The sequence below is a fragment of the Vibrio sp. CB1-5 genome (assembly GCF_059412285.1).
Window position 1 is genome coordinate 1 of sequence record NZ_JBJHPB010000033.1, and the last position, 52471, is coordinate 52471.

Below are 52471 nucleotides of genomic sequence, written 5' to 3' on the forward strand. Positions count from 1 at the left end.
TCCTTGGTCCTTGGTCCTTGGTCCTTGGTCCTTGGTCCTTGGTCCTTGGTCCTTGCAGAGGCTATTTTTCGCCCTCCTCTAAGTCAAACACTTCCCTAGGACCTAGGACCATCTTTTCCCCAGTACCGCTCTTATCTCCCTTGAATTCCCTTCCTCGCGTCCACATATCCATTCCATAACCAAATTAAAACCAATAAGAGGCAAACGTCGTGACTACTATTGTATCTGTACGTCGTAACAACAAAGTCGTGATCGCGGGTGACGGACAAGTATCCCTAGGCAACACCGTAATGAAAGGCAATGCCCGTAAGGTTCGTAGACTCTACAACAACCAAGTACTCGCAGGTTTTGCTGGCGGGACGGCTGATGCGTTTACTCTGTTTGAGCGTTTTGAAAGCAAGCTGCAAATGCACCAAGGCCACCTAACCAAAGCGGCGGTTGAGCTTGCTAAAGACTGGCGTAGCGACCGTGCACTTCGTAAATTAGAAGCGCTACTGGCGGTAGCGGATGAGACCGCTTCATTGATTATCACAGGTAACGGTGACGTGGTTCAGCCAGAGAACGACCTCATTGCGATTGGCTCAGGTGGTAACTTTGCTCAAGCAGCAGCGACTGCACTACTAGAAAACACTGAATTAGATGCACGAGAGATCGCAGAGAAAGCACTTAAGATTGCTGGCGATATTTGTGTGTTCACCAACCATCACCACACTATTGAAGAACTAGAAAGCGACGCGTGATCCTCGCGTTCCAAAAACCAAATAGTGTCTGATTTTTTGTAAGGAATTGATTATGTCTGAGATGACTCCTCGCGAGATTGTTCATGAGTTAAACCGCCACATCATTGGCCAAGACAACGCTAAACGCTCTGTCGCTATCGCGCTGCGTAACCGCTGGCGCCGCATGCAGCTTGAGGAAAGCTTGCGTGTAGAAGTATCACCAAAGAATATCCTAATGATCGGTCCAACGGGTGTGGGTAAGACCGAGATTGCACGCCGCTTGGCGAAACTGGCTAATGCACCATTTATCAAAGTAGAAGCCACCAAGTTCACCGAAGTTGGCTACGTGGGTAAAGAAGTAGAAACCATCATCCGTGACCTCACCGATGTGGCGATCAAGATGACCCACCAGCAAGCGATGGAAAAAGTGAAATTCCGCGCTGAAGAGCAAGCAGAAGAGCGTATTCTTGATGCCCTACTACCACCAGCACGTGATGCGTGGGGTCAAAACGAGCAGCCAGAGGACACGTCTTCTAACACGCGTCAAATCTTCCGCAAGAAACTGCGCGAAGGCAAGCTCGATGATAAAGAGATCGACATCGAAACAGCCGCGCCTCAAATGGGTGTGGAAATCATGTCACCTCCTGGAATGGAAGAGATGACAAACCAGCTGCAAAGCATGTTCCAAAACCTTGGCGGTGACACCAAGAAAAAGCGCAAGCTAAAAATCAAAGATGCCTTCAAAGCCCTTGTCGAAGAAGAAGCTGCGAAGCTGGTCAATCAAGAAGAGCTAAAAGAGCAAGCAATCTACAACGTTGAAAACAACGGCATCGTGTTTATCGATGAGATCGATAAAATCTGTAAGCGTGGTGAAGCATCAGGCCCTGATGTATCACGCGAAGGTGTACAGCGCGATCTACTGCCACTGATTGAAGGCAGCACCGTTTCAACTAAACACGGCATGGTGAAAACAGATCACATCCTATTTATTACCTCTGGTGCATTTCAAGTGGCTAAGCCATCCGATCTTATCCCAGAGCTACAAGGTCGTCTGCCAATTCGTGTAGAGCTAGAAGCACTAAGCAGCGATGACTTTAAACGCATCCTAACCGAGCCAAAAGCCTCACTGACAGAGCAGTACATCGCGCTGATGAAAACGGAAGAAGTCGATGTTGAATTTACCACCGATGGCATCCAACAGATCGCGGATGCAGCGTGGACAGTGAACGAAACAACCGAGAACATCGGTGCACGCCGCCTTCACACTGTGATGGAGCGTCTAATGGATGAAATCTCTTTTGAAGCGACTGACAAGCCAGGCTCTAAACTGGTGATTGACTCAGGCTATGTGAAATCGAAGTTGGGTGAGTTTGTTGAAGATGAGGACTTGAGTCGCTTTATTCTTTAATTTGATACCGACATGATCTAGAACGGCGCTCTTCTCGAGCGCCGTTCGCTTATTAAAAGGAAGACGATTAATTCGACTTACCAACCTCTCCACTTACCAACCTCTCCACTTACCAACCTCTCCACTTACCAACCTCTCCACTTATCATCATCCCAAAATTTCCGTCATCTCCAAAGTTTCCGTCATCTCCAAAGTTTCCGTCATCTCCTTGAAAAAGGAGATCTCACTCCACGCATACCAAACCTCACAGTGAACACCTAGTACCCCCACCCTCACTCTAGAACACGTTACTCACAAGTCACAGTATGCTTGGTCATTCGCTTCAGAAGATCTTCACTTTCGTGAGGATGACGTCATTCTGCCGTGATAATAATTATCCCTGCTCTCGTCCTTTGTTCACTTCCTATCATGTGTTTACTCACCGCAATCTACACTCTCGCGGCCTCCACACTCACCGTCACCTCCACACTCACCGTCACCTCCACACTCACCGTCATCTCCGCACTCACCGTCACCTCCACACTCACCGTCATCTCCGCACTCACCGTCATCTCCTTGAAAAAGGAGATCTCACTCCACGCATACCAAACCTCACAGTGAACACCTAGTGCCCCCACCCTCACTCTAGAACACGTTACTCACAAGTCACAGCACGCTTGGTCACTCGCTCTGGAAGATCTCCACTTTCGTGAAGATGACGTAGCTTTTGGTGATGAAGTTCTTTGAGAATAAAAATCTCTGATAACAATATTCTCGATTGAAAGTCGACAATAACAATCACCACAGATCTGTCGTCAAATCGCGCCAGTAAGGATTATGACTCGTTACTAACTCATTTTTCCAGGCACGATTCCAGTGCTTAAGTTGCTTTTCACGAGCAATAGCTTCTTCCATGCAATCAAACAACTCGTAATGCACCAACTGACTAACATTGTATTTCTTTACAAATCCACCAGTCACACCATGTCTATGTTTCCACATGCGTTGTTGTAAGTTGGACGTGACTCCAATATAAATAACGCCCCGTCCCTTTGAGGCTGTAATGTATACACATGGCTGTTTTGTCATATCTAGTCCCTTTTAATATGATTTACTAGGATTCAAACAAAGTCATGCTATACGTTTGCTATAACTCGATTTTCAGCGCACTTCACACAACCTTCAATATCATACTAATCCCATACTAAAACCATATTCAGTGTACGTATTTAGCCACTTCCCATTTTGCCGTATACTTACTTTAAACAGTTAATTCGTAGCATAATCATGACTTCTTCTTTTCGTATATGGCTCGATGCCGCAAGACCTAAAACACTGCCACTGGCGCTGGTTTCTATCATTACTGGCAGTGCGCTCGCGTTTTCCAAAGGCGAGATGTCATGGAGTGTGGCTTTGCTTGCACTGCTAACAGCGACCCTGCTACAAATCTTATCCAATCTTGCCAATGACTACGGCGATGCCGTCAAAGGCACTGACAATGAAAACCGGCTGGGCCCAATACGCGCCATTCAGTCGGGAGAAGTCACGCAGCTAGAAATGAAAAAAGCTATCATTCTGAATGTGGTACTGACGGTCGCTTCAGGATTGTTTTTGGTGCTGTACGCCCTTGAATCGCTGCAAAATATCCTCGCCTTTATCGGTCTTGGCGTACTTGCAATCGCAGCCGCTATCGCCTACACCGTTGGCAACAAACCTTACGGCTATGTAGGACTTGGTGACATCTCAGTGTTTATCTTCTTTGGTTTGCTTGGTGTCTCTGGAACTTATTTCCTTCATACCGGCCACTTAGACACGCTGCTATTTTTGCCAGCCATTGGTTGTGGCTTACTCGCCGTTGCAGTGCTTAACGTCAACAACATGCGTGACATAGAAAACGACAGCGCTTGCGGCAAACGTACCGTTGCAGTACGTCTTGGTGAGCGCAAGGCCAAGTTGTATCACTTTGCCCTACTCGCTGTCGCTGTGAGCGCATTTGCGATGTATCTGTCAGTACAGCAGTCACCACTTGGGATAAGTCTGCCTTTTGTACTGAGTCTAGTGGTGGTCATCAAACACGGTACTGCTGTATGGCAAACCACACAGCCAGCACAGATCGCCCCAATGATGCCTATTGTGGTTAAGTGCTCATTAATCACCAACATCTTGTTTTCAGGTGTGGTTATAGCTCAAACTCTGATCACTTAATTGAGCCTTGTCATTGCATTGACCTATTCAACCGATATACTCGATCTATCCCTTTTGAAAACTGCATAGAAGAGCCGCCATGGAATACAGTACTTCAGCCCTATGTGATATCTACCTAGATCAAGTAGATGTTGTCGAGCCAATGTTTAGCAATTTTGGCGGCAGAGCCTCATTTGCAGGTCAAGTGACCTCCGTAAAATGCTTTGAAGATAACGGTGTGATCCGCGACATTTTAGAGCAAGACGGCGTGGGTCGCGTGCTATTGATTGATGGCGGTGGGTCACTACGCAAGGCTCTTATCGATGCGGAAATCGCCCAGTTGGCAGAAGACAATGAATGGGAAGGCATTATTGTCTACGGCTGCATTCGTGAAGTCGACGAGCTCGAGGACATGAACTTAGGCATTCAAGCGCTGGCTTCGATTCCTGTTGGTGCCGCGCAATCAGATGTTGGGGAAGTGGATGTACCGGTCAACTTTGGCGGCGTCACCTTTTTGCCTGAAGACTATGTGTATGCTGACAACACAGGAATCATCTTGTCACAAGAACCACTCGATGTGAGTTTTGATGACGAAGAGGCTGAAGAAACCGAAGAGTGATTGTTGAAGGTATCGCCTATTGAAGGTACCACCTAAGGTAATCGTCGTCCTCGTTTTACCGTCATCCCCTTGGTTTTACCGTCATCCCCTTGAAAAAGGGGATCTTTCCCAGCGAGTGACTCGCACAATTTGAGCACATTATTCGCCGGCAAAGATCCTCACTTTCGTGAGGATGACGCAAGTAATTGAGGATGACGCTGGTAACGTGAATAACTGTGGTCGCTAAAAAGTAATGTACTTCACTTAATCATTACCAAACAAGTCACGCGTATAAACTTTATCCGCAACATCTTCTAACTCTGGCAACATGCGGTTAGAGATAATCAAGTCAGCTTCTTGCTTAAAGGCATCCACATCTTGGATAACGCGCGAATGGAAGAATTGCTCTTCTTTGAGTACAGGTTCATACACAATGACCTCAATACCTTTCGCTTTCAAACGCTTCATAATGCCCTGAATGCTCGATGCGCGGAAATTATCCGAACCCGACTTCATGATCAAACGATACACACCCACCACCTTAGGGTTGCGCTTCATAATCGACTCGGCAATAAAGTCCTTACGCGTGCGATTCGCATCCACGATGGCGCCGATAATATTGTTCGGCACTTCTTGATAGTTCGCCAAAAGCTGCTTGGTGTCTTTCGGTAGACAGTAACCGCCATAACCAAATGATGGGTTGCAGTAGTGACCACCAATGCGAGGGTCTAGCGCTACACCTCCAATGATTTGACGAGTATCCAGACCCAACGCTTCAGCATAAGAGTCTAACTCGTTAAAATACGCCACACGCATCGCTAAATAGGTATTAGAGAACAGCTTCACCGCTTCCGCTTCAGTCGAGTCCGTATACAGTACATCGATGTTTTCTTTCTGCGCGCCCTCTAACAACAAGTCACCAAACACCTTCGCACGCTCACTGCGCTCACCGATAATGATGCGAGAGGGATTAAGGTTGTCATACAGAGCACTGCCTTCACGCAAAAACTCAGGAGAGAAGAACACATTCTCCGTGCCAAGCTCTTCACGAACTCGAACCGTGTAGCCCACTGGAATGGTTGATTTGATGACGATCACCGCATCTGGATTCACCGCAATCACATCTTTAATCACTGCCTCAACAGAGCCTGTATTGAAGTAATTGGTCTGCGGGTCATAGTCTGTCGGCGTTGCCACAATCACGTAGTCAGCACCACGATACGCCAGCTCTTTGTCCAGCGTCGCAGTGAAGTTGAGATCATCACGCTTTAGAAACGCCTCAATTTCGCTATCGACAATCGGCGATTGCCCATTGCACAGCATCTCGACTTTTTCTGCATTAATATCAACCGCCACTACCTCATGGTTCTGAGCCAGCAACATCGCATTCGATAGGCCTACATAGCCCGTTCCAGCAACTGCAATTTTCATAGTTCTGTCTTTTAATTTGTTTGTGATTTGTTGACGTTAGCTTGAGTCCAAACTAAGTCACCAATGCCATCAGTCGGCACAAAGCCCGTTGGCGCCTGTAACATGAGTTCACGCAACGCTTGTTGGTCATAATCTAGTGCCGCTTGCTGCAGATCGTCAAGTAACTGATTGTATTCTGCTTGCTCCATCGACACCTCTTGGGCAGTCATGATTCGATCGTGAGAGGTTTTAGAGACACTGTCTCCAATAAGTAACTCTTCAAATAGCTTCTCACCAGGCCTTAAACCCGTATACAGGATTTCGATATCACCATCTGGGTTATGATCATCTTTCACTTCTAGCCCCGACAGGTGAATTAGGTTCTTAGCCAGATCTGAAATTCGAACTGGCTCTCCCATATCAAGCACAAACACATCACCGCCCTTTGCCATAGCACCAGCTTGAATCACCAGTTGCGCCGCCTCAGGAATAGTCATGAAGTAACGAATAATATCTTTATGCGTAACCGTTACCGGTCCACCCTTCGCAATCTGTGCCTTAAACAAAGGGATAACAGAACCCGAAGAGCCTAATACGTTACCAAAACGCACCATAGAGAACAGGGTTTGATGATCGCTTTGGTAGCCTTTCGCGAGCGCTTGTAAACCGAGCTCAGCAAGACGCTTTGTTGTCCCCATCACATTGGTTGGTCGCACCGCTTTGTCGGTAGAAATGAGCACAAAAGATGACACGCCGGCTTCTATCGCAGCACATGCGGCTCGGTACGTACCAAACACGTTGTTTTGAATGCCTTCAGCAACATTATACTCCACTAAAGGAACGTGCTTGTAGGCCGCAGCATGATAAACCGTCTCGACCCTAAAGCTCCTCATGGTACTGACAAGCCTTTGTTGGTTTTGGACGTTGCCCATGATTGGAACAATCTCAATATCTTGCGCGGATTGGCGCAGCTCTCTTTCAATGCTGTACAAGGAAAACTCAGAGGCTTCAAATAACACCAGACGACACGGGTTGTATTTGATGATCTGCCGACAAAGCTCTGAGCCAATAGAGCCACCAGCCCCCGTTACCATGACGGTTTTATCTTTGATGTTTTTTTCGAGTAGCTGTTGATTTGGAGTGACTGAATCACGCCCCAACAAATCGTCGATAGCGACTTCTTTCAACTGATCGATTTTTAGATCGCCACTAACGATATCACTCAGATTCGGAATGGTCATTACTTCAATAGGAAAGTCAGAAAATCGCTCTATCATCCGCTTACGCATACTGCGGGAGGCATTAGGTACCGCTAAAAACACTTTTTCAACAGAGTACTTTTCAACTATGCGTGCAATATACTTTGGTCGATAAACAGTGACACCCTGTATCGTCGTCTTATGCTTTTTCAGATTATCATCGATAAAAGCGACAGCACGATACTCTTCACTCTGTAATACAACTTGATACAGTTGTCTGCCCGCCTTTCCGGCTCCGTAGATCAGTACTGGCGTACGACCATTACTCAAAAAATCAGAGATCAAAAACCTTACGAAGAGACGCGCACCACCGCTTAACGATACTAAAAAGGTCGCATAAATAACGGGCACCGAGCGAGGCAAAAATATCTGAAAATAATACGAAAAAAGTATGATAGACAGCGCAGACACTGCCGCACCGAAGGCTATTGTCACTACCGCCTGCAACCCCAAATAGCGCAGTACAGCCCGATAGAGGCCAAAATGCGTGAATACGGCTAATGTCACCACGGTGACAGAAACGAAAACATACCAATATTCAACATCTTGCCAGAATACGTCTATTGCTCCCATCCGAGAGTAAAAGGCAGCCCAGAATGAAACAAATATGAAGGCAGTATCAAAAAACAAACTAACTGCTCTTTTACCCGCTCTAGGCATGGTCCAAATTGGATTAAGAGAAAACACTATTACCTCTAGTCAATACGGTACTTGATCAAGATTTCGAAACACGGTCACCCGTACCCTTACCTGTTGCTGTCGCTATGATGTAATTAAAATATCGACCAACAGTAAGGCTATCGAGCATTTTCCGGTCGGTCTTTGCAAGAAGTTCAGGTGTAGACATATCAATATTACTCACCTGAGCCAACCCAGTAACACCAGGCAACGCGTCGTATACATTCAACTTATCACGCTCTTCAATCAGTTCTGCCTGATTAAATAAATTAGGCCGAGGCCCAACGAGGCTCATTTCGCCTTTAACGACATTAATAAGCTGTGGTAGCTCATCAATTTTAGTTTTACGCAAAAATGCACCAAAATTAGTAATTGAACTGCGACTAGCAAGGTGGCTCGCAACTGATGCCGTGTCTACTGACATAGTTCGGAACTTGATCAATTTAAAAGGTCGCTTACCTCGACCGACTCGCTCTTGAATAAAGATAGGCGACCCTGTATCAAAATAACCAACAAGTGTCACAACCAACAAAATGGGTAGTGTCAAAACCAGACCAACAACAGATAAAACCAAATCGATAATACGTAACATTTATAACTCTTCTTTTTGATTGCAAGAAAGACCTTGTTGCATTGTATATGGGGGAGCCCAGCCAAGTTTCTCAAATGTCTCGTCGACTTCCAAAACTAGATCACCCAGCAACTGCTCAGCCATGGCACGCTTACCTAACAGGTCCGCTCCCCAGTACATTAATGATGTAGGTACCGGCAATTGCCAACAAGACTTCCCCTGCGCCAGAGCAATTTGACGAACCAATTCTCTTGTAGAAACTGGATCACGCTCCGCAACTAACCACGCTTTACCTGCCGCTTCTGGCAAATAACAGCAACGATAGAGAAAGTCCGCTAAATTTGAGCAAGAAATGATACTGCGTCTATTTTTTACAAGCCCAAAAGGCAACAAAGGAAACAATTTCACAAGCTTAGCAAGAGCACCAAAGTTTCCTGGTGCTTCGCTACCATAAACCAGAGGAGGTCTTACAATGACCACATCCATCTCACATTGCTCTTGCAACTCTAAAAGAGCCTGTTCCGCAAGCCACTTAGATTTGGCATAGTCATTATGTGGGGCAGCTGACGAGTGATTGGTTAATCCTTTACTATCAGTACCATTTCCAAGCACACCAACCGTACTGACAAACACGAAACGCTTCACTCCTGCAGAGGCGGCACTTCTCGCCAAGTGCATTGTGCCTTTATAATTGATCTCATAAAAGTCATCAACTGATGAGCCTTTATTGTGCGCGACTCCCGCTAAGTGAATCACGGCATCACAATGATCAAAGGCACCGCTCCAGCTTGTTTGAGCATCGATGCTTTCAACCGCAAAGGTGTCGTCTTGCCCATCTTGGGAACGGCGTGATACACAACGGTACTCAGCCAGCCCTTGCTTGCGTATTTCTTTGCCGATAAACCCAGTTGCACCCGTCAATAAAATCGTCATTCGCACGCCTTTTGATAAAAACTAAACGTCTTTTTAAGCATCGACTCGAGCGTAAACCTTTTATTGTAAGCCTCTAGCCCCCTCTTACCGTGTTCTGCAAGGAGTTCCGGGTGCTGACTATAGAGCTCAAATGCTTGCGCTAGCTTCGCTGCTCTATCTTCTACCGGAATGATTACCCCTGTAACATCAGTCTCAACCAACTCACGAACTCCACCTACATCACTTGCAATAACAGGCAAGCCTGCAGACATTGCTTCTATTATTGTCAAAGGTAGGCCTTCCCAATTCGAGATCAAAATAAAGCCATGACTCTTCGACAAAACATCTCTCACTTGAGTGGGTTCCAAATAGCCATGAAATCGGACTTTACTCTCAACACCCAATGAGCAAGCCAAGGTTTTACAGGCCTCCAAACTAGGTCCGCTTCCGACAAAATCAATACTGATACGGTGTGAGTCACTCATTGCCAAAGCTTCAAGCAGGATACTCTGACATTTCGGCTCATCGAATCGAGCTACCATCGCAAATCTCAACATCTCTTGATCACCAATAGCGAAATTCGTCGTTGAGCTTGTATATGAAGCTGGTGCAACACCATTCTGGATCGCAACCATTTTATCCATGTTGGCAAAATGGTACTTCTTGGCCAACGCCCTATCTTGTTTAGAGACAGTAATTACATGGGTAGGTAACCACGACATTAACCACTCAATCGTAAGGTATAAGGTTCTACGAGCTTTGGGGATTCCATTGGTAAACGGCCAACCATGAATGGTGAAGACCCGAGGAACCCTCAAGCCGATGCTAGCCAAACGACCGACCAAACCAGCCTTGGCTGAATGCAAATGAACGAGTTCAGGTGAGACAGTTTTTATTAACGCCCGTATTTCACGAATCGCTTTAATGTCAGAGCACAAATCAAGTTCACGCTGCAGGTAAGAAAGGCAATGCACTTGACATGGCTCATTGTCTTGGAGGTATCGACTAAATTCACCTTCACCACCAAGAGCGACATGAACCTCATAGCCCTGCACTTTAGCGTAACGAATGAGATCGATAAGATGAATGCTCGCCCCCCCTACAACATCGGAGCGAGTAATAATATAAAGTAGAGATTTCTTTGTCATAGCCTAACGCACGTTCATCACTTGATAAGTCGGTTAATGATACCTAGAAAGTCAATTTCTAAAAGGATTTCTTCCCATGTGAATTTTTTCGCTTTCTCCAAGCTAATTATTGCATTGGGGTTGTTAATAAGCGATTGAAAAGTTCTCTTATCTAACGAGCTAATAGTAGCGAAGTCATAGCCATAACGCCTGCTATGTTCGTTTATCCACTCATACTGATTGGAAATAACAGGAAGCCCAGCAACCAAGTATTCAATAACTTTTGTTGATGTTTGCCGAGTCAATGGGTATTCGTCAGGCATAATATTTAGCCCCGCTTTAGACTTAGACAGGTAATGTAGGACTTGGTCTCTATCAAGCATGCCAAGAAAGGTTACTCCCTCCATCTGACTCAGCAATAATTCATCGTCAGAGTTAGTACGCCCAGCAACTACGATAGAGAAACCTTGGCGTGCTAAATCGGAAATGGCGGGCACCACATTCTTTCGTTGACTTATTGCTCCGAAATAACAAATATCAAACTCCTTTTCACAGCTTATGGAGCGTAATGATAATACCGTATCGCTTGCCCCCATATCACGATAAAAACGAGGGACCTGACGACTGAAGTAATACTCTCCTTCAACAAAGACATTTAAAAATGAATAATATTTAGGTTTAGAACCTAAGATTGATTTCAATATATTTTTAATCGTAGCAAATCGGCCGACACTTGCTGTATGATACTCATGAAGCTCAGGCACGCCTTTTCTAATTTCACCACTCAAGACACCACCAAAGCGATAATATAATCGAGCAGTCACTTCTTTTGCTTGCTCTTCACTCTCAACTATTATAGTTGACACTCCTCGCTTCTCAAGAAACGCACTATAAGCATCTCCTTCAGGTATAAAGGCTCTCGCTGTCTTAACAAAACATACATCATAAATCATTGTCAAACCTCACTAAACCCCACTACCCACAATTAAAACGTCACAGCAACCAAGAAGCTCAAGAAGCTCAAGAAGCTCAAGAAGCTCTTTCATCATTTGTTATTTTACTCAATACTATCAATTGAAATAGCAGAGTCATACCGTAAGATACAACGCCAGCAAAACCGACTCCTATCACACCAAACTTGGTAACCAGAATGTAGCAAGTAGGCACGTGTAGCAAAGCTGAGGAAATAGTAATACCTGAGAGCGACTTAACTTTCTTATAATAATAAAAATAGTTACCAGTAAAGACACAACCAGCACGGAGCAACACGGCGGTAGCGAGTGAATAAAAAACGGTTATCTCATAGTCGTAAGCATCTGGAATGATCACGGCCAATACATAAGGAGAAAAAAGAACCATGGTTAGAAAGACACCACCAACAAGAAGCATTAAGCTACATATCAACTTTTTCGTTTCACGCTTCTTGTTATCCTTCAGCCCTTGAAACATTCTTGGCATAACCGCCTGGTTCAAAGCATTTGATACCACAAGCAACACCATCGCTAACTGCATAGAAACAGCGTATTCTCCCACAGCGGTAGTAGAGATTACCGACACTAAGATAAGATTATCCGCACCAGCTCTCAACCACCAACTTAAACCATGAGGAAGGGATCCAACCCCAAACTTCAATGCGTCAACAGAGCAATCCTGTTGCCAATCGCTAGCTAAAAGGTGTCGGAATCGATATATTAAAACCAAAGAAACAAAAAGGACAGAGAGCAAAATAGCAATTATTCTAGCATCAGCAGAGAAACCTTGCTCCAAAAGAATGACTGTTATTGAAAATCCAATGATATTTACAACAATATTCAACACACCCACACGGAAAGGCTTTTCTTCACATTGAAATAAAGAAAGAAAAGTCGTTATTATTGAATTACCCAAAGCGATAAGTGCAATAATAAACAACCAAAACTTGTCAATACCAAAAATCACGTCTGGTAAAAAAAATGACCAGCCAAAAAATAGCAATATCAACAAAATGAGAGACAGACTAACGCTATGAGCAAGCACACTTGAAAGCACTAAAGCTAGTGGATAGCTTTTCTTAAAGAATTCAACTCGAAGATAGGCGTTTCCTCCAAGAAGAACACATATCGTCGTGAACTCTATGATATTTAAAATTACAGATAAAGAACCATACTCTGCCTGCGTGAGATAACGCAGTAGAATGGGTAGCATTATGAATGGGATTAACTTATTAAGTAGTTCAGAGGCTAAGTATATTGCAGAGTTTAATGCAAACTTCTTATTCTGACTAGACAACTTAGTTTCGCTCATGCTGACCTAGCGCCGAGACCAAGTTAGAGTCCGAATTGTATACCGATAGCTTTGCTGGATAATGAGACTTCATTACTTCGAAATATTCCAATATCGTTAAATTATGATAGTACTCCGTTAGAGATTTATCCATTGATTGGTGATTGTTTAAGTTACTTTCACCAATAGCCTTAAAAAAGTCATTCCTCTGGAGTGCTAATTGATCATACTTTTTATCATTCGGGAAGTGCTGAGAAGCGCTGTCAACTTCATAAAAATACTTACCGCCATTTAAATCAACACCAACTAAAATAATCTCTTCATAACCCAGCATTACACAGTAATCAACTAACGCTCCTACATGACTCGCATGGTGAATTAATGAGTCACAAGAGATTGGTTTTCGATGCTTTAATAAAGCGCCCAATTCTCTCTGACTATTCGCTGGGTAATGGTATGGGACATAGCTAGTAAAGTGATTGGCTGGCTTAGGGTAAGAATATATCCCTGTTTTTCTAGCATGCTTATACTGAAGTACGATATGACAATTTGAAAAACGTGTATCATTTAAACACTGAGAGTAAAAAAGATCGACCAAACCCTTGTGATCATTCAACTCAACGAACATCATATCGGGAACAAACTTATGAACATAAAAATAATTCAGTGCCGCTGTGTCGAATTGACGAATATAGTCCCAGTCCTCATCACATAAATGAGAAATACTCTCACCACCACCAAAAATAAATATTTTATCAGATTTTCTAGTAAAATCCTTATCATTCAAATGAGAAAGTTCTTTACTTTTCATTTCTTTGCGAAGAAGTTTCACATACAAGAGATCAACGAGAAAGTAGTTCAGATACTTAACATCCATTAAATATCTAACTATTGAGTAAGGAAAAACGATTACTCTTAGTAATTTTAAAATCAGGTTCATCATTTAGAAAAAACTCTCATAAAAATAGACCAGCACTGTCGTAAATTAGCTTTCAAAGCACTAAATTGGCTAACTTCAACATTATCCAACCCACTATCCGATAGTTTAGAGCTAATATCTTTTGCCAAAGAAAAATAAACAGGCCTAGTGTAATGTCTAATATTATCAGTTAAATCTTGACTTGAAGAAATAAACTCTCTCACATCACATACTCGAACATTGCTTGAAACTTCTGCAACCTCCATAAGGGTGTGATTCATTCTTTTATGACGAGCGACCATTTCAATATCAGCAGAGTTAGCTGCATCGACCTCAGATCCAGACAATAATATAATTTCCCTATTAGAAAATAACTTGGCTAGCCACAACAAATTTTCTTTGAAGTCAGCATCAGATATAGCACCTATATAATCAAACTGTGACGAGAACGTGCTCCTAATACTTCTTGTGAAATTTTTTAGGTGTGTAGGCAATTCGTGATCTTCAATACCCTGATTAGTCCAATCTTTATTGAATAGCTCAAATGGTATTTTTATACGTTTATCTTTACGATTTTGATACACTCCTCGACTATAATCATTTAGCGGACTATAGACTAGATATTTCCAATCTTCAGTAAAGATCTTAATTGATGCCACATCATCAAAATCAATAAATGGGATCCCTTCCATTGCATCACGTACTGACTGTTCATCTGTATTTCCATTTTTAATTTCATGAGCCAGTCTAAGTAACCAAGTATGCTCTTTATGAACCGAGTAAGACTCGCTATTTATATAGTTAAAGTCAGTTTCAACATTAAAGTCTTTCTTAAAGTAATGCCCTACAGCCTCTAAATCACACCCACCAACCATTAACAATTTATCCAGTGAAGTTGCTACTGCTTCAATTGAAGAACCACAACTTAACTCTTGAATAAAATTAATATTATCATTAAATTCTAAAACGCCAGACACGGGGGTAACCACATCGATAATTGGGCAATCTAGCTTATTATAAACGTAGTTCTCAACTTGCATATTCAGCACTCTGCATGAAAATACAAAGTGTTTTAGAGTTTTCTTGTGCAGTACATAGAACCCAACTAAGCCGTAATCACCATACTTATCCTGTACAAATAACGCAGCAGACTGCCCACCAGCTTTGGCAGCTCTAATGTCAGCTATTAACTGTTCTTTACTTACTCTAAGCTTAGTAAAGTTCAACTGGTTTGTTCTGCCTTCTAACTCCCACAACCTATCTATATGCGCAAGAGGATCATAGTCAAAACGAATCGTTATTTCTGAGGATTTTAGAAACTCTTCATTATTGAGATTAGCAGCCGCCTTATACTGCTCCTTTTTTTCCAACACTTTATACTGCTCTAGTCGACTCAATGCAGAATCATCTTTACCTTTAAAACTTTCAAGAGTTAACAATGATGGTATTACATCTGGCAATGCCGTATTGATGCCTTCATTAAAGAATTCAACCTCATTAATATTTCCTGTATTATCATCAATAAACAAGACATTTTGAGGTCTAAGCTGACACTTATGGATAATATCAGAAACAGCTTTTCCTTTAGGTGTCCAGTCTACATAAGGAAATATAAAGTAATCCCAAACACCAATTTCCTGTAACTTTGCTTTTACTGTGTCATAGTCATTTTTCGAGCAAATACTATTTACGATACCTCTGTATGCTAGTTTTTTTATCAACTCTACATTCTCTGGAATAACCTCAATACCTTCTTCCGATAACGTTCCTTTCCAAAACGTTTCATCCAAATCCCAGATAACTAGCTTTATATTACTTTTCATACAAACCTTTCAAAGAAAAAAACATCAACAGTCTCTATTAAACAGCACTCCAAATTCGCTGTGCAAACTCAAAATCTTCCGGCCAGTCAATATCGGTTGCCTTTATTTTCTCCTGTTCATACATAAATGGGTTTAACCCAATTCTATCGCCAACCATTTTGTAATTGCTAATGCTTGAAATAAATGCACCACTATCAACTTCAAAAATAGGAGATAAAGTCTGCGTCATCGGCCACTTGCGCTCTTTGCGGTCATAATTGATTGGGTTTTTTTCATCCCAAAGAAACCCTTGAATCTTCTGCACCGTCATTAGAGAATCAAAGCCCTCCTGTAGCGCATTTCCATATGCATCAATAAATGATTCATAATCAAGTTCATTGATAAATGGTGATGTAACATGCGTCCAAAGCACATCCCCCTCGGAGATAAGTTCAGGTACGTACTCAATAAGACTGTCCGTGGTCGTTGTATTGGATCCTAAGTGATCTGGTCGTTCAGAAACGACGACTCTACTATCGGTTCTTAAGCTTGCGTACTCTAATACCCTTTCATCATTTGACGATACAAGAATGGTATCGAGCTTCTTTGTCCTACAAAGTTGATCTAACTTTATCCCAAGCAGCCCCCCTGGATACCCAGCGAAAGGCTTAACGTTTTTATCTGGGATTCTTTGACTTCCCTTTCGACACGGTAAAAATGCAGTAATCATCCAAGCTCATCCCACTTATCAATTGTTCGGTATCCATTGTATTGCGCTTCTTTACTAAGCGATTCTTTTACATTGGAAAAAGGCAGGTACCCAATAAAGTCGATGTTATTTTTCTTAGACGCCTCTAAATCAGACAAGGCATCCCCAAACATCACCGCTTCACCTGATGACATAGCTACGATACTCTGCACAAGCTCGGTTTTCTTGGTTGGTGAACCATAGATACCTTTAAATAAATGGCTAATGCCTCGACGTTCGAATACATCCCTAAGTTCTTCTTGAGCAGAACCACTCGCGATATATTTATCTCCGGGCAATTGCTTAATAAACGCTAATACCCCAGGCGTCAATTCAGCTTTAAGGTAGAGCTGCTGACATTGCTCCCCAAAGCTACTCAACACCTCGCTGGCCACCCTTTCTTTTTCAGAGAGTTCGATCGATAAAATGCTCTCAACAAAGTGATTAACATGATGGTATCGAGACAGGCCAAAGTTATTGGAAAAATACTCAATACACGAGTGAACCTCTTCCTTCTTGAATCCATGCTCGCTGAGCGCATTTTCCATTGCATCGATCTTTAAACGGTTTGAATCAAAGATGACTCCATCACAGTCAAAAATAAACACATCAAACTTAGATAGCGGGCGCATAAATCGACCCTTTTTTCACAGGATAGGAGCTTGGGGTGAGCGATACGATAGGCATGCTATTAGAGTGCTCTGTGTACTTACTCAATGTTACGATCATCTCTTCTTGTCGGATATCGTTTCTTGGGTAGCCATCAAAGCCAACCACGCTGATACTTCTCACTTTTGACTCAAGCAACACTGCGAGCAAATACGCAGTTGTCGTATCGAATGGAACGACAGCACCGCTCCCATGAGTTTCAAGCGTATCCGAAACAACATCAATACCATAATCAATGAGCTGTAGATGACTAATTTCCGCCAACTCTTTTTCACTAAAGCGCCCCTTAGGAAGAATCATAGGTTTATCGAGCGTTTGATAAAGTTTAAAGTCGGAAAGCAGTTTAGAGTTGTAAGAGACAACATAATAGTCAATGAGGTGTTTAGAAATATGCTCTGTCACGTTCACAGATACAACGACAGGCTTATTCTTAACGATATAATCCTCAATGTCATCAGCGTACTTTTTCGTGCTTGGTGCATTCGTTAGTATAAGAATGTCTTGGCAGTCAAACATACCTTTTAGATCATCACTACCAGTAGGATTGTCACCGCCAGAAAAGGTGAGCGCCATATCTAAGACTGCACCGTTGTATGAAGTTGTTCCTTCAAGCTTAGTTAGATAATCAATGGCACCAATAATTTCCTCTGTTCCGTAGTGCACATTGGAAAGCAGATTTTGAATATACGTAGGATGTACGTCGTTCTGAGCACCAAGGAAATAGAGAATATTACTTCCCCAGCCATACTCCTTTTGCATCGATTCAAAGTGTCGAATCACCAACTCGTAGATCGGTTTCGGGTTGTATGGGCTCCCCTCTTTCACCAAGCAGGCAAGAAGGTTTTCAGATTGAGTATTTCCTGCGCCTCTCCCCATTCCAGTAATCGTAGAATCGAGCCAAGTGACACCAAGGCGCCTTGCTGTCAGGCTATTACTCAAACCTTTACCCATATTGTCATGAGTATGAATACCAATAGAGCCATCCCAAACCGATTGAATGCTCGCCACAATGCGCTCTACTTCATGGTCATCCATATTACCAAGGGAATCTGCAAAGTAGAGTACATCCAAACAGTTCCAGGCCTTCGCTTGTCGGACTTTATCGATAATCAAGTCAGAAGGTTTACCACCTGCTTGCATCAGATTATAGCCGACGTCGTACCCTAATGCTTTCAACTCTTTGACGATAGGACCCGACTCCTCAACTTCATGGAAATGAGCAGCCACTCTCACCAAACTAATCTTAGAGTCAGACTTGGGTACAAACAGCTTTCTCACCGCTTCTTGCACTTCATACCCAGATTCCAAAATTGTTTTCGCGTCAACCATAACACCATAATTAGGACCTTCAGGAAGGTTTAAGCGCGCAACAAACGATTCTGTTGTATAAGCGAACGCACCTAAAAACCCGTCTTTTGGAAAGTTTCGTAGTCCTAGCTCAACAAACTCAATACCAGACTCTGCAATTGCGTCAAGATAGGCATTTACCACTTCAGGTTCAAAATCCCAATTGTTGTAATAACCACCATCACGTAAAGTACAATCTAAAACCTTAACATTCATAGGACTACTCTCAATAATACAAAAAACGCCGAATTCCCTTGTGAAAACCATTCTGGAACATTCAGCAAGGCATGGGTGCCAGTAAACCCACCATCTATCCATACGGCATAGTAAACAATTTACTGCTCTAAGGTCATATCCCAGAGACACTAATTCTAATTCTGCTCTCTTTATCCCAATTCTGTACGAGATAAATATAGTTCAAGATTGTACCTGAACTGGACTTTAATCGCGACCACTTGCACCCGTCGACTTCTGTCAGAAACTGTCATTCACGCAATAACACCCAGCTCATCAATTTCTTGATTTACCTTAGATTTGAAGTTGGATTTTGTTGTTCTATCTCCATGGATCAAATGCAACTGCTTTAAGTGTTCAGAACAACCACTGACAAACGCCAATAGATCGTTCTTATCCGCATGCGCTGAATACCCCGACATCGTATGTACTTTAGCGTTCACTTCAACGCATTGATCATCAATGGTGACGGAAGAACGTCCTGCCTGAATATCCCGCCCCAACGTACCACCAGCTTGATAGCCACAAAACACCACATCTGTCCTGTCATCCGGCAACAGTGCTTTAAGGTAGTTCACAATACGTCCACCCTGACACATCCCAGAAGCAGCAATCACAATAGCTGGCTCACCCGTGGCCGCCAGCCGGTTCACCAGCCTTACATGCTCTCGGTGAGACTCCACCACAATGCATTGATCAAAGCTGAGCGGCCGCTGCCCACGCAATACCTTAGCCTTTGCTTCCCGACTCCAAAGCTTGCGATAGCGTCGATAGGCATTGGTCACCTTAACCGCAAGCGGTGAATCAACAATAATAGGTAAGCGCTCACTAAGCTGGTATTGCGACAGCAGCGTTTCTATATCAAAAAGTAGCTCTTGGGTTCGCCCAACACTAAATGCAGGAATGAGAATGACGCCACCATCACTGAGGCTACGCTGAATAATCTCTAACAGTCGCTTAGAGCGAGTTTCAACGTCGTCATGATTGTTATCACCATAGGTGGATTCCACAAACAAATAATCGGCGCGCTTGGGTGGTTTAGGATCGGGCAACAAAGGCGTGTGACTTGGGCCAAGATCACCAGAAAACACCACAATCTCTTTATTGGGCAACTTCACTTCCACATAAGCACTTCCCAATATGTGCCCGGCGGGCTGAAAACGAATGTGGGTAAAGTAGTGCTGCTTAGCGTTTTTCACAGGCACCCACTCGTTGTAGCCTACAGGTTTAAGCTTGCGGCTAATGAGCTGAACAATATGTGCGCGCTGGGATTTAGTTAGTCCTAATTGGAGTGCTAGTCCGTCTTCCAACATCAATGGTACTAAATGTGCCGTCGCGTGAGTGCAATAGATAGGCTCTCGAAAGCCTGCGGCAAATAGCCAAGGCAGACGCCCTATATGGTCAATATGAGCGTGAGTAAGTACTAACGCTCGCACAGCCGCCAAACTAAAATCAATATCCAACGATTTGGATTTCGCATCCCCACCTTGAAACAACCCACAATCGATAAGGATTGAGTTACCTTCAATATTCAGCTCATGACACGATCCTGTGACAGTATGTTTTCCCCCATGGTGAAGGACATACACCCCTCTCGTAAGCTCCATTCGTATGACCTCCTACCATTCAATAAATTGAGTACGATGTGTAAATGTCTTGATAGCGATGCCTAATTCGATTTAGGTAGCAGCGCGTTTCTCTCTGATGTTGGCAGCTTTCTTTTTGATCACGCTTCATGTTCTTGTTCCATCGACTCAACAACACTCAACGTTTGGCTGCGTTCACCTTCAACAAAACCACACTTCATCGCACTCACCATCTTTCCAATGATGGGGCTGGTTCCTCCCTCACGGTCAGTCAAGAAGTAACTGTGCCCAACCGGATGATCAAAGCACTGATTAAAACGGTCACAGTTGAACTCATACACATTTTTTGGCAACGCACTAAGGCGCTCTGGCCCTGTCATCCCAAGTCGACGAGATGCTGTGATATGTTTGAAATTTGCCACTTTCGATGCCGACATAGCTAAATCATCACCGGCATAAAACACCAACACATTTTTTGCAGAATCAACAATATAACGCCCGTCCTCACCTTCTTCTAAGCAATGGTTTTCGACATCTGCCGCCACCATAAACACATTTCTAAAAAGAAGTGGCATACCACCTAAGCGTTCATCCTGCACCCATGATGACATCGCACTTTTCAACACCCTATTGCCCATGGAGTGCGCAACAACATTCATTCGCTTCAAACACGGAGACGATTGCTGGGTAGCGCTACGACGCCAGCAATCAAACTTATAAAACAGCCGAGCAAACGCCAATCCAGAATGCTCTGCCGCTTTTTGGTCATCCCAATAATCGTCTGCGATAGCGACAACATGGTCATCATCACAAGGCCAAATGATCGGCACGACTAACGCCAACCCTGGTTGCTGCTTATCTAAGAGAGCTTGTAGTTTTGCGCTCCGTTCAAACACATCCGGCTCCATGTTGTTATTAAAACCATGCAGATAAAACAGCAGCTGCGTTTCCGCAGGTAGCGCCTTCAATTTTGTGAACATGGTTGAAGATAATATCTCGACATACTCCCCCTCTCCACGGCGCTCACAGAAATAGAGCCATTTCGAGACATCGGTATTTTGAGTATTGAATGATATTTTGCGATTCTGTTTTGAACGCGCAGATTGGATGGGAATTCGGTTAGTAATAAACAGCACGCAACCTCCTATTGCTCATTGAGTCATTGAGCATAAAAAACAACGTTGGATTTGGCGCATAACTAATTGTCATTTGCGACCAAGGAGGCATCTCAAGGAGATAAAATGCAAAGAGTTTAATAAACTCAACGAGCGCGTCTCAGGACATAAGACTCATATAATCTAACTATTGCTTGTCTAGCCCCTACAGATGATATGCATCAAACACCACATAAACTCATTAAAAACATGAGCTTAGTTCCAAAACGAGCACCATTAAGTTAAGAACTAACGGTGTATGTCCGTAAAATAAGTGTGTTGTAGAAATAATCGGCTTAGGAACTCATTAATATGCCACTTGCACTGACATGGCGTTACGCCAACTTCCGCCATCAAAATAAACTGATTGGTCGAATTATTGAGATCACAACTATCTTTATCGCATTTGGTACCCTAATGTTTAGTATAGTGACTGATGACTCGTTGTTAGCCCTGTATTCCATTGCATCTGCTATTTTGAGTGTTGGCTTATTTGCCTTCTTCAAAAAAGCTGACAAGCTGAGAAGTGGAATGCCCGACTAATCAATATCACTTTTATATTACTTTCACCTCAACTATGTGCAATTAAGTGCATATTAAATATTCAGTACCAGCAACAGTGTAATTGATATTGATCACAAATTAGTGTTTTAGTTTATGTACTTCTCACCGCTAATAATGTGACATCCTACGAACTTTTATTAGCTTATTCATTCAATTAACCTCGATCTTATAAATCACTTCTTACATTTTCTTGCAAATGGCATGGTTGCTAAATCCAGTTTCTGTTCATAGAGTTGTTCTGAGAGCAGGCACGTATCCCAAAAAAATAATGAACAATACTGCCAGCTCATAAACAACAACGAATACAACACGGACGTTGGTTATGGCTTTCCATCTATTCCTACTCGCAATTTGCACTTATACAGTGGTCGGCGGGATGCGCTCTCTTGCGCCATCTCTTGGTTTAATCGACACGCCCTGCGCCAGAAAACGGCACAAAAATCCTACTCCTGTCGTCGGAGGCATAGCGATTGCAGTGTGCTTGACAATATTTCTACTCACACTTGATGAGCCACCTTATTTGCTCATCGTATCCATCATGACGCTGGCCACACTCGGCGCCATTGATGACAAGTTCCCGCTCCCTTCAGGGTTTCGCTTAATAGTTCAAGCATTACTCGGAGTGGCACTGGTGCTCTTTAGCGAACTGCAGCTTGCCACTTTCGGTGACATATTGGGCTTTGGCGCGGTCGAACTAGGGTGGTTAGCGTATCCCATTACCATTATTGCCGTTGTGGCTGCCATTAACGCTTTCAATATGATAGACGGAATAGACGGCTTACTTGGCTGCGTCTCTGGGATTAGCTTTGCGGGCTTAGCTCTGCTATTTCACATCCATAACGATACTGTCAATCTAACCATTAGCCTGGCGATGTTAGCGGTTATTCTGCCTTTTCTTACCTTTAATTTAGGTTTACTCGGTCAAGACAAAAAAGTGTTTATGGGTGATTCAGGAAGCATGTTGATTGGGTTTATGATGGTTTGGCTTTTACTTGCAGCCACACAACCCACTGGCATGGATAACGTCTCGACTACGAGTCGCACCGCCGCACATCCAGTGACAGCTCTTTGGCTCATTGCCGTACCATTGCTCGACATGGCATCGCTTATTTACCAAAGGAAGCGTCAAGGCAGGTCCCCCATGATGCCCGACAGGCAGCATCTACATCACTTAGTTCAGCGAGCAGGCTTACAATCTGGTCACTCACTCGGAGTAATCTGCACGTTGTCTGCTGGTTTTATGCTGTTTGGAATAGTGGGTGAAGTCGCTGAAGTTTCAGAGTCCACTCTATTTACTGTGTTTGTTGTGACCGCGTTGTTATTTTATCAATGCAAGATAAAAACTATGCGATTTGTTGCATTTTTAAGATTGAGAAACCAGCATCGTTCCCCCTCCCTCAGGCACTGAAAGTATGATAATGGTTGATGGATATTCAAAAAAATTCTAAAAAGCCAAGGAAAAGTGGAAGCAACCTCAAACAAACGCTCACTTTTCAGGTACAATGACGACATAATATGCAACCCATATAAAAACCAGGTGCATATCGGCTTAATTTCAAACAACTAAACAGTACTTATTATGCTAACAACGCTAGGCTTCGCGCTCGTGTTGTCAACAGTGATGCTATTTGCGCTTCGACTAGTGGCGAAGCGCATAGGGCTTGTTGACAAACCAAACCAAAGAAAACTTCATAAAGGCAGCATACCTCTTGTTGGAGGCATCGCGATCTGCTTAACCGTCGTGATCACCACAACCTTATTAGAGGTAAACCTTCCTCATCAGGCTCTCTTTCTTATCTCTATTGCGACGCTCACCCTACTGGGTGCTGCCGATGACAAGTATGACATCAGTGTGAAAGCACGCATGATTGCACAAGCCATGCTGTCTATTGCGATGATGTATTTTGCTGATCTACAACTGCATACACTCGGCAATATGTTTGGCTTAGGTCACACAGAGCTTGGTGGATTTGCTGTACTAGTGACGGTATTTGGCGTCATTGGCGCTATTAATGCCTTTAACATGGTGGATGGTATAGATGGGCTATTGGGCGGTTTAAGCATAGTCACATTCAGTGCGCTTGCTTTCTTACTACACCAAGGTGACTTTGAAGCACTGACAACGCTTTGTTTAATCTTCATCGTCGCGGCGATCCCATACATTGGCATGAACCTTGGCATGTTTGGCAGAAAGCGCAAAGTCTTTATGGGCGATGCAGGCAGTATGATGATCGGTTTTACCGTGATCTGGCTACTCCTCAGCGCGAGTCAAGGCGAAACCAAAGCCATAATGCGTCCTGTGACAGCATTATGGTTAATTGCCTTACCGCTTATGGATATGGTCACCATTATGGTAAGACGCATTCGTCGCGGTGATTCACCGTTCAAGCCGGACAGAGAGCACTTACACCACATTTGCCAGCGTGTTGGCCTATCTCCTATCCAAACCTTGTTCGCCATTTGCCTATTAGCGTCGGTGTTAACCGGATTCGGACTTTATGGTGAATATATGCAGATCTCAGAGTCTGTGATGTTCTACCTGTTTATCGCCTGCTTTGGCGCTTACTTCCTATGTGTTACGTACATCTGGCGAATCACGAGCTTCCTGCGTAAGAAAGGAAACAGCTCTCTGGAGTCTCCAGCTCTACCTGAATAACAGGTTATCTACAATTATCCATAACCTTGCTTAGCGAATAGATAGACGAACCAAGGTTATGGATAGCCGATGCGCACACCACAAATAATCAACCAGTCAAATGAATACCCAAAAACTCATAATTAGCTTAGTTTTCAAAAAATCAAACTGTGAGTTCCGGTTCCTTCTCGATCAAAAAAGTCGCAACACAATTGTTTTTTTAAGCTCATTCATCAATAATAAATTTAGCCTCATAACCAACAAGAGCGTAAACGCCGTGATTATGAGAGACAAACAAGGTTTTACATCCCTATAACGGCGAAATGGCTTAAAACTCGCCTGGGATAAATAAGACAAATATTAATCCTATTGATTCACAGCATACGCTGTTTAATAAATTTAGCGACGATTTTTTCACACAGAATCGTAATGCTTTCTATATATACCAGGCTAGACTTATGATATTAAAACACTATTGCCCACACTGTAACAAAGAAAGAGTCATTAAAAGAGTGACTAGGACAACGATGGAGAGAAAACTATTCCATCGTAAAGAGATAAAATGCCAGTGCGATGTATGTCAAAAGGTATTTTTTATCTCGCTGCTAAACTAATAACACATAGGTGTCCGGTACATTAATATATTAATGTATATTAAAACGCTTTCCCGCCACCCAAGACCAGGCTACCGTTTTATCATCGACGCCATCGATAATATGGAACGAAGATGCATACTGATGCGACAATCAGCCATTGATATGGAAAATGAAACAGCAACCAAAGAACATCTAAACCAAAGCGAAGCATATTTTTCAGCAATGGCGTCTCCTCACTCCGCTCCACCCATACTGGTGAAGACGCATAGTACCAGTCGACTAGGTCTTCTCCGAGCGGTACTTGCAACAGCACTTTATCCCTCACCTCCCTAAAAAACATCAACTTAGCTTCATCATCTGGATATAACGAAGTAGCAATAAAACAGCGACTGTCACTGCTTGCACTAGGCTGCACCTGAGATTCCAAGTCGAACTGCAACGTAACATCGAATGTCGCGGAAGAAAATGGCGCCTTAGGCTGCAATGTTACCGTCTTAGTACTAGTTACCATACCGACGTCATCACTCAACTCTGCCGTTTTTAATGAAGCAGAGCCAAACTGCCAGCTAGGATCATCCAGCACCAGTTGCAACGTAGCCGTATCCTCTAGCCATTCCCCCGTAATATGTAACGAATGATCATCGAGCAGCTGAAGAGAGTGTACTTGTGCTTCTATGTCAAACAACGTCAGCAGCGACTCGTTATAGGTAATATGCCATTGCGGCACCTCAGAGATGGTCAAAGCCCAGCTGATAATATCGCCAGAGTTTATTTCTTTAATCTGAATCGTGCCATTCGCCGAATGCGTTGTATCAATATGCAAAACATGTTCATGTAGCGCGCGAACAAGATTGGCGTCATCTTCCAGGACCATAAACTCAGCATTATTATGCTCACTAAATATTGGCAGTTGGGCCATTGAGCCTACGGGAATATTAGCAAACGTATTGGTGTTCCAAGCAGCTTCACTATTGATAGAAACTTGGCTCATTGAAGACTTCATCTCCACCTGTCGAGCTCCGACCACAGTTTGGTAGCGACTGCGAATCTTATACAAGTCACTGGCGATTCCCCGCTCATCGCGATACTGATTGCTTGGGGCATCAATGGTTGCTAACTCATAAAACCGACCATTTCTCTTTTTATAAATTATGTACTCGTCAACATAATCATTACCACTCCACGTGATCATATTGCCGTTGTCACTCGGCAGAGAAGCTACCCAACGAGGGGCTGGCACATCCGGTGAATACCCATACTGCGTTGCTTTCCCATTGTGAGTGTGTAATTCAAACCATCCAGCGGTCAAATCCCAGTTTGGCACTTGTATGGTTGATGGGTTTTTCTGATTAAATTCCAATTGGACTGGCTGACTATCCACCTTCGCCGATTGAAACCACACTTCAGAAACGGTATCTAAAGCGTAACCCTTAAGCACAATCACATCACTTTGCCGCTCAAGGCTCAAAACATGTGGCAAGATTACCATCTCTTCCGTAATTTGACTCACATCGAGCCGCTTTCCATCTCGGACATAACCGAGTAGCCCCGACTCAGTTGCTGCCACTTGTAACAAGCTCGCCACTGTCGCTTCATTGTGCTGGCTCAACTCTAAAGCCGCAGGAGCGATTTGCTTTTTCACCGCAAGCGCAGCACTCACCCAAGGTGCAGCCATCGAAGTACCACTCTCAACTCGGGTTTGATTATTCGGCGCCAAACTTTCTATCATCGTTCCCGGAGCAGCGATATCGACACTCGACCAGCCAAAATTACTCGTTACCCCTTTGGCTTGTTTATTGGCATCATAGTTCCCGATAGAAATCAGCAAAGGAATATCGCTAGAAAATGACGCAGGGTAGCTTGGGTTAACAGATACGTCGTAGTTCGAATTTCCGGCAGCAGCAACCTGAATGATCCCGCGTTCATTTGCATCAAGTAGTGCATCATACAAGGGCTGTGAATAACTTAAGATACTCCATGAGTGGTTAATAATATCGGCGGAATGAGCAATCGCCCAATCTATCCCTTTTATCGCATCTGCCACAGTTCCACCACCAGTGCCAGTTAAAAAGCGAATTGGCATAACTGTCGCACTAGAACACGCCCCCTGTACTACAGCGTGATGGTTAGCAGCAAGAATACCGGTCACATGTGTGCCATGACCAAATTCGTCGCTCGCATTGTCACTGTCAGTGATGGCATTGTAGGGGTCAACAAACTGAACCTGAGAAAAGTTAGAATGCAATGTATCCACGCCAGAATCGAGTACTGCAATTCGAGAGCGGTCACACTGTCTCTCGCTCTCGCTCAGTTGTTCAAAGCCTGCTATACGAAAACCATTTTGAACGGATGGTAACAACGAACTAAACGGACTGACTGAGTTTGTGTTGGCTGAATGCGTGTATTCGTGTCGAAGTGAGTTCTCTGTTGGGGAATGAGTTTCAAGGGCATAATTAGGAAGAAGATAATTCACTTCCTCAGCCGAAAACAGTGCAGAAAGGTCAACGTGTGCATCGTCCGCTAACCATAAGCGCTCCCCACTTTTAAAGCGATAAATCTCCTCGATGTGGTCATTTGAATTTGCTTGAAGCAAACTCTCGCCCTCAAATGAGCTCTCTGTATGAATGAGCCACTCGGTGGCATTTGCAACTGAAAAGTAGCTGAAGACCGCCAAACTCATGATGACGTGGCGAGACAATCTCTGCATTACGACTCCTTTTGATGCAGAACAAGGGGGCGCAAGCCCCCTTAATTTTTTATTAGCCATACAAACGGCTAGTCGATGATAACATCACCACCACTAGAGTAAGTAATGCTTAACTCACTTGCTTTAAGCGTAAATGGCTGAGCACACATTTTGATGGAATTCGCCTCTTCAAAGATACGTACCGTTTCCTTAGCTTCCACATCTGTACAGCCAAATGTGTACGCTTTTTGATAGTCATCCATCCACTCGACGTCCAGGTCACATCTCGTGTTCCAAGCGTTCTCAAGATAAACACCAGTCTCAAACAACTCAACACTACCGTCACCATTTAAGTCAGCAATTTCAAGGTATTGCTGATGAATCCCCTCTAGCGTTTCTAGATTCTGGGTTATCGTAGCAAGTTGACCTTCATAGACAGCAATATTGTCATATACCCACTGAATATCGTCTTGGTTGCCACCAAGATCCAAGTGCTCTTGGATATAAGCTTCCTGTTCAGCAATATATTGATTTATCCTTTCAAGATCATTTTCGAGATTAGATAACTCATTCGGATAAGCATACACATAGCTCCCTGCGTGCCCTCCCGCCAGTCGGTTCGTCGTACCCGCCACCCATTGCGAGTTGGCTTCATCCCATAAGTATTGGTTACTGTAGCTCGTGTAAGAGTTTTCAGTCGTGTTACAGTTGGAGGCCGCTTCCACTGTCAACCCTTCTTGCGCAGCAATTTCTTTCAATGCAGCATCAAGAAATGCAGCAGGCAGAGCCGTCGATTCGCTCGATGTTCTCGACTCCATCGCCTCAATCAGATAACCCGTAATGGTGCTGCCATCGACAATGGTATTTTCACGCCCTTTAAGAACATCAAAGTACAGCTGAGCCCAGTTATTGCTCTCGATGCTGGTATTAATTTCAGCAATGGTGAGATCCGTAATAACCTGCTCTTGCTTCTCATGATCCCAATATTCATAAGTAAACGTATGATACGCATCCCGATCAACCTCTACTCCATCATTAGGCTCAGAAGAGCTTGGCACCCCAAACATCAGATACGCATTATCATGAGCATTAATGCCGTCCAAACTGTTTGTTGATTGATACACTCCGCGAGAACCAAACTCAGGGTAACTCATGGTACCGCTCTCGACATTGTATTCTTGCCAAAGCGCCGCTAAATTTGCCCACTTACCATAGTCACTCCAGGAGTAGCCATCTTCTGTCTCAACGTGCTCAGATTGATGCATTCGCTCAGGGTGAAGATCAATCTCTCCACCATTACCATCCGACACTCGAAGGACTGGTACATAAAGACTTGCCATGCCGTCATCACGGAAAGCAGTTTGAACATTAGAGGAAAAGTGCTCGGTAAGGAAGCCATATTGTTTCTCGTCATCAGACAAACCCTCAGGGTAGCTCAATAGGCTTGGTAAGTGCATCCCCAGCACATCACCGGTAATACCCAGTGCTTGCGCTGGAGTTTGAGCACCCTCTGCTTTTGGATCCCAATCTAAATCAGAAGATTGGTTCAGCAACTGCAACGCCAGCGGCGTTTCTGCAGTCCATGTGGCAGCAACACCACGTAGCGCAATTTGATGCGTCCCCTCACCAATATCGATATAGCTTACACTGGTTTCTCTGGTGTTATCATTCGCATCAAAAAACTCCGCTTCCACGCGATATTTACCAGGAATCAGCTCCACAGAGGCGGTCGCCGCCTCTGGGCTTAAAACGGCTTGTTTCGCCAAACGTTGTCGCAACCCATCATTGCTCAGCTGCCAACATTCCAGTTTTTGATCGCCAACGGAGACCGGTTCACCATTATTGAAGTCATTGTCGCAATTGCGTTTCGCATCAACAAAATCTTCCGCTTCATCTAACGACCCAACAAAATCGTTTCTAAAGAAGCTGACCTCGATCTCTGTCGCACTGCCGACCCATGCAGCTCCAACCTCTGGTTGAGGAAACTTCACGCCAATGTTAATAGACGCTGTTTTAGCTGGTGCAACCTCTACAGCACCGTTATCTGTCGATGCTGTTTCACTATTACATCCCGCTAGCGCAAATGATGCGGCAATCATCACTGCGAGTGGTTTCATCATAAATTGATAGTTCATAACATATCCTTTGCAAAATTATTCAATAACGATTCCCACGTTTCCATTAAACTCCAAAACAGAGAACGTGACAGTTTGAGTTGTTGTTTGGTCACGGCTATCACTAACCGCTACCGTCGCTTGATAAGAGCCGACGCCTAAGCTGCCAGCAGCAATTTGGGCAACCCCTTCATCGATTTGAGCATTCACTTGCGGCGTAAATGTCCATTGATAAGTGACATTTTGGTCAACCTCATCAGAACCAACGGCCACCAGCTCAATACTTTCGCTATTGAAGCCTGCTTCATCAGCATTTTGACTCTGTGGCGTCACACCAAATGATTGGATGACAGGTGCTTTATCCTCCGTAATCGTCACAGATACTTCAAAGCTCGACTCAAGGTTAAACTTATCCGTCACGGTAACAGACACAACAAAGACTCCCGCCGTTAACGTGTTTGCCGCAATTGTGGCACCTTGCTTGTCATCACTCACCGCCAAGTAATTTGTGGCATCTTCCCCGTCACGTTTAACGGCCCACTCAATCACCAAGCCATCGGCACCATCATCATCAGATATAACGGTATCGAAGGTAATTGGTTTATCGTAAGTCGCGCCAGCTGCAATCATGACGTTCAGCGTATCACTGTTTAACCTTACGCTAGGAGGGGCATTGTCCTGCACCACAAACGTCGTACTTTTTACCGTCGTCTGAGGAGAGTCAGCCGTGTCGGTAACCGCAAGTTCCACATCATATTCACCAACCGCTAGATCACCTTTTGCCAGTACAATACCAGCGGCATTCGCATCAGCTAAAAGGTCTGAAAAATCCTGCCCATCTTGATTGGTCAATGTCCAAACAAAGGTCAGTTCACTGTGAGGGGTAAAATCATCTGAGAACTCAGCAAACAAGGTAATTGGAGATAGGTTGTCATTACCATTACTCCCAACAGCACTTGGCGTCGCCGATAACATTGAAATTGTCGGTGCGACATCTTCAACCACATTGACATTAATAGAAGCAATCGTCGTCAACGAGTCTGAGTGATCATCAGTGACAGAAAGTGAAATCGCTTGCGCACCTAACTTAGAAGAATCCACCGAGCACGATAGACCAACAGAGGCCAAACACCCATCCCAAGCAGAAATCAGCGTGTCACCATTTCTATCGCGAACCAAAGCAGAAATATCCGCTTGAGCGCCTTCTTTCACTTGAATAGTCGCGCCAGGTGAATAGCTAACGCCTTCAAAATCAAAGCTAATGATTTCCGGTGCAAAGTTATCCGTATCCCTTACCGTAATAGGAAATGATTTTTCAACACTTGCAGAAGCATCAGAAGCAGAAATCGTCACCAACTTAGACCCAATCGAATCAAAGCTAACGGTCACCTTATTACCACTTTCTTCTATCTGACAGTCTTGTGCATCGTCACAACTCACACCGACAGTAACGTCATCTCCATCAGGGTCAGAAACAAACCAAGAAAAGGAAACACTTTCATCCAGTTTGATCTCATCACTGCCACGTCGCAGTGCAGCAAGCACCGGTGGTTGATTTGCAAGAGAGAAGTCGACCACTGCAGGCTCACCAACAGAGGCAGATGCAGCTTTAGATTGACCAAAAGCACTCACCGTTAAGTCATCGTCACACAGCACTTTTTGACTGTACATGCCTTGCTCATCAGATCTCACATATTCAATGCCACGGGAGTGAGCAATCTCAACAAATACACGCTCAACGGGTGTTGTACCGTCTGACTTATAGGTATGACCGGTAACATCACAGGAGTACGGGTTAAACAATACTTTCGTTGGCAGCTCATTACACGAGCCAGCCTCTAGATTCGCAGGGACGTCAATAGACTCGCGATTGCCTGTTTTTGAGTTGACTAAGCTTATGCCCCAATTCTCAGAGTTAGTGACACTTCCTTCGGAGCCAAGTACATTAGCAACATATTGGAATTGACCATCCTCAGCATAAACCCAATCGCTGCCGCCATCTGGCAAGTTAAAGAGCACATAGCCGCTAAAGTTCTCATCACTTCCATAGTTGACTGTACCATCGAAACACATCTCGATGTTTTCGCCAGTTTTGATAGGCCAATCTAAGTTGATCCACTGAATCCACTCATTGGCTTCGGTAATCTCCACTTTAACGTACAATTGGATGTCATTTTCACTATCGAGAGTAATGTTGCCATTGGCATCCAAGTTAACATCATCCGCCGTCGCTGCGACTAGTCCAGCGTAGTCAGTGGTCAATAAACCATTACCTACGTACTGCCAGCCCCGCGAACTGTAATAAACGTAAATAGGGATTTGAATGCCATCGGTATCGAGGTCAAAGTCTTTTTGAATAGTCGGATACGAGCCGCGAGGCACCATCATAACCATCGAAGGTGCAGAGTCAGAACTCGCCAATATATCTGTTAATGGAAGGGGCTCTTGATTTTCATTCGTGAGCTTAATTTGACTAAAGGTGCTCGACACTAAGCGATAGGCTTCTTCATTATCATCACGATTAAATGAAACGCCTTGCCCCTGGTTCTCGGTCTCTCCTTGGCCAACAAAATCACCAGGGAAACTCTGCAAGTCGCTCATATTACTTGAGTCAAAGTAGGCAACTTCACTGTTAATTGCCTCAACACTCTCTGGGATATTTGCGACAGGTAAGTCAATGGACAGCTTCACTTCTTCGTCGGAGGCTGCCGTCACATCTCCGACCTGAATTCTAGGCTCCCCCTGAGTATTAGTGACAAGCGAAAATCGCAGGCTCTGAGTCCCATTTGCCGATACCACCAAATTCTCAAGTTCAGAACGTTTGACCGTCGTCACAGCAACGGGAGCTAAAATTGCGTCAATGGTAAAGCGGGCAGATGTTGAACCTACATCCACGACTTTTTCATTCGAGGTAAAACCAAGCTTATTGAATACCACAACCAACTTAGTCGCTTGGTGCTGTTCCGCTAAAATGGCAGGTATATCTACGCGATAGTAGCCCTGACTATCAGACTGTGCGGACAACTGAATCAGTTCATCTCCAGCGCCTGTAAGGAACGTTAGTATAACCTCACCATCAGAGATTGGTTGATTAGCTGTGGACGTAACCCTACCCGAGACAAGCTCAGTACTTATACTTCTCAATTGAATGGGCTCTGGTGGTGGGGTAGTTTCCGGAGAGCCAGAAGAGCCTCCACCACACCCAGCAAGAGCAGCGGCTACTAAGCTGAATAATATCCGTTTTCGATACCTTTGCATGCTGTGCTTCCTAGTTGCATTGATGAATGTCAGTTAATTTGCGTATATTTTACACTCTACTGACACAAACTAAATAAGCACCATTGATATGGAGAACCCAAATCATACCTTTGCAATATATGTATCAAAATGGAGGCTAGTTAATTACATGACTATCAATAAAAACCAAGAACAAATAAAAAATTAAAATACATTAACCCTCAATCAACAATCCTAAAAATGCAATCACATACGCATGTTTAGACCCGTTCTAGAAGGACATTGTCATGAGACCATGAGAGCCATAAGCTCTAAAGTGACGATACCCTCCTCGTCACTATAACCAAGCAAAGTGAGCAACTTGCACTCCATCCGTGAGAGTTCGTGCTTCTTTTGGGTGCTGCCTCCTTGCCCGCAACTCACTCGACGTGATTCGATTCTTGACGACTAAATCAACTTTAAAAATACATGGGCGGGTGTCCTGTATTTTTCTCTCATAAATCGATGTGATTAAGCACAAAAGAAAAAGCGAGTAAGCGATTCATCACCGCTTACTCGCTTTCTAATTATTAATGACCAATCCACACTAAATATCTGTTGTTCTGTTAATAGTTTTTATCGTCACATAAGCCAAGGTTAGTCCAACCGTATTGGCCATCAAATCGTATATAGACGCCGTTCTCGTTGGTTGCATCCCTTGCAAAAACTCAATCACGCCACTCATCAACCAAAACCCTACTAGCGCCAGAACATAGTAGCGCTTAGGGATTGCGAAAGAAGCGGTCATTCCTAATACAAAATAGGCAAAGGCATGCTTGATTTTATCTGCACCATCAAACGTAATAATGAGTGCAGCATTATTTGGGGTAACGGATAAGTAAACAATGGTAATAAGAACACAAGCTAGACATAGCTTACTGATTAATGAAGAGCGCGGGTGCGCCAACGCTGCCTGATAGAGTTTTGGGACATTCATATTACTTCCATTTTCTACTGACTTATTTTAAATTGCGAGCTAGACATCATTGAACACTTTCCTGCCACCCAGGCTCGATTAGTATGCAGCGCATAGCTTTCTAGCTCTTTGGCTGTCCCTACGGCACAGCGAAACTTGCCTCCAAAGCTTTCAGACAGTGTTAGCCATTCCTCAGCACTCATATTCAGCCGTTCAAGAATCGTATTATTACCTGGCGGAATATAACCACGCTTGTTTGGCCGCACCACTTGGCCTAAAGCTTCTACTAGCGCTAAATAATCCAATAAAGAAAACTCAACTCCAAAGCAGGGCTGCGAGTTTCGCTCATGACCAAGAAAGCCTGCCAAGCCTTTTGCTGGCAAAGAGGCAATCTCACCATTGCCTTTATCTTGCCGACTCGCTACTGAATGAATCCGTTCATAGATAGAAGTAAACTCGGAAGCTTCAAGCGATTGAGCCATGTCAGCCCGAACGGGATTTAAATCCACATATGCCATACAGCTAAGTAGAGCCTTTTCATCTAGCAAGGCTTGAGATTTAAACCGCCCTTCCCAGAAGCGACCTTTGCAGCCCTCTTCTTTATTGGCTTCACGGGCAACATACTCATTGAGGTTACGCATAAACCAAGAGATATCGGTTAAGCGCTCACGCCATTCATTAACAAGCTCAAGGGTTTTGTTGATTTCTGCCTTAGATTTTAAATCACCATCAAGCCAACGGCTGACCAACAACGGTGCTTTGTATAACGTCGTCCAACGCTGCGCAACCTCTTGATGACTCCAAGACTCGGCAGTAGCCGTATTCACATGCAGCACTAAGTGGTAGTGATTGGACATAATGGCGTATGCACACACATCAATGGCAAACACCTGACTTAACAAGCGCATGCGTTCGACCAACCAAACTCGGCGGTGCTCAAAGTTTTGCCCTGAATAATGGTCTTCACCACACAAAAAAGCACGGCGCACACACCGTGAAATACAGTGATAATGCGCCGTGTCTTGAAGGGATACTTGAGTTGAGCGAGCTTGAGTCATGACAACCACCAACGAACAAAATCTAAACAGATAAAGTAAGCCTAGTTGGTCATTGGTGAAGCGTCAAATACATGGGTGTCCTGTAGTTTTATCACCACAAAAAAGCACGGCGCACACACCGTGAAATACAGTGATAGTGCGCCGTGTCTTGAAGGGATACTTGAGTTGAGCGAGCTTGAGTCATCCTAACCACCAACGAACAAAATCTAAACAGATAAAGTAAGGCTAGTTGGGGATTGCGAGGGCGTCAAATACATGGGTGTCCTGTATTTTTTCCTAGACAACAGTAAAACCGACAGCACGCTGGGTATTCTTAAAGTTCGAAGGCATCGACACACTCGACTTCAATGGTCAGAGCTTTATTGCAGGCGTTCAAGAGCATCAATCGCGGCTACTCAAACTTCTTGGTTCGCTATATGAAGCGGTTTATTCCTAAATTGGCTGCGAAATGTCGGATTGACGAACGAAAAAAGGATCACAAGGATCATTCCCCAAGGGCGAGGACTATTGGAGCTTTTGAATATTACTTAAAACTCGCTCCACTATTTGCTTCGCTTGACTGGCAACCTCTGCTTCAGCATAACAACGCAACTCTGGAGCATTCCCAGAAGGACGGAGATGAATTACATCATCATTCTCAAGCGTTAACCGTAATCCATCAGTAACATCAACATTTTTAATTACTACCGAGTCAAAACCTAGCTTAGCCAATAATAGTTCTGGGTTAGCTTGTCCATCATCTAAAATTAGCAGGCTTTTTTCGGTTGCAAAATCTTGAATACGGTCACTGTCAGTTACTCTTTGAGGTAAGGCATCAACAAGTTGAGAAATACCATTTTTGCCAGCAGCAAGCAGCATTAAAGCGGGTAGAACGGCATCACGAGTTGGCAATGCTTTCAGCGTTTTTCCGTTTATTTTGACATCGCAACCCAGCAAATAGCCACCATTAGCCTCAAAGCCCGCAATAGAATCGTAAGTCTTCGCCAGTGTCGCAAATTCTGCAATAACATAAGGCGAACCAATCTTTGTACGCTCAACATGTCTAAACACATCTAAGCTTTCTACCACGGTATTGCAGCTAACAGGGATTGCAAGTGCTTCAATGTTCATTGCTCTTGAACATAATAAGCCCAGAATGTCACCACGTAGCCACTCACCTTTCTCGTCGGCAACTAGCGGGCGGTCACCATCGCCATCTGTCGAGAAAATAGCATCTAGTTTATATTGCTTAGCCCAATTTAATGCTTTTAGCTTATCTACATCAGCTACAGCTTCGGTATCAATAGGAACAAATTCATTACTGCGCTCTAGTGAAATGACTTCAGCACCGAGGCTGGTAAATAGCGGTGCATACAAATCACGGCCCGCACTTGAATGCTCATAAATACCAATACGTTTGCCGCTAAGTAACGAAGTATCAAATAACTCAGTGTAACGAGCAATATAGCTCGTTGCGGCACGTTGGTTAACGATCAGTTCAGGCAAGTCACTGATTGTAGTAAAAGCCGCATCAGCGTTTAGAATCGCTTGCTCATCAGCTTTCGTAATTTCACCGTCAGGTCGGTAAAACTTAAGACCATTACGATCGAAGGGGATATGACTACCGGTAATCATAATGCATGGAATATTGTCTTGCATTGCCACATAAGCTAGCGCTGGTGTTGGTACCACGCCATAATAAACGGCCTCAAGTCCTAACTGCTCTAAAGCTTTTATACAAGCTTGCGCCATTGCTGGACTACTCGGGCGATTATCAACAGCAAGCGCAACGGTTTTAAAATGAAACTGCCCTTGCATACACTGCATAAATGCATGGGTAAAAGCTGCGCAAGCATCAGCTGTGAACTGCTCTACCAAACCACGAGCACCACTGGTGCCAAACTCAATGCCGGATTCTTTAATAACGGTTGAACTAATTAACATATAAACTCTATATATCTGCTGAATATTGAATAAACTAAGTGATTAGAGACAACTTAATTTAAGAAAAATATCACTCACACTCCTAGGCGCGACCATATCGATCCTCAAAACGAACAATATCATCTTCACCAAGATATGAACCAGTTTGAACCTCAATCATTTCTAATGGGATCTTACCTGGGTTCTCAAGAGCATGAATCGTACCTAAAGGAATATAAGTCGACTGATCTTCAGTCACTAAAATCACTTCATCACCATTGGTTACACTTGCTGTACCAGCAACGACAATCCAGTGCTCACTGCGATGAAAGTGTTTTTGAATCGAAAGCTTTTGACCCGGATTTACTGTGATACGTTTCACTTGATCACGCGCACCAAAATCAATTGAATCATATTTACCCCAAGGGCGATAAACTTCACGATGAATTTTATATTCGGAACGTTCTGAATTTTTTAGTTGCTGTACAATCGCTTTAACATCTTGCACTTGTGATTTATCCGCGACCAAGATGGCATCCTTAGTTTCAACAATCACTAAGTCATTAATACCGACTGTTGCAATAAGTTTATTTTCGGCATACACATAGTTGTTCGTAGATTTAACTGCAATCACATCACCTTTGTGAGCATTATTGTTACTATCTTTTTCAGTTACATCCCACAATGCAGACCAAGATCCGACGTCACTCCAACCCGCATTCATAGGAACGACAACAAGGTTACCTGAACCATCCGCTGAACAAACAGGTTCCATGACAGCGTAGTCAACAGAGTCAGATGGACAAGCTTCAAATGCATCTTTATCTACGCGTATAAAGTCTAAATCGGATTGGGTTGAAATCATGGCTTTTTCACAAGCTTCTAGCATAGCTGGATTATGCGCTTTCAGTTCTTCAATGTATTGAGAAGCTTTAAACATGAACATGCCGCTATTCCAGTAATACTCACCAGAATCTAAATAATCTTGCGCGGTCTCTAAATCTGGTTTTTCTACAAAACTATCAACTTTAAACGCTGTGTCGCTATGTGGTACTCCTCGTTTAATATAACCATACCCAGTTTCCGCAGCAGTCGGTACAATACCAAACGTGACTAACTGGCCAGCTTCTGCATGAGCTAAAGCTTGATTTACGGAAAGTTGAAATGCGTCTTGGTTTTCAATCAAGTGATCAGCAGCAAGCACCAACAATAGAGGCTCAACGTCTGAACCTTCAACGTTCTTTAGCGCTTGAAGTGCAGCTAGAGCTATTGCTGGTGCTGTATTACGGCCCACTGGCTCTAATATGATTCCAGAATGCTCAAAACCACCTAAGCGCGTTTGCTCTGCAGCAATAAACCGGTGCTCTTCATTGCAAATAAGTAATGGCGCTGTGTGCTCTAGCCCTTCGAGGCGAGCAAAGGTTTGCTGTAACATTGACTGTTCGCCAGTTACTTTTAAAAACTGTTTTGGATAAAGTTCGCGAGATAGAGGCCAAAGACGAGAACCGGTGCCACCAGCCATAATGACAGGTTGAATCATAAGAATACCTTTAAATTGAAAGAAGATTTTTTATAGCGATAGTTACAGGAGCTAATTTTCCCGACCAAGAATGGTTAGTTTGTACGTAGCTAAGGGCGTTTACTGATAAAGACTTAGCGAATTCAGTATCATTATCTATGAGCAATATTTGCTTAATAAACTCATCAGGTGTGTCAGCAATCAATATATCTTGACCTGGAGTTGAATCTAAGCCCTCTAACCCAGTAGCCGTTGTAATCGTTGGCAACCCTAAAGCCATATACTCTAAAATCTTATTTTGAACACCTGCAGCTAAACGAACAGAGCATATACCTGCGACCGCCCCTCTTGCATGTTCGACCACATCCTCAACGGCTCCGGTTACAATAACACCAGCTATGCGTTTAAGTTTTTGCTCATCTTCAGGTTTAATTCGACCAATTACTTTAAATTTATAATCACCATGTTTACGTAATACAGGCAGACATTCTTTGGCGAACCACATTGCAGCATCAAGGTTTTGGGCAGAAAACATGTTACCAATGAAGACAACTTCTTTTTTCCTAGGTGAAAACTCATAAGGTAAAGAAGATAAATCAACGCCATTGGAACAAACGAGAGTTTTCTCATAATATTTGTCAGAGGGCTTAAACAGGAAGTCTTTGTCAAATTGAGATACAAGTACATTATAATCAAAATGCTGTGTGATTTTCTTTTCGTATCGATTTAAACGAGACTGCTCAACTTTATAAATATAACCCTTCAACCCCGCATTATTTTTCGTTTCAATAACACGAGAATAATTCATTGAAATGGCATCCGTCATCTCGAGAACTTTTGGCCCATTTAGATTCTTGGCATAATCAGCCATCCGAATAAGATGTGGTAATACCAAGTCATGCTCTAATGATAATTCATTTACTAATTTTGAAAACTCACTACTATTATAATAAGCAACCTGTAAAGGCTTTGTAGTAGGAAGTGCTAATAAGCAGTTTAGATATGATTTCCACTTTGGCAAGAAAACCTTATAAACTGATGAAAAAACACCATCACTAGGGTTTTCCATCTCCATTTCAGTTTGCGTTTCACATAGACTTAAGAGCGTCACTGAATATTTTTTAGAAAGCTCTCTACATATCTCGAATATGCGTAATCGGTCACCACCGATAACAGGGTATGGATACCTTGGAGTTAGCACCAATATCTTCTTTTTTAGCATGCAAACATTCTCTTTAAAACAAGTTCTACACGAGATGTGGTATAGTAATTTAAAAAGTCCCGATAGATAGCCTGCCTATCAAAAACTCTTCCATCATTTAATTTTAACAAATCAGACAAATTAACTAGATCAGTATAATTATTTATATAATCTTTATGTGAAATTTCTTCATATCCAACCAATGAATTACCAGTAGCATAAACGGGTAAACCATATTTCATAGCTTCTGCAACTTTGGTCTTCATCCCACTCCCAAAATTCACGCAAGAAATATAACCTTTAGCATTAATAAAAATGTCTTCCATTCTAGAAACGGAAGGAGAGTCAATTAAAGTAAGATTTGAAACGTAATCATAGTTAAAGCTTTTCAAATTTCGCCCAGCCGCGACAAATTTTAAACTAGGGTGAGAATTAGCTATTTCAACGAATGAGTTCAGTGCGTCAATATTTGGTTCAAAATCAAAAGAAGCGGTAAAAAGATAATAATCTCCAGATGAATTTGACAGTTCAACGCTAGTAGATTTTTCATAGCATATTGGAATAATAAAATCATTTTTATCAAAATAATTAGCGTCTGAGATAGTAATGAAGGAACATTCATCGGAAAATTTCACACATAGTTTTTCAGACATTGAAATCAAAGTAAAATCTAAGATATTAACAATATACTTCAAAGTAAAAGATGGTTTAGCGACTCTACTTTTCAAAAGCAGATATTCAACATTATCAAAATGACAAAATATTTTTTTTCCAGGAAAAGCTATTGACAACAATAATGATAAAATACCCAACCTAGAACTATGTAGCGCTATGATATCGCTTTTAATGCATTGTTTAAAAATTGTCGGAAAATAAAACAATAAGAAACTTGGACAAAATAATAAACGAGAGAAAATTTCAGATAAAAAACTCTTTTTTAAATGATTGAACAACGTATTACATTGAAATGAGAAATTAGTCTTGGTAGCAGACTTTGATACGACTGTTAATTCATTAGTGATCTTTTCATATCCATTTATCAAGCAACGTAAATAATGCCCCCCTCCAGTTAACTCCTGTTCGGAATTAATTGTTATTAATGTGATTTTTTTATCCATAGAAGAAGAAACTCAACCTTTAATTAACATTATTAATTATATATAGCCACTGTAATTAAAAATGACAAATATAATAAATTTATTTGACTTAACATTATCTCTTAAAAAATTTAATTATATACTTGACCTTGTTCACGACCTATCTTGGCAGAAATAGTCAGTACCTTCAGTGTTACTAACCCTGCACCAATTTCCATAAATCAGACCAAAGAAGAGAGGATTAATAAATGCGCCTATGAAAATAAACACACACAAAAAAAGAGTAAAAGTCCTAAGATCCAATAGATTATTTTTAATTCGAAATATTATACAAGATAAAATGGCCACTAATCCCGTAAACCCACTTGTAAACAACAAAACGATCCAAACATTATCTATATTTGTATTTTTATAAAATACACCTTTTTCGTCCATTTTTATAAAAGACATGAAATCTTGGTAGTTATCCAGCATAAAATCTTTATAATTAAGTAAACCAAACCCAAAAATAGGAGACTCATTTAACATTATAGATAAAGCTTCAAATGGTGCTATAAATCTTATTCTAGTGCTAGCCCCCACTTCGCCACTGAGTATTTGATCAACTCTATGAGTCAAGAATTCATACAATGAAGGTGGGAGAAAGTAAATCAGTAATAAAACACTGACTAGGGATATAAAAAAGGTATTTATTCCAAATTTGAATTTTAGTAAAAAAATCAAAGTCAAAATTACTAAGCCACTACCGCTCCCAGTCAATAGAATGCAGAATAGCAAGCATAACTCGGAAAACTTTAAATATAAATCATCCTTCCTAGGTAAATAAAAATATGAAATATAGAGTAAAATACATGAATATATAGCTAGGTAACTTGGCTCACCAAATACATATTGAAAGCGACTAGCACCAAGAGCATTAGTATAATAGAAAAACTCATTTGATATAAAAATACCAACTAATGAAGAAATCAACGCCGTTATAGAAAAAACAACAATAAATGATTTAACATATCTATTATTAAATGCACTCAGGTTTAAGAAAACAAATGAACCGCACAAAATAAAAACATGAGTTAAAGTGATTAGTCCATCATAACCAATATCATTACCATTAAAAAATGAGGATGCTAAACTAGAAAATAGAATAACGATAACAAAAAGACATGAAAATTTCACAGTCCCTAATGATAACTTATTTCCTCTATAGAATTCAAATATTGCACCAAGAACAATAATAGCCGTGCCAACCCCTGGATATTTACTCCAATAGAATAACAATGAAAGGAGCCAAAAAATCAACACTTATTCACCTATATGATATCCATTTTTGTGCTTCGTCATCTTTAAACTACTCATTTTTTTTTCATAAAGTTCAATATTCATTGATTCGTCAAAAGAATTATCATTCACAATCCCTTTATAAAAAGGTTTTATTTTTTCTAGGATACCCATTTTTCTTAATATACTTTTAGTTACATCAATGTATAAATACTTACCGGTGTATTTTAGAAAAGCTAGTAAACTTAAGCTTCTCTCTACCTTTGGTTGATTAGTTAGAATTTCATATACAACATGAGCAACTCTTTGACAGCTTTTTCCATCAACAGGTCCATAAACGGAGTTTATGTATTCGTAGGTATTATTAACAACAACCTCGTTGTTAGACTCTAACACATATTCTTTTAGTTCATGAATGTTTACTGCACTTTTAAAGTAATTAAGGAAATCTATTTTCATGTAATCAGGTGTAACAACTGGTTCATAGATAATCACTTCTCTCCCCATCAAAAACGCATCCAGTGCTGTAGAAGAGTACCACGTTATTATCTTCTCGGAATTTTTCAAATCATCTTGAATACTTCCATCACGCTCAACATATACATTACTTGGCAAATCTTTAATATCATTGACCTTACAGAAGCATTCAACATAGTCATTTATCTCAACATAAGGGTGAGGTCTAAATATAAAATTCTTTTCCAAAAGTTCCTTGGATAAATCATAAATGCTTTTAAAGAAAGCATCTCTCACTTGAGTTGTGTACTCTAATTTTTCTAAATATCTTTCTCTGTCAATAGATTCTAAAGAAGTCAGTTTGTCTATATATACTGAACTGACAAATGTTTTGGAAAAAGCAGTCGGTATAAGAATACGATTTTTCGTTTTTTTACTTTTACCTTTAAGAAAAGTGTCATCATTCCTAATAGAACCAGTTTTAAATATAAGCTCCGAATCTACCTTATAATCGACTAATGCATCAGCAAACTTATCTCCCCAACTAATATGATAGGCTGAGCGAGCATAATTATCATGTGGCATCTGAAATGCTTTTGTAGTTTCATCATGTAATTGTTCTGAATGCAAGTTTAGAATAGGGATATTACCATATATTTCCTCAAACATGAGATGTTGATCATTATTTTTACTATATAGATAGGGAACTATAACAATCCTAGGACGGAATTTAATTAGTGCTTTGTATTTGTAAAAGTGCTTAGGATAAATAACACCTTTAAAGCCTAGTTTATTCAACTCACTCTTAAGTCTTTGTACACTGTTCCACTCTCTTGGAACGTGTTCATAGAATATTATGAAGTCAATATTAATCATACTTTGCCTTGTTTATATTTATTATAGAAAAACGTTCTTACAGAAATTAAAACAAACGATGAAATTAGAAAGGTTACCGCCGCTCCAGATATATAAAAAATAGGTATTAATATAAAACCCAAAAATATAGATACCATTCCAGAAGCTGCATATGAATATAAATTTACAGAATCAAAATTATTTTTGAGGAAAAATAACTGCAAAACTTGAGACATAGAGAAAGTGGCTGTCCCTATCAGAAGAAATAAAAAATCTAGCTGGTAATCGATCAGTCCATCCTTACCAACAAATAATACAATTAGAGGGTAGATAGCCATTAATGTAAATATAGCAAACAAAGAAAAAGCAATAGTTTTCATCATTATATATTTAATAGTTATCTCGTTTCCTTTCATATATGTTGAGCTTAAAGGCGCAATAATCCCCACAGTAAGAAAAACTGAAACAACACTTGAGAATGAATGGATAATTGAATAGTAAGAAAGGAGTGTGTTTACATTTTGATACTCTAATATAAATCTGGATAAGTAAATTACAGTTAGATTAAGCACCTGAGATAGTATATATGGCTTGGAATCATAGATAAGTGTAACTAAATCTACTCTAGAAAAATTTCTCGTGAAAAATAAATAATCATCTCTTTTAAAAACAAAAAAGAACATACTAACTGAAATTAAGCATGTAGGCACTAATATAAATGTCCAACTGCTTAAAACTGTAAAAACCTTAGGCCAATAATTAATGGCTAAACCAAACATCAAGTAGTTCAATGCGTTGACACAAGCTAGTATGTTAGAATATAGACTTTTCCCAATGACTATAAACAACCTTGATATCTCACTAACTAGTATTTCTGATATAGTAAGAACAAATAGTGTCAATATTGGATAGTTAATGTAATCTTTTATGTGATTTCTAAAAATAATAAAAATCAGCACCAATAATACAAATCCGATAATATGTTGGTAAAGCTGAGTATCGATGACATCTATTTCGTTTTTGCTATTAAACCTTCGCATTACTACATGAAATGTTTGCAATCCAAACAATTGTGACGTAACTGCTGATATTGTAATAATTATAAAATATACATCTAATTCTCCGTCACTCAAGCCTCGTGTGATGAATGCAAGTGACAAGAACTTAATAATAATAGCAATTGCTCGAAATGAAATATTTAAAAATGACATTTCACTCCTTAATACTATCTATAAAAGTTCTAACATTATAAAAACTGTCTAAACTATCCTTAATTCTCTCATCCGTCCATTCATACCAATCAATATTAGCGAGTTCTTGGATAACATCATCATCGAAACGTTTAGATATGATAGTAGCAGGTATTCCCGCAACTATTGAATAAGGAGGAACATCTTTTGTAACTATAGAACCGGCCGCGATAACAGCACCATTTGAAATGGTAACGCCTCTATTAATTACTGCATTAGCCCCTATCCAAACATCATTACCGATGACTGGGCGTAACTTTTTTTGTTTACTTCCATTTTCCTTTACGAAATTACCGAATTTTTTAGAATAGAGAAAAGGGTGTGTACTTACTAAGCTATAATCATGTTCATCTAAGCCTATTTTTACTCCCATTGCAATAGAGCAAAACCGACCAATTTCTGCACTATTAATAGTTGTATTTGGACCAGACACATAACTATATTTCCCTATTTCTACATTACCAGAAATGCTTACACCTTTTCTTATAATATTCCTACCATGCAATTTCGCGCGTCTATCAATGTCATTAGATTCGATATGCAAACCATACTTATAAGACTGCACTTTCCAAAATATTAAACTGTAAACATTTGCTATTAATCTTTTCATACCATTATGCTTTCAAAATATTCTTTATAGAAGCAAAGTGTTTGTGTTTTTTTCATTTCAAGAACCGTCTTATCATGAGTGATAGGTTTCCTAATAATTGATTCAATTTTAGATGAAAAGTTTGGCTTTATTTCTATACTAGTTTGAGTTGAGCATATTTGTTTGTGTGTGTAATCAATTCTTGGCAGAGGAGATAAACCAATTGTGTGCACTCCAAACTTAATAGCACAAACATTTGCATGATAGCGTGATGCTATTACAAATTCAGCTCTCTTATATATGTTGAATAAAAAATCCGTACCGTCGTCACCTTGCAAGCACGGTGCGATAATTGTACTTTTTCTGACTAATGAAGAAGGTAAGTATTTAAGCGCCGTACCTATAGCTTCTACATCTTGATGAATATGAGGTACAAATACTGTTTTAAAACCACAACGCTGAGCTGTTTCAATTGTTTTTTCCAGCTCCATATAGTACCAATCTTTTTCGCCCTTGATACCACCTTCCATATCTAACTGATCATCAGTTATATTGATCGCAATATAATTATCATTAATTGGTAATGTTGTGCTATTTTTTGGTTTATAGAAATAGCCATGATCTAGAATCTCTACTATTCCTTCTAAATAATCGGGGCCGAAATCTTTTTTTATAGAATCAACTGAACCATCATTTCTAATTGCGATTGTTACATTATCACTTTCTTTGACATAATCTAAAAAATTTCTAAATTTATTATAATTTTCAGGCGGCACTGCACGATGAGGATTACAACCGACGCTCGTAATCAAAACTTTCGTCGTTATTTTTTTTAGTATTTCAGTTTCAATATCAATAGTTGTTCCATTTGATGAACCCTCGACCCAATAATCTAAGAAGCCTCCACCACCAAAGACTAAAAGATCATATTCATTTGCTAACTTGGCGAAGCTTTCATCAAAATTCAACTTATCATCACCTAAGTAATTTATATATGCCTTTCTTATTTCTAGTCTATCGATAGTATATTTATCTAACATGCTATCTAAAATTGATAAAAAACCAAGATGACTAGCATTGTCGCCAATATTCCCTTCAAACGCAGCAATATGTAGGATTTTCATTATTTCTCAAGATCCATAAATAGTTTTTGTTGACTTGTATTCCAGATATGTTCACTTTCAATCAAATTAATAAATAACTCATCACTTTTACCATCACCAAACTCCAGAGTTCGTTCAAAACTACAATTATCGACCCTGGCAATAGCTTCAGAAATCAGCTTTGCATTCTCAACTATGTTGATAATCGACGTTGCATTCGAACGATTATTCTGGCGTGAACCCAAATTAATTGTCGGTTTCCCATAGAACGGGACCTCTCTAATTCCAGCGCTAGAATTACCAACAATAAATTCAGAGTTTTTTAATAACGTCAAAAAACATTCAAAACGAATACTTGGGAATATTTTAAATCTAGAGTTACCTGAAAGTCTCGAAAGTTCATTAATTATAACTTCCGAACCATGGTCATTATTAGGAAAAATTACCACATAATTTTTTCCACTTGAAATAATACCGCTAATCGCTTCTGAAATATTTTGTGACAAATCATTCAACTCAGTTGTTACTGGGTGATACATAAATACAGCATAATTATCAAAATCTATTTCATATCGTTGCTTCACTTCATTAAGCGATGGTAGATTATCTGAAGTCATAATATCTAAGTCAGGAGAACCAATCACGAAAATATTAGATTTAGATTCACCTAACTGAATCAACCTAGATTTAGCCACCTCGTTAGAAACAAAGTGCAAATGCGACATTTTTGAAACTGAATGTCGTATAAGTTCATCGATTGTCCCCGATACCTCCCCACCTTCAATATGCGCTACCAAAATATTGTTCAACGATCCAACAATAGCTCCAGCCATCGCTTCAACACGATCCCCATGCACTACAATCATGTCAGGATCTAACTCTTTGGAATAGTCAGATAGTCCTTGAATTGTTTTAGCTAAGATCACATCCATTGAGTCGTGACCATTTTGGTTTATGTACTTGAATATTGATTTAAAACCAACTTTCTCAACCTCTGTCGCTGTCATCCCATATTTCGCAATCATATGCATACCAGTAACAAAGATGTGAGCCTCAAAATGATCGTGTTGCTCAACCCGAGTGATCAAACTTTTTAATTTACCAAAGTCAGCTCGAGTTCCAGTTAGAAACAGTATCTTTTTCATATTATTCAACGTGTTCTTTTTTAACTTGCGTATCTGCGGGAATAGCAGTTTTCGCGATTTTACCCAGTAGGCTTTCATAATCTTCCGCTAAGAAGTCACCTGTACCAGGGCGTTTCACCCACAGGTTATCACGGGTTAGTTCTTCGCCAGCTTTAACCTCTGTAATTGTCACAACACTTGCATACGCAAAATCGATGGTTACTTGCTCTTCTTTCGCTGCTTCTTTTTGACCACCACGCATTTCTGCCATACGTTTAGACTGATAGATAAGTTCGGCACACTCTTTTGCGTCCATTGAGCATACGATATCAGGGCCAGGACGGTCCTTTCTGTCAGTAAAGTGGCGCTCAAGTACCGATGCGCCTAAAGCGACTGCGCCCAAGCAAGCTGTATTATCAATACTATGATCGGATAAGCCAACAACCGCATCAGAGAATGCTTGTTGTAACTGCTCCATTGCACCCAAGCGAATTAGATGGTCAGGTGTTGGGTATAAATTGGTTGTGTGCAATAGGCAAAATGGCGTGCCGTGTTTGCGGAAGATCTTCACGGCTTTCTCAATAGAAGGGATGTCGTTCATACCAGTACTAAGAATGATAGGCTTACCAAAACTAGCGATAAGATCCAGAAGTGGATAATTATTACACTCACCAGAACCAATCTTGTAAGCAGGGATGTTCATGCGCTCTAGACGAAGTGCTGCTGCGCGAGAAAAAGGGGTACTAATGAAAATTGCACCTTTGGATTCTACGTATTGTTTTAGCTTTGTTTCATCTTCTTCATTGAGTGCACAACGCTCCATAATTTCATAGATAGAAACATCAGCATTACCAGGAATAACCTTTTTTGCTTCCCCACTCATTTCATCTTCAACGACGTGTGTTTGGTGCTTAATCACCTCTGCGCCACCTTCGATCGCAGCATCAACCATTTCGTATGCTACATCTAGTGAGCCTTCATGATTAATACCAATTTCAGCAATAACGAGAGGGGCATAATCAAGGCCAATTTTACGACCAGAGATTTCAAATATAGGGTTTGTCATTTACTCAGTTCCTTTAATTTTTTTTCTACAAGTTTAAAGTCTTCAATAGTGTCTATGTCTGTGGATTCAATTTCAGACATGATAAAAGGGAAGACATTACTTCTTGGGAAGTGGTTTATCTTTTTAAATTCAGCAACGGAAAATGCATAAATGGCGCCGTTGGGTTGAAATGCTTTTGGTAGCTCTTGCCTGCGCATATAAGGGGCTTCATCACTGAATAGCCCTTGAATTGAACCGTCACTCTGTTGGATGTAGGACTTAATAGGCGTATGTGTTGGCTCAAATACACTAATCACAAATGAAGCATCATTGTCCGTATATTGAATCAGAGCGTTGTTCAAGTGTTCACTTGTTCGAAGTGGTGAAGTAGGTTGAAGTAAAACCATATCTTCACATACGATAGCCTGATTTTCTAGCCATGTAATTGCATGTGATACGACATCAATGCTACTAGCGGTATCGCTTGCTAATTCAGCAGGTCTTAGGATAACCTTTGCACCAAACGCCTTACTTACTTCTACAATTTCTTCGTCATCAGTAGAAACGTAAATATCACTGACAAAATCACATTGCTTCGCAGCATTGATTGTTAGACCAATGAGAGGTATACCATTTAGCGGCAACACATTTTTACGCGGTAGTCCTTTAGAGCCACCTCGTGCTGTAATTAGCCCTATAAACTTCTTATTCATGATAAAATGCGTACTTTTAGTTGATATATAAACCTCAGACAACCCGCCATCTGAGACACTTTTCATTCATTTGAGACGGTCTATTTTCGACAATCCCTTATAAAACCTAGATTTTGCTACCTTTTTAAAAACCGCCCCAATAGGTCCTGTTTTTACTTTTTATCACTCACATACGCATAGTTATAATACCCATACCCATAGCTGCTCGATGCCTTCTTCTCAATCGCGTTAAAGATCACGCCTTTCACATCAATGCCCGATTGTTCAAATCGGCCTTGTGCAACTTCTAGCTCTTTGAGCGTGTTTTGACCAAAGCGCGCCACCATGAGCGTTGTACCGGCATGAGCGCCGACAATGCTTGGGTCTGTCACGGCCAGTACAGGCGGGGTATCGACAATAACTAGGTCATAATTGTCGCTCGCCCATTGGATAAATTCGGCAAAGCGAGGGTGCATAAGTAGCTCAGATGGGTTAGGTGGTACATGACCACGGGTTAACACATCTAGGTTATCTATGTTGCTGTGCTTAATGACTTCCTCGGTGGTGAGCTTACCGCTAAGTAAATCAGACAGGCCGTCATCCCATTTCAGGTTAAAGTTTTTCTGTAGGTAGCCTTTACGCATATCGGCGTCCACCAGCAAGACTTTTTGGCCTGTTTTTGCTGCCACGGCTGCAAAGTTGGTCGACACAAATGACTTACCAATGCCTGGCGCAGGGCCAGAGATCATCACCACGTTGTTTTTGGCTTCCATCATGGCGAAGTGCAAACTGGTGCGCAGGCCGCGCAGGGCTTCAATAGAGAGATCCGCTGGGTTACTCTCACAAAGCAGTTTGGCCACCTCAGTTTTGCGACGTTTGCGTGCATCCAGCTGCTGCTGAACTTCCGATTTAGGAATGCTCGCGTAAACCGGCATGCCCATCGCTTCTATCTCGTCTGGCGATTCAATGCCTTTGTGGAAGGCCGCTTTCACCAACACAAATGCGACGCTCAACATGCCACCTAACAACGTCGCTAACACTACAATGAGCGGTTTTTTCGGTTTCACTGGATGAGTGTATGACTGCGCCATATCGACAATGCGCACATTGCCCACGGTGCCCGCTTTTAAAATGCTCAGCTCTTGTACTTTATTGAGTAGTTGTACGTAGATTTGCTGGTTTACCTCTACATCACGCGTCATGCGTAGCACTTCGCGTTGTGTTTTTGGTAGCTTTTGAATTTGCTTGTTTAAGCGCTGCTTTTCAGACAGCAGTGTTTCGCGCTTTTCCAATAGCGAGCGATACGCAGGGTGGTCTTTGGTAAAGCGCTGGCTAATTTCACTCTCTTTAAAGGTAAGCTCGTTAAGCTGCGCTTCTAGCTCTACCATGACTTTGAGTGTTGACTGTGCCTCTAACCCTAAATCGACCGATTCGTTCTCTTGGCGGAAGCGGTTTAATGTGTCTTCTGCGCTGGTTAGGCTGGTTTTAATGTCTGGTAAGTGACCTTTTAAAAACTCTAAGCTCTTTTCCGCTTCTGCCGACTGCCTAGCCACGTTCTGCAAAAAGTAGTTTTGGCTAATGTCGTTCAGTACGCGCTCAATTTGCGGTTTGTGGTCGCCTTCTAAAGAGAGCTGTAAAATACCGGTTTGCTTGCCACGCTCCGAGATGGAGAGCGATTTTTGTAAATCACTAATGGCATCAATACGCGCTACCTTACCCAAACTAAACGGCTGCCCTTGCTCGCCCTCTAGGCTGGTCACAAACAGTTTGTAACCTTCCCCGATTGCCAGCTCGCCAACACGCCCTTCAAGAAGCACTCTGTCGTAGGCGTCTTGCAGTGAGTAAGTGGCGGCTTCTGTATCGAGCAGAGTTAACGTTAACGTTTTGTCTTCCAAATAGTAGAACTGCTCTGGCACCTCTAGGCGACCAACGTCGATTCTTGCTTGGTTACCCGATAGACGTGCCCAACCTTTACCAATAACAGGCAGGTATTTTGGCTGTGCTACCGTGGTTAAGTTTAACTTATCGACGGTTTGCCCAAGCACCATACGTGACTTAATTAGCTCAATTTCGGTCGTCGCCGACGACTCTTGAGCAAACATATCCCCCAACCCTTCACTTAATAGCGAAGACATGCCGCCACTTTTTTGCTCAACTTGGATTAGAGCATCGGCTTTATAGATCGGCGTCGACATCAACGCAAACACAACACCAGCACAAGCAAAGATGAAGGTAGTGACGATGATGATCCATTTGGCGTCGAGAAGGATGCCGAGCAGTTTGCCGAGATCGATTTCGTCGGGGGAGGAGGTTGGGGTTTGTGGTGTTGATGTTGTCATGATGAAAGTTTTAATTCCGGTTGAAGCTTTAAGTGATGGGCTTTGGGGGAGCGGTCCTTGGTAAGAGCGGTCCTTGGTTCTTGGTTCTTGGTTCTTGGTTCTTGGTTCTTGGAGGAGTTGAGCTCATCTAATTGATGTTGTAGGTGGCACTTTCCTCTTTGACAGAGCCTCGACGAATTTTTATTAGTTTTGCGAGCATTGCAGAGATGTGTTTTGCTTCACTAATGAACTCCCTCGATTTATCTTTGCTCAAGTAGTTCAACTCTGCAGCTATGTATAATTGTGTAATCATTTCTCCACATGAACCTTTCGCTATATAGAGAAATCTCGCGGACTCTTTTGCAGTTTCACGCTCTTCACCTTCTGCTATGTTAGAGGGAACTGATAGTGAACTTCTAGATAGTTGGTCTTTCATGCTGAAATTTTTGCAGTGCTCTAACTCTTTAATGACTTTTACGCATAGTCGCGAGCTCTTTTTCCAGACTTCTAGGTGTTCGAATTGCAAGGTAAGTTCCTTGGGTTTTGGGTCTAGGGTTTGGGCCTTGGTTCTTGGGCCTTGGTTCTTGGTTCTTGGTTCTTGGTTCTTGGTTCTTGGTTCTTGGTTCTTGGT

Annotated in this window: 41 protein-coding genes; 7 read left to right on the forward strand and 34 right to left on the reverse strand. The window is 41.9% G+C overall.

The window, feature by feature from the left end; genetic code table 11:
- Positions 1-209: 209 nt before the first annotated feature.
- Together hslV and hslU are read left to right on the forward strand one after the other, a co-directional pair.
- Positions 210-740, forward strand: a complete 531-nt coding sequence (gene hslV / locus ACJB0T_RS18915) for an ATP-dependent protease subunit HslV (RefSeq protein WP_112461351.1) — start codon at positions 210-212, stop codon at positions 738-740.
- A gap of 52 nt (positions 741-792) precedes the next feature.
- Positions 793-2127, forward strand: a complete 1335-nt coding sequence (hslU, locus tag ACJB0T_RS18920; protein WP_479291760.1) for an ATP-dependent protease ATPase subunit HslU — start codon at positions 793-795, stop codon at positions 2125-2127.
- Positions 2128-2904: 777 nt separating this feature from the next.
- Here hslU and ACJB0T_RS18925 read toward each other — a convergent pair.
- Positions 2905-3195: a GIY-YIG nuclease family protein gene (locus ACJB0T_RS18925; RefSeq protein WP_479291761.1), complete on the reverse strand. Its 291-nt coding sequence runs from the start codon at positions 3193-3195 to the stop codon at positions 2905-2907.
- A gap of 198 nt (positions 3196-3393) precedes the next feature.
- Between ACJB0T_RS18925 and ACJB0T_RS18930 the strand changes: the two genes are divergently transcribed.
- A complete protein-coding gene (locus ACJB0T_RS18930; RefSeq protein WP_479291763.1) occupies positions 3394-4311 on the forward strand; it encodes a 1,4-dihydroxy-2-naphthoate polyprenyltransferase in 918 nt (305 codons plus the stop codon).
- Positions 4312-4390: 79 nt separating this feature from the next.
- Positions 4391-4909 (forward strand): ribonuclease E activity regulator RraA, encoded by a 519-nt coding sequence (rraA, locus tag ACJB0T_RS18935; RefSeq protein WP_042502676.1) that lies wholly within the window; start codon positions 4391-4393, stop codon positions 4907-4909.
- A gap of 243 nt (positions 4910-5152) precedes the next feature.
- Here the strand turns inward: rraA and ACJB0T_RS18940 are convergent, their stop codons facing one another.
- From ACJB0T_RS18940 to ACJB0T_RS19005, 14 genes are all read right to left on the reverse strand, one after another.
- Entirely contained in the window at positions 5153-6319 is a 1167-nt protein-coding gene (locus tag ACJB0T_RS18940; RefSeq protein WP_479291765.1) for a nucleotide sugar dehydrogenase, read from the reverse strand.
- An 11-nt stretch (positions 6320-6330) separates the two neighbouring features.
- The gene (locus tag ACJB0T_RS18945; protein WP_479291767.1) at positions 6331-8244 is read right to left on the reverse strand and encodes a polysaccharide biosynthesis protein; all 1914 of its coding nucleotides are present in this window, start codon (positions 8242-8244) and stop codon (positions 6331-6333) included.
- Positions 8245-8272: 28 nt separating this feature from the next.
- Positions 8273-8827, reverse strand: coding sequence for a sugar transferase (locus ACJB0T_RS18950; protein ID WP_479291769.1), 555 nt, complete (start codon positions 8825-8827; stop codon positions 8273-8275).
- Entirely contained in the window at positions 8828-9739 is a 912-nt protein-coding gene (locus ACJB0T_RS18955; protein WP_479291771.1) for an NAD-dependent epimerase/dehydratase family protein, read from the reverse strand.
- The gene (locus tag ACJB0T_RS18960; RefSeq protein ID WP_479291773.1) at positions 9736-10866 is read right to left on the reverse strand and encodes a glycosyltransferase family 4 protein; all 1131 of its coding nucleotides are present in this window, start codon (positions 10864-10866) and stop codon (positions 9736-9738) included. The genes ACJB0T_RS18955 and ACJB0T_RS18960 overlap by 4 nt, the downstream gene beginning before the upstream one ends.
- A 17-nt stretch (positions 10867-10883) precedes the next feature.
- Positions 10884-11798, reverse strand: coding sequence for a glycosyltransferase (locus ACJB0T_RS18965; protein WP_479291774.1), 915 nt, complete (start codon positions 11796-11798; stop codon positions 10884-10886).
- Between the two features lie 76 nt (positions 11799-11874).
- Positions 11875-13128: a lipopolysaccharide biosynthesis protein gene (locus ACJB0T_RS18970; RefSeq protein ID WP_479291775.1), complete on the reverse strand. Its 1254-nt coding sequence runs from the start codon at positions 13126-13128 to the stop codon at positions 11875-11877.
- Positions 13115-14050 carry a hypothetical protein gene (locus ACJB0T_RS18975; protein WP_479291777.1) on the reverse strand — a complete coding sequence of 312 codons (936 nt, stop codon included), beginning with the start codon at positions 14048-14050 and terminating at the stop codon, positions 13115-13117. The genes ACJB0T_RS18970 and ACJB0T_RS18975 overlap by 14 nt, the downstream gene beginning before the upstream one ends.
- The gene (locus ACJB0T_RS18980) at positions 14047-15849 is read right to left on the reverse strand and encodes an HAD-IIIC family phosphatase (protein WP_479291778.1); all 1803 of its coding nucleotides are present in this window, start codon (positions 15847-15849) and stop codon (positions 14047-14049) included. Before ACJB0T_RS18980 ends, ACJB0T_RS18975 begins: the two co-directional genes overlap by 4 nt.
- Before the next feature lie 37 nt (positions 15850-15886).
- A complete protein-coding gene (locus tag ACJB0T_RS18985) occupies positions 15887-16558 on the reverse strand; it encodes an acylneuraminate cytidylyltransferase family protein (RefSeq protein ID WP_479291779.1) in 672 nt (223 codons plus the stop codon).
- Positions 16555-17208 (reverse strand): HAD family hydrolase, encoded by a 654-nt coding sequence (locus ACJB0T_RS18990; RefSeq protein ID WP_479291781.1) that lies wholly within the window; start codon positions 17206-17208, stop codon positions 16555-16557. Before ACJB0T_RS18990 ends, ACJB0T_RS18985 begins: the two co-directional genes overlap by 4 nt.
- Positions 17192-18808 (reverse strand): aldolase catalytic domain-containing protein, encoded by a 1617-nt coding sequence (locus tag ACJB0T_RS18995; RefSeq protein ID WP_479291783.1) that lies wholly within the window; start codon positions 18806-18808, stop codon positions 17192-17194. Before ACJB0T_RS18995 ends, ACJB0T_RS18990 begins: the two co-directional genes overlap by 17 nt.
- Before the next feature lie 272 nt (positions 18809-19080).
- A complete protein-coding gene (locus ACJB0T_RS19000) occupies positions 19081-20433 on the reverse strand; it encodes an MBL fold metallo-hydrolase (RefSeq protein WP_479291785.1) in 1353 nt (450 codons plus the stop codon).
- A gap of 119 nt (positions 20434-20552) precedes the next feature.
- A complete protein-coding gene (locus ACJB0T_RS19005) occupies positions 20553-21548 on the reverse strand; it encodes an alpha/beta hydrolase (protein ID WP_479291786.1) in 996 nt (331 codons plus the stop codon).
- Between the two features lie 330 nt (positions 21549-21878).
- Here ACJB0T_RS19005 and ACJB0T_RS19010 point away from each other — a divergent pair, with 330 nt between their 5' ends.
- The 3 genes from ACJB0T_RS19010 (at position 21879) to wecA (ACJB0T_RS19020) (ending at position 24786) form a co-directional block, all read left to right on the forward strand.
- Entirely contained in the window at positions 21879-22109 is a 231-nt protein-coding gene (locus ACJB0T_RS19010; RefSeq protein ID WP_479291787.1) for a hypothetical protein, read from the forward strand.
- Positions 22110-22452: 343 nt separating this feature from the next.
- On the forward strand, positions 22453-23538 hold the full coding sequence (gene wecA / locus ACJB0T_RS19015) for a UDP-N-acetylglucosamine--undecaprenyl-phosphate N-acetylglucosaminephosphotransferase (protein ID WP_479291789.1): 1086 nt from the start codon (positions 22453-22455) through the stop codon (positions 23536-23538).
- A 171-nt stretch (positions 23539-23709) separates the two neighbouring features.
- Entirely contained in the window at positions 23710-24786 is a 1077-nt protein-coding gene (gene wecA, locus ACJB0T_RS19020; protein ID WP_479291791.1) for a UDP-N-acetylglucosamine--undecaprenyl-phosphate N-acetylglucosaminephosphotransferase, read from the forward strand.
- A 675-nt stretch (positions 24787-25461) separates the two neighbouring features.
- Here wecA (ACJB0T_RS19020) and ACJB0T_RS19025 read toward each other — a convergent pair.
- The 19 genes from ACJB0T_RS19025 to ACJB0T_RS19115 all read right to left on the reverse strand — a co-directional run.
- Positions 25462-28068, reverse strand: a complete 2607-nt coding sequence (locus ACJB0T_RS19025; RefSeq protein WP_479291793.1) for a S8 family serine peptidase — start codon at positions 28066-28068, stop codon at positions 25462-25464.
- Between the two features lie 68 nt (positions 28069-28136).
- Complete coding sequence (locus tag ACJB0T_RS19030) at positions 28137-30182, reverse strand: hypothetical protein (RefSeq protein WP_479291795.1); 2046 nt, start codon at positions 30180-30182, stop codon at positions 28137-28139.
- Positions 30183-30200: 18 nt separating this feature from the next.
- Positions 30201-33419: a hypothetical protein gene (locus tag ACJB0T_RS19035; RefSeq protein ID WP_479291797.1), complete on the reverse strand. Its 3219-nt coding sequence runs from the start codon at positions 33417-33419 to the stop codon at positions 30201-30203.
- Positions 33420-33984: 565 nt separating this feature from the next.
- Entirely contained in the window at positions 33985-34374 is a 390-nt protein-coding gene (locus tag ACJB0T_RS19040; RefSeq protein ID WP_479291799.1) for a VanZ family protein, read from the reverse strand.
- 14 nt (positions 34375-34388) lie between these two features.
- On the reverse strand, positions 34389-35411 hold the full coding sequence (locus ACJB0T_RS19045) for a transposase (protein WP_479291800.1): 1023 nt from the start codon (positions 35409-35411) through the stop codon (positions 34389-34391).
- A gap of 504 nt (positions 35412-35915) precedes the next feature.
- Positions 35916-37334, reverse strand: coding sequence for a phosphomannomutase (locus tag ACJB0T_RS19050; RefSeq protein ID WP_479291802.1), 1419 nt, complete (start codon positions 37332-37334; stop codon positions 35916-35918).
- 82 nt (positions 37335-37416) lie between these two features.
- Positions 37417-38853, reverse strand: a complete 1437-nt coding sequence (locus ACJB0T_RS19055) for a mannose-1-phosphate guanylyltransferase/mannose-6-phosphate isomerase (RefSeq protein ID WP_479291803.1) — start codon at positions 38851-38853, stop codon at positions 37417-37419.
- A gap of 10 nt (positions 38854-38863) precedes the next feature.
- Positions 38864-40054, reverse strand: coding sequence for a glycosyltransferase family 4 protein (locus ACJB0T_RS19060; protein ID WP_479291805.1), 1191 nt, complete (start codon positions 40052-40054; stop codon positions 38864-38866).
- Entirely contained in the window at positions 40048-41151 is a 1104-nt protein-coding gene (locus ACJB0T_RS19065) for a glycosyltransferase family protein (protein ID WP_479291807.1), read from the reverse strand. The genes ACJB0T_RS19060 and ACJB0T_RS19065 overlap by 7 nt, the downstream gene beginning before the upstream one ends.
- Before the next feature lie 132 nt (positions 41152-41283).
- Positions 41284-42432, reverse strand: a complete 1149-nt coding sequence (locus ACJB0T_RS19070) for an O-antigen ligase family protein (protein ID WP_479291808.1) — start codon at positions 42430-42432, stop codon at positions 41284-41286.
- Positions 42433-43740, reverse strand: coding sequence for a surface carbohydrate biosynthesis protein (locus tag ACJB0T_RS19075; protein WP_479291810.1), 1308 nt, complete (start codon positions 43738-43740; stop codon positions 42433-42435).
- Positions 43737-44930, reverse strand: coding sequence for a lipopolysaccharide biosynthesis protein (locus ACJB0T_RS19080; RefSeq protein ID WP_479291812.1), 1194 nt, complete (start codon positions 44928-44930; stop codon positions 43737-43739). The genes ACJB0T_RS19075 and ACJB0T_RS19080 overlap by 4 nt, the downstream gene beginning before the upstream one ends.
- 1 nt (position 44931) lies before the next feature.
- Entirely contained in the window at positions 44932-45579 is a 648-nt protein-coding gene (locus tag ACJB0T_RS19085) for a CatB-related O-acetyltransferase (protein WP_479291813.1), read from the reverse strand.
- Positions 45576-46682 (reverse strand): polysaccharide pyruvyl transferase family protein, encoded by a 1107-nt coding sequence (locus ACJB0T_RS19090; protein ID WP_479291815.1) that lies wholly within the window; start codon positions 46680-46682, stop codon positions 45576-45578. Before ACJB0T_RS19090 ends, ACJB0T_RS19085 begins: the two co-directional genes overlap by 4 nt.
- The gene (gene neuC / locus ACJB0T_RS19095; protein ID WP_479291817.1) at positions 46682-47806 is read right to left on the reverse strand and encodes a UDP-N-acetylglucosamine 2-epimerase; all 1125 of its coding nucleotides are present in this window, start codon (positions 47804-47806) and stop codon (positions 46682-46684) included. Before neuC ends, ACJB0T_RS19090 begins: the two co-directional genes overlap by 1 nt.
- A gap of 1 nt (position 47807) precedes the next feature.
- The gene (locus tag ACJB0T_RS19100) at positions 47808-48851 is read right to left on the reverse strand and encodes an N-acetylneuraminate synthase family protein (RefSeq protein WP_479291819.1); all 1044 of its coding nucleotides are present in this window, start codon (positions 48849-48851) and stop codon (positions 47808-47810) included.
- Positions 48848-49543: an acylneuraminate cytidylyltransferase family protein gene (locus tag ACJB0T_RS19105; protein WP_479291821.1), complete on the reverse strand. Its 696-nt coding sequence runs from the start codon at positions 49541-49543 to the stop codon at positions 48848-48850. Before ACJB0T_RS19105 ends, ACJB0T_RS19100 begins: the two co-directional genes overlap by 4 nt.
- Positions 49544-49695: 152 nt before the next feature.
- Positions 49696-51861, reverse strand: coding sequence for a polysaccharide biosynthesis tyrosine autokinase (locus tag ACJB0T_RS19110; protein WP_479291823.1), 2166 nt, complete (start codon positions 51859-51861; stop codon positions 49696-49698).
- Positions 51862-51988: 127 nt separating this feature from the next.
- Positions 51989-52471, reverse strand: a 483-nt coding sequence (locus tag ACJB0T_RS19115; protein ID WP_495292923.1) for a four helix bundle protein, incomplete at its 5' end; no start/stop codon positions are given.

What these genes read in the sequence shown, in the direction of transcription:
- ACJB0T_RS19110 (WP_479291823.1), bottom strand. Translation starts at nt 51,861, where the DNA reads ATGACAACATCAACACCACAAACCCCAACCTCCTCCCCCGACGAAATC.
- neuC (WP_479291817.1), bottom strand. Translation starts at nt 47,806, where the DNA reads ATGAAAAAGATACTGTTTCTAACTGGAACTCGAGCTGACTTTGGTAAA.
- ACJB0T_RS19025 (WP_479291793.1), bottom strand. Translation starts at nt 28,068, where the DNA reads ATGCAGAGATTGTCTCGCCACGTCATCATGAGTTTGGCGGTCTTCAGC.
- ACJB0T_RS19050 (WP_479291802.1), bottom strand. Translation starts at nt 37,334, where the DNA reads ATGTTAATTAGTTCAACCGTTATTAAAGAATCCGGCATTGAGTTTGGC.
- wecA (WP_479291791.1), top strand. Translation starts at nt 23,710, where the DNA reads ATGCTAACAACGCTAGGCTTCGCGCTCGTGTTGTCAACAGTGATGCTA.
- ACJB0T_RS19055 (WP_479291803.1), bottom strand. Translation starts at nt 38,853, where the DNA reads ATGATTCAACCTGTCATTATGGCTGGTGGCACCGGTTCTCGTCTTTGG.
- ACJB0T_RS19045 (WP_479291800.1), bottom strand. Translation starts at nt 35,411, where the DNA reads ATGACTCAAGCTCGCTCAACTCAAGTATCCCTTCAAGACACGGCGCAT.
- ACJB0T_RS18940 (WP_479291765.1), bottom strand. Translation starts at nt 6,319, where the DNA reads ATGAAAATTGCAGTTGCTGGAACGGGCTATGTAGGCCTATCGAATGCG.
- ACJB0T_RS19080 (WP_479291812.1), bottom strand. Translation starts at nt 44,930, where the DNA reads ATGTCATTTTTAAATATTTCATTTCGAGCAATTGCTATTATTATTAAG.
- ACJB0T_RS18985 (WP_479291779.1), bottom strand. Translation starts at nt 16,558, where the DNA reads ATGATTACTGCATTTTTACCGTGTCGAAAGGGAAGTCAAAGAATCCCA.
- ACJB0T_RS19035 (WP_479291797.1), bottom strand. Translation starts at nt 33,419, where the DNA reads ATGCAAAGGTATCGAAAACGGATATTATTCAGCTTAGTAGCCGCTGCT.
- ACJB0T_RS18925 (WP_479291761.1), bottom strand. Translation starts at nt 3,195, where the DNA reads ATGACAAAACAGCCATGTGTATACATTACAGCCTCAAAGGGACGGGGC.
- ACJB0T_RS19090 (WP_479291815.1), bottom strand. Translation starts at nt 46,682, where the DNA reads ATGAAAATCCTACATATTGCTGCGTTTGAAGGGAATATTGGCGACAAT.
- ACJB0T_RS19065 (WP_479291807.1), bottom strand. Translation starts at nt 41,151, where the DNA reads ATGGATAAAAAAATCACATTAATAACAATTAATTCCGAACAGGAGTTA.
- ACJB0T_RS19000 (WP_479291785.1), bottom strand. Translation starts at nt 20,433, where the DNA reads ATGGAGCTTACGAGAGGGGTGTATGTCCTTCACCATGGGGGAAAACAT.
- ACJB0T_RS18970 (WP_479291775.1), bottom strand. Translation starts at nt 13,128, where the DNA reads ATGAGCGAAACTAAGTTGTCTAGTCAGAATAAGAAGTTTGCATTAAAC.
- ACJB0T_RS18930 (WP_479291763.1), top strand. Translation starts at nt 3,394, where the DNA reads ATGACTTCTTCTTTTCGTATATGGCTCGATGCCGCAAGACCTAAAACA.
- ACJB0T_RS18990 (WP_479291781.1), bottom strand. Translation starts at nt 17,208, where the DNA reads ATGCGCCCGCTATCTAAGTTTGATGTGTTTATTTTTGACTGTGATGGA.
- rraA (WP_042502676.1), top strand. Translation starts at nt 4,391, where the DNA reads ATGGAATACAGTACTTCAGCCCTATGTGATATCTACCTAGATCAAGTA.
- wecA (WP_479291789.1), top strand. Translation starts at nt 22,453, where the DNA reads ATGGCTTTCCATCTATTCCTACTCGCAATTTGCACTTATACAGTGGTC.
- ACJB0T_RS18960 (WP_479291773.1), bottom strand. Translation starts at nt 10,866, where the DNA reads ATGACAAAGAAATCTCTACTTTATATTATTACTCGCTCCGATGTTGTA.
- ACJB0T_RS18950 (WP_479291769.1), bottom strand. Translation starts at nt 8,827, where the DNA reads ATGTTACGTATTATCGATTTGGTTTTATCTGTTGTTGGTCTGGTTTTG.
- hslU (WP_479291760.1), top strand. Translation starts at nt 793, where the DNA reads ATGTCTGAGATGACTCCTCGCGAGATTGTTCATGAGTTAAACCGCCAC.
- ACJB0T_RS19060 (WP_479291805.1), bottom strand. Translation starts at nt 40,054, where the DNA reads ATGCTAAAAAAGAAGATATTGGTGCTAACTCCAAGGTATCCATACCCT.
- ACJB0T_RS19105 (WP_479291821.1), bottom strand. Translation starts at nt 49,543, where the DNA reads ATGAATAAGAAGTTTATAGGGCTAATTACAGCACGAGGTGGCTCTAAA.
- ACJB0T_RS18965 (WP_479291774.1), bottom strand. Translation starts at nt 11,798, where the DNA reads ATGATTTATGATGTATGTTTTGTTAAGACAGCGAGAGCCTTTATACCT.
- ACJB0T_RS18995 (WP_479291783.1), bottom strand. Translation starts at nt 18,808, where the DNA reads ATGAATGTTAAGGTTTTAGATTGTACTTTACGTGATGGTGGTTATTAC.
- ACJB0T_RS19030 (WP_479291795.1), bottom strand. Translation starts at nt 30,182, where the DNA reads ATGAACTATCAATTTATGATGAAACCACTCGCAGTGATGATTGCCGCA.
- ACJB0T_RS19085 (WP_479291813.1), bottom strand. Translation starts at nt 45,579, where the DNA reads ATGAAAAGATTAATAGCAAATGTTTACAGTTTAATATTTTGGAAAGTG.
- ACJB0T_RS19075 (WP_479291810.1), bottom strand. Translation starts at nt 43,740, where the DNA reads ATGATTAATATTGACTTCATAATATTCTATGAACACGTTCCAAGAGAG.
- ACJB0T_RS19010 (WP_479291787.1), top strand. Translation starts at nt 21,879, where the DNA reads ATGCCACTTGCACTGACATGGCGTTACGCCAACTTCCGCCATCAAAAT.
- ACJB0T_RS18955 (WP_479291771.1), bottom strand. Translation starts at nt 9,739, where the DNA reads ATGACGATTTTATTGACGGGTGCAACTGGGTTTATCGGCAAAGAAATA.
- ACJB0T_RS18975 (WP_479291777.1), bottom strand. Translation starts at nt 14,050, where the DNA reads ATGATGAACCTGATTTTAAAATTACTAAGAGTAATCGTTTTTCCTTAC.
- ACJB0T_RS19100 (WP_479291819.1), bottom strand. Translation starts at nt 48,851, where the DNA reads ATGACAAACCCTATATTTGAAATCTCTGGTCGTAAAATTGGCCTTGAT.
- ACJB0T_RS19040 (WP_479291799.1), bottom strand. Translation starts at nt 34,374, where the DNA reads ATGAATGTCCCAAAACTCTATCAGGCAGCGTTGGCGCACCCGCGCTCT.
- ACJB0T_RS18980 (WP_479291778.1), bottom strand. Translation starts at nt 15,849, where the DNA reads ATGAAAAGTAATATAAAGCTAGTTATCTGGGATTTGGATGAAACGTTT.